Annotated in this window: 43 protein-coding genes, 1 other RNA gene and 1 pseudogene; 22 read left to right on the top strand and 23 right to left on the bottom strand. The window is 41.7% G+C overall.

The window, feature by feature from the left end:
* The first annotated feature begins 263 nt into the window (after positions 1-263).
* The 4 genes and pseudogenes from cysD (at position 264) to Q0Z55_RS08670 (ending at position 3,718) form a co-directional block, all read left to right on the top strand.
* Positions 264-1,178: a sulfate adenylyltransferase subunit CysD gene (gene cysD / locus Q0Z55_RS08685; protein WP_297427113.1), complete on the top strand. Its 915-nt coding sequence runs from the start codon at positions 264-266 to the stop codon at positions 1,176-1,178.
* A 102-nt stretch (positions 1,179-1,280) separates the two neighbouring features.
* Positions 1,281-2,897, top strand: coding sequence for a sulfate adenylyltransferase subunit CysN (gene cysN, locus Q0Z55_RS08680; RefSeq protein ID WP_297427111.1), 1,617 nt, complete (start codon positions 1,281-1,283; stop codon positions 2,895-2,897).
* Positions 2,898-3,032: 135 nt separating this feature from the next.
* Positions 3,033-3,302, top strand: a pseudogene (locus Q0Z55_RS08675) (hypothetical protein).
* Between the two features lie 170 nt (positions 3,303-3,472).
* Complete coding sequence (locus Q0Z55_RS08670; protein WP_297427109.1) at positions 3,473-3,718, top strand: DUF2798 domain-containing protein; 246 nt, start codon at positions 3,473-3,475, stop codon at positions 3,716-3,718.
* A 41-nt stretch (positions 3,719-3,759) separates the two neighbouring features.
* On the opposite strand, the gene Q0Z55_RS08665 is transcribed toward Q0Z55_RS08670, so the two are convergent.
* Positions 3,760-6,147, bottom strand: coding sequence for a glycerophosphodiester phosphodiesterase (locus Q0Z55_RS08665; RefSeq protein ID WP_297427107.1), 2,388 nt, complete (start codon positions 6,145-6,147; stop codon positions 3,760-3,762).
* A gap of 250 nt (positions 6,148-6,397) precedes the next feature.
* Here Q0Z55_RS08665 and Q0Z55_RS08660 point away from each other — a divergent pair, with 250 nt between their 5' ends.
* Both Q0Z55_RS08660 and Q0Z55_RS08655 read left to right on the top strand, forming a co-directional pair.
* Positions 6,398-7,393 (top strand): NAD(P)H-quinone oxidoreductase, encoded by a 996-nt coding sequence (locus tag Q0Z55_RS08660; RefSeq protein WP_297427105.1) that lies wholly within the window; start codon positions 6,398-6,400, stop codon positions 7,391-7,393.
* A gap of 127 nt (positions 7,394-7,520) precedes the next feature.
* The gene (locus Q0Z55_RS08655) at positions 7,521-8,027 is read left to right on the top strand and encodes a hypothetical protein (RefSeq protein ID WP_297427103.1); all 507 of its coding nucleotides are present in this window, start codon (positions 7,521-7,523) and stop codon (positions 8,025-8,027) included.
* A 33-nt stretch (positions 8,028-8,060) separates the two neighbouring features.
* Here the strand turns inward: Q0Z55_RS08655 and Q0Z55_RS08650 are convergent, their stop codons facing one another.
* The 3 genes from Q0Z55_RS08650 to Q0Z55_RS08640 all read right to left on the bottom strand — a co-directional run bounded on the left by Q0Z55_RS08650 (position 8,061) and on the right by Q0Z55_RS08640 (position 10,764).
* A complete protein-coding gene (locus Q0Z55_RS08650) occupies positions 8,061-8,336 on the bottom strand; it encodes a hypothetical protein (protein WP_297427102.1) in 276 nt (91 codons plus the stop codon).
* A gap of 6 nt (positions 8,337-8,342) precedes the next feature.
* A complete protein-coding gene (locus Q0Z55_RS08645; RefSeq protein ID WP_297427100.1) occupies positions 8,343-9,662 on the bottom strand; it encodes a hemolysin family protein in 1,320 nt (439 codons plus the stop codon).
* A gap of 112 nt (positions 9,663-9,774) precedes the next feature.
* Positions 9,775-10,764, bottom strand: coding sequence for a LysR family transcriptional regulator (locus Q0Z55_RS08640; protein ID WP_297427098.1), 990 nt, complete (start codon positions 10,762-10,764; stop codon positions 9,775-9,777).
* 546 nt (positions 10,765-11,310) lie between these two features.
* On the opposite strand from Q0Z55_RS08640, the gene Q0Z55_RS08635 reads away from it, so the two are divergent.
* Positions 11,311-12,912: an isocitrate lyase gene (locus Q0Z55_RS08635; RefSeq protein ID WP_297427096.1), complete on the top strand. Its 1,602-nt coding sequence runs from the start codon at positions 11,311-11,313 to the stop codon at positions 12,910-12,912.
* A gap of 57 nt (positions 12,913-12,969) precedes the next feature.
* On the opposite strand, the gene Q0Z55_RS08630 is transcribed toward Q0Z55_RS08635, so the two are convergent.
* Positions 12,970-13,425 (bottom strand): copper resistance protein NlpE, encoded by a 456-nt coding sequence (locus tag Q0Z55_RS08630; protein WP_297427095.1) that lies wholly within the window; start codon positions 13,423-13,425, stop codon positions 12,970-12,972.
* Positions 13,426-13,624: 199 nt separating this feature from the next.
* On the opposite strand from Q0Z55_RS08630, the gene Q0Z55_RS08625 reads away from it, so the two are divergent.
* Positions 13,625-14,203, top strand: coding sequence for a 1-acyl-sn-glycerol-3-phosphate acyltransferase (locus Q0Z55_RS08625; protein WP_297427093.1), 579 nt, complete (start codon positions 13,625-13,627; stop codon positions 14,201-14,203).
* A 22-nt stretch (positions 14,204-14,225) separates the two neighbouring features.
* On the opposite strand, the gene Q0Z55_RS08620 is transcribed toward Q0Z55_RS08625, so the two are convergent.
* From Q0Z55_RS08620 to mrdA, 3 genes are all read right to left on the bottom strand, one after another.
* Complete coding sequence (locus Q0Z55_RS08620; protein WP_297427092.1) at positions 14,226-14,504, bottom strand: hypothetical protein; 279 nt, start codon at positions 14,502-14,504, stop codon at positions 14,226-14,228.
* 232 nt (positions 14,505-14,736) lie between these two features.
* Positions 14,737-15,294, bottom strand: coding sequence for a 16S rRNA (guanine(966)-N(2))-methyltransferase RsmD (gene rsmD / locus Q0Z55_RS08615; RefSeq protein WP_297427090.1), 558 nt, complete (start codon positions 15,292-15,294; stop codon positions 14,737-14,739).
* A gap of 2 nt (positions 15,295-15,296) precedes the next feature.
* Positions 15,297-17,276 carry a penicillin-binding protein 2 gene (gene mrdA, locus Q0Z55_RS08610; protein ID WP_297427088.1) on the bottom strand — a complete coding sequence of 660 codons (1,980 nt, stop codon included), beginning with the start codon at positions 17,274-17,276 and terminating at the stop codon, positions 15,297-15,299.
* Between the two features lie 273 nt (positions 17,277-17,549).
* On the opposite strand from mrdA, the gene Q0Z55_RS08605 reads away from it, so the two are divergent.
* From Q0Z55_RS08605 to Q0Z55_RS08595, 3 genes are all read left to right on the top strand, one after another.
* Complete coding sequence (locus tag Q0Z55_RS08605) at positions 17,550-18,866, top strand: hypothetical protein (RefSeq protein ID WP_297427086.1); 1,317 nt, start codon at positions 17,550-17,552, stop codon at positions 18,864-18,866.
* A gap of 66 nt (positions 18,867-18,932) precedes the next feature.
* Positions 18,933-19,592 carry an adenylate kinase gene (gene adk / locus Q0Z55_RS08600; protein WP_297427084.1) on the top strand — a complete coding sequence of 220 codons (660 nt, stop codon included), beginning with the start codon at positions 18,933-18,935 and terminating at the stop codon, positions 19,590-19,592.
* A gap of 75 nt (positions 19,593-19,667) precedes the next feature.
* Positions 19,668-19,853 carry a hypothetical protein gene (locus Q0Z55_RS08595; RefSeq protein WP_297427082.1) on the top strand — a complete coding sequence of 62 codons (186 nt, stop codon included), beginning with the start codon at positions 19,668-19,670 and terminating at the stop codon, positions 19,851-19,853.
* Positions 19,854-19,878: 25 nt separating this feature from the next.
* Here the strand turns inward: Q0Z55_RS08595 and nth are convergent, their stop codons facing one another.
* Together nth and Q0Z55_RS08585 are read right to left on the bottom strand one after the other, a co-directional pair.
* A complete protein-coding gene (gene nth / locus Q0Z55_RS08590) occupies positions 19,879-20,586 on the bottom strand; it encodes an endonuclease III (protein WP_297427080.1) in 708 nt (235 codons plus the stop codon).
* Between the two features lies 1 nt (position 20,587).
* Complete coding sequence (locus Q0Z55_RS08585) at positions 20,588-21,379, bottom strand: RnfABCDGE type electron transport complex subunit B (protein WP_297427079.1); 792 nt, start codon at positions 21,377-21,379, stop codon at positions 20,588-20,590.
* 340 nt (positions 21,380-21,719) lie between these two features.
* Here Q0Z55_RS08585 and gdhA point away from each other — a divergent pair, with 340 nt between their 5' ends.
* On the top strand, positions 21,720-23,063 hold the full coding sequence (gene gdhA, locus Q0Z55_RS08580; protein WP_297427077.1) for an NADP-specific glutamate dehydrogenase: 1,344 nt from the start codon (positions 21,720-21,722) through the stop codon (positions 23,061-23,063).
* Between the two features lie 57 nt (positions 23,064-23,120).
* On the opposite strand, the gene Q0Z55_RS08575 is transcribed toward gdhA, so the two are convergent.
* The 3 genes from Q0Z55_RS08575 to rlmH form a co-directional block, all read right to left on the bottom strand.
* On the bottom strand, positions 23,121-23,879 hold the full coding sequence (locus tag Q0Z55_RS08575) for a DUF4377 domain-containing protein (protein WP_297427074.1): 759 nt from the start codon (positions 23,877-23,879) through the stop codon (positions 23,121-23,123).
* A 104-nt stretch (positions 23,880-23,983) separates the two neighbouring features.
* Positions 23,984-24,760 carry a class III extradiol ring-cleavage dioxygenase gene (locus tag Q0Z55_RS08570; RefSeq protein WP_297427072.1) on the bottom strand — a complete coding sequence of 259 codons (777 nt, stop codon included), beginning with the start codon at positions 24,758-24,760 and terminating at the stop codon, positions 23,984-23,986.
* Positions 24,761-24,856: 96 nt separating this feature from the next.
* The gene (rlmH, locus tag Q0Z55_RS08565) at positions 24,857-25,339 is read right to left on the bottom strand and encodes a 23S rRNA (pseudouridine(1915)-N(3))-methyltransferase RlmH (RefSeq protein ID WP_297427069.1); all 483 of its coding nucleotides are present in this window, start codon (positions 25,337-25,339) and stop codon (positions 24,857-24,859) included.
* Between the two features lie 139 nt (positions 25,340-25,478).
* Between rlmH and Q0Z55_RS08560 the strand changes: the two genes are divergently transcribed.
* Positions 25,479-26,405, top strand: a complete 927-nt coding sequence (locus Q0Z55_RS08560) for a M28 family peptidase (RefSeq protein WP_297427066.1) — start codon at positions 25,479-25,481, stop codon at positions 26,403-26,405.
* A gap of 195 nt (positions 26,406-26,600) precedes the next feature.
* Here the strand turns inward: Q0Z55_RS08560 and lon are convergent, their stop codons facing one another.
* The 3 genes from lon to Q0Z55_RS08545 all read right to left on the bottom strand — a co-directional run bounded on the left by lon (position 26,601) and on the right by Q0Z55_RS08545 (position 30,348).
* Positions 26,601-29,027, bottom strand: coding sequence for an endopeptidase La (gene lon, locus Q0Z55_RS08555; protein ID WP_297427063.1), 2,427 nt, complete (start codon positions 29,025-29,027; stop codon positions 26,601-26,603).
* Between the two features lie 121 nt (positions 29,028-29,148).
* Positions 29,149-29,736 (bottom strand): 5-formyltetrahydrofolate cyclo-ligase, encoded by a 588-nt coding sequence (locus Q0Z55_RS08550; protein ID WP_297427060.1) that lies wholly within the window; start codon positions 29,734-29,736, stop codon positions 29,149-29,151.
* A gap of 93 nt (positions 29,737-29,829) precedes the next feature.
* A complete protein-coding gene (locus tag Q0Z55_RS08545; RefSeq protein WP_297427058.1) occupies positions 29,830-30,348 on the bottom strand; it encodes an OmpA family protein in 519 nt (172 codons plus the stop codon).
* A gap of 311 nt (positions 30,349-30,659) precedes the next feature.
* Between Q0Z55_RS08545 and Q0Z55_RS08540 the strand changes: the two genes are divergently transcribed.
* Positions 30,660-30,782, top strand: a complete 123-nt coding sequence (locus tag Q0Z55_RS08540) for a hypothetical protein (RefSeq protein WP_297427056.1) — start codon at positions 30,660-30,662, stop codon at positions 30,780-30,782.
* Between the two features lie 40 nt (positions 30,783-30,822).
* Here Q0Z55_RS08540 and ssrS read toward each other — a convergent pair.
* The 3 genes from ssrS to Q0Z55_RS08525 all read right to left on the bottom strand — a co-directional run bounded on the left by ssrS (position 30,823) and on the right by Q0Z55_RS08525 (position 31,956).
* A non-coding RNA gene (gene ssrS / locus Q0Z55_RS08535) (6S RNA) lies at positions 30,823-31,007 on the bottom strand.
* A gap of 88 nt (positions 31,008-31,095) precedes the next feature.
* Positions 31,096-31,410 carry a cell division protein ZapA gene (locus Q0Z55_RS08530; protein WP_297427053.1) on the bottom strand — a complete coding sequence of 105 codons (315 nt, stop codon included), beginning with the start codon at positions 31,408-31,410 and terminating at the stop codon, positions 31,096-31,098.
* Complete coding sequence (locus tag Q0Z55_RS08525; protein ID WP_297427050.1) at positions 31,411-31,956, bottom strand: hypothetical protein; 546 nt, start codon at positions 31,954-31,956, stop codon at positions 31,411-31,413. It lies immediately after the preceding gene.
* A gap of 64 nt (positions 31,957-32,020) precedes the next feature.
* Here Q0Z55_RS08525 and Q0Z55_RS08520 point away from each other — a divergent pair, with 64 nt between their 5' ends.
* From Q0Z55_RS08520 to Q0Z55_RS08500, 5 genes are all read left to right on the top strand, one after another.
* Entirely contained in the window at positions 32,021-32,659 is a 639-nt protein-coding gene (locus tag Q0Z55_RS08520; protein ID WP_297427047.1) for a UPF0149 family protein, read from the top strand.
* Between the two features lie 32 nt (positions 32,660-32,691).
* Positions 32,692-34,017, top strand: coding sequence for a Xaa-Pro aminopeptidase (gene pepP / locus Q0Z55_RS08515; protein ID WP_297427044.1), 1,326 nt, complete (start codon positions 32,692-32,694; stop codon positions 34,015-34,017).
* A 32-nt stretch (positions 34,018-34,049) separates the two neighbouring features.
* Entirely contained in the window at positions 34,050-35,258 is a 1,209-nt protein-coding gene (locus Q0Z55_RS08510; protein WP_297427115.1) for an FAD-dependent oxidoreductase, read from the top strand.
* Positions 35,255-36,493, top strand: a complete 1,239-nt coding sequence (locus Q0Z55_RS08505; protein WP_297427040.1) for an FAD-dependent monooxygenase — start codon at positions 35,255-35,257, stop codon at positions 36,491-36,493. Before Q0Z55_RS08510 ends, Q0Z55_RS08505 begins: the two co-directional genes overlap by 4 nt.
* A 152-nt stretch (positions 36,494-36,645) precedes the next feature.
* The gene (locus Q0Z55_RS08500) at positions 36,646-36,894 is read left to right on the top strand and encodes a hypothetical protein (RefSeq protein WP_297427037.1); all 249 of its coding nucleotides are present in this window, start codon (positions 36,646-36,648) and stop codon (positions 36,892-36,894) included.
* Between the two features lie 29 nt (positions 36,895-36,923).
* Here the strand turns inward: Q0Z55_RS08500 and rsmI are convergent, their stop codons facing one another.
* The gene (gene rsmI / locus Q0Z55_RS08495) at positions 36,924-37,763 is read right to left on the bottom strand and encodes a 16S rRNA (cytidine(1402)-2'-O)-methyltransferase (protein ID WP_297427034.1); all 840 of its coding nucleotides are present in this window, start codon (positions 37,761-37,763) and stop codon (positions 36,924-36,926) included.
* Positions 37,764-37,875: 112 nt separating this feature from the next.
* On the opposite strand from rsmI, the gene Q0Z55_RS08490 reads away from it, so the two are divergent.
* From Q0Z55_RS08490 to Q0Z55_RS08480, 3 genes are read left to right on the top strand one after another with little or no spacing between them, the layout of a single operon-like run.
* Complete coding sequence (locus Q0Z55_RS08490; protein WP_297427031.1) at positions 37,876-38,295, top strand: YraN family protein; 420 nt, start codon at positions 37,876-37,878, stop codon at positions 38,293-38,295.
* Between the two features lie 39 nt (positions 38,296-38,334).
* Positions 38,335-39,012 (top strand): BON domain-containing protein, encoded by a 678-nt coding sequence (locus tag Q0Z55_RS08485; RefSeq protein WP_297427028.1) that lies wholly within the window; start codon positions 38,335-38,337, stop codon positions 39,010-39,012.
* A complete protein-coding gene (locus tag Q0Z55_RS08480; RefSeq protein WP_297427025.1) occupies positions 39,002-39,877 on the top strand; it encodes an alpha/beta hydrolase in 876 nt (291 codons plus the stop codon). Before Q0Z55_RS08485 ends, Q0Z55_RS08480 begins: the two co-directional genes overlap by 11 nt.
* Here the strand turns inward: Q0Z55_RS08480 and nudC are convergent.
* The 3 genes from nudC to dnaQ form a co-directional block, all read right to left on the bottom strand.
* Positions 39,874-40,638 (bottom strand): NAD(+) diphosphatase, encoded by a 765-nt coding sequence (nudC, locus tag Q0Z55_RS08475; protein ID WP_297427022.1) that lies wholly within the window; start codon positions 40,636-40,638, stop codon positions 39,874-39,876. The genes Q0Z55_RS08480 and nudC overlap by 4 nt on opposite strands.
* Positions 40,638-42,278 (bottom strand): chemotaxis protein, encoded by a 1,641-nt coding sequence (locus tag Q0Z55_RS08470; RefSeq protein ID WP_297427020.1) that lies wholly within the window; start codon positions 42,276-42,278, stop codon positions 40,638-40,640. The genes nudC and Q0Z55_RS08470 overlap by 1 nt, the downstream gene beginning before the upstream one ends.
* A 124-nt stretch (positions 42,279-42,402) precedes the next feature.
* The coding region (gene dnaQ / locus Q0Z55_RS08465) for a DNA polymerase III subunit epsilon (protein ID WP_297427017.1) at positions 42,403-43,236 on the bottom strand (834 nt) is incomplete at its 5' end.

The raw sequence follows: 43,236 nt of genomic DNA, 5'->3' as shown, positions 1-43,236 counted from the left end.
TTATTGTTTGAACCCCAATAAGCCAACTTTCCAAAATATGCTAAAAGGTTAAGTGGATTTCATCGAACTCAGGTTATAATAAGTATCGCCAATTTACAGCATTTTTTGCATAAAAACTTATACAATATATCAGTTTTGCTCTATATGAAGATTTTGCATATCAATATCATAAAACAAGCAATCGTTATGAAAAGTAAATCACTATAATGGCAAAATATCTTTAAAAGTGTAATAAGTACACGTATTCTAAGCTGGTGTTGTCCATGTCATTAAATGAGGAAAGACTTACTCATCTTAAACAGCTTGAAGCTGAGAGTATTCATATCATCCGTGAAGTTGCCGCTGAGTTTGAAAACCCAGTGATGCTTTACTCCATTGGTAAAGATTCAGCAGTCATGCTGCATTTAGCCCTCAAAGCGTTCTATCCTGCCAAACTTCCATTCCCATTATTGCATGTTGATACGGGTTGGAAATTTAAAGACATGATCACCTTTCGTGACAACATGGCAAAAACCCATGGTTTTGATTTAATTGTGCATCAAAACAAAGAAGGTGTAGATGCAGGCATTAATCCATTTGATCATGGTAGCTCAAAATATACCGACATCATGAAAACGCAAGGCTTAAAACAAGCCCTTGATAAATATGGTTTTGATGCAGCATTTGGCGGCGCACGTCGTGATGAAGAAAAATCACGTGCCAAAGAGCGTGTTTATTCATTCCGTGATTCAAAGCACCGTTGGGATCCAAAAAACCAACGTCCTGAACTTTGGAATCTGTATAACGGTAAAGTCAATAAAGGCGAAAGCATCCGTGTTTTCCCATTGTCAAACTGGACTGAGCTGGATATTTGGCAATACATCTATTTAGAAAGTATTCCATTGGTACCGCTATACCTTGCTGCAGAACGTCCTGTGGTCGAGCGTAGTGGCACACTTATTATGATTGATGATGAACGTATGCCTTTATTAGAAGGTGAAGTTCCACAAATGAAATCGGTGCGTTTCCGTACGTTAGGTTGTTATCCACTGACAGGTGCAGTTGAATCAACTGCCGACACCTTACCGGAAATTATCCAAGAAATGCTGCTTGCCACGAGCTCTGAACGTCAAGGTCGTATGATTGACCATGACGAAGCAGGTTCGATGGAGAAAAAGAAGCAAGAAGGTTACTTCTAAAAATTGCCCAAGCACACCAAGACGTGTGTAAGTTCCCCCTAAAGCTATAGGGGGAATGCGGGGATTAAAACCGATTTCTAAAGAATATGTGGAGTTTGAGCAATGTCTCATCAATCAGATTTAATTAGCCAAGATATTTTGGGCTATTTGAAACAACACGAAAATAAAGACTTATTGCGTTTTTTAACCTGCGGTAATGTCGATGACGGTAAATCGACGCTCATTGGCCGTCTGCTTTACGATTCAAAATTGATCTATGAAGATCAATTACAAGCGGTAACCCGTGATTCTAAAAAAGTGGGTACTACAGGTGATGCGCCAGATTTGGCATTGCTTGTGGATGGTTTACAAGCAGAGCGTGAGCAAGGCATTACCATTGATGTCGCGTATCGTTATTTCTCAACAGAAAAACGTAAGTTTATTATTGCCGATACCCCGGGACACGAACAGTATACCCGTAACATGGCAACAGGCGCATCCACTTGTGACCTTGCGATTATCCTCATTGATGCGCGTTACGGTGTACAAACCCAAACCCGTCGTCATACGTTTATTGCAAGCTTACTTGGCATTAAGAACATTATTGTTGCGATCAATAAAATGGACTTAGTGGAATTCTCTGAAACACGTTTCAATGAGATCCAAGCACAATATGCTGACTTCGTGAACCAACTGGGTGATCGTAAACCTGCCAATATCATCTTTACGCCAATTTCTGCGTTAAATGGTGATAATGTGGTGAATAAATCACCAAATACACCGTGGTACACAGGCCAAACCTTAATGGGTACGCTTGAGTCGGTTGAAATTAGCCGTGGCAGCCAAAAACAAGATTTCCGTTTCCCTGTGCAATATGTCAACCGTCCAAACCTCGATTTCCGTGGTTTCTGCGGTACGGTTGCGCTAGGTGAAGTGAAAGTAGGCGATACGATTACTGCTTTACCATCAGGTAAATCATCTACAGTAAAGGAAATCGTCACTTTTGATGGCAACCTTGAGCGTGCAGTTGCAGGTCAAGCGGTAACTTTAACCTTAAACGATGAAATTGATATTTCGCGTGGTAATGTACTTGTACGTGCCGATCAAGCAGCGCCTTATATTTCACGTTCAGTGAATGCCACTGTGGTATGGATGGCAGATCAGCCATTAGTGATTGGTAAGTTATATAACTTAAAAGTGGGTACGCAGACTGTACCTGCAAAAGTGACCGCAATTAACTACCGTACTAATGTTAATACACTTGAAAAAGCACAAGTTGAAAGCCTAGAGCTGAATTCAATTGCTAATGTGACGGTTGAATTTGATGCGCCGGTGGTATTTGATCGCTATCAAGACAGCCGTTACACAGGTTCGTTTATCTTCATTGATCGTTTAAACAACGTGACGATTGGTGCAGGTATGGTTGAAGAAGCTGTGGAATGGACAGCGCATAGCAATCCAGTGACTGCAGAAGATCGTGCTGCACGTTTAGGTCAAAAACCTGCTGCGGTCACTGTGTCGAATGCTGCACTTGAAAATGCACAAGCTTTAGAGAGCTTATTGCTGCAACAAGGTATCGTTGCACTTGCTAAAGCCGGTCTTGAGGTACAGCAAGTAGTATTGCTTCGTGAAACAGGTGTTGTTGTTATTACAGATACAGCTGAAGGTACAGATGCAACTTTAACGACTGATACAGTTGAAGAGTTGGCTGAACAAATTATTGAGTTAGTTTGTCTTTAAGATTGAACTGATTTGAGAAAACCCGCCGAATGGCGGGTTTTTTATTGCCTAAACTTTATGAAATAAAGAAATCTTTGTGATGGACTGCACAAAATAATTTAAGCCCTTATAATACGCAGCATTTTAGGGGGTGATATGAAAAAATTATTGTTTTTAATAGGGTTAGCTTTTAGTTTTACTATCGAAGCAAAACAGGCACAAAGTACAGAACAGATGAAGCAGAAAATCATTCAAGAATCTATTGAGGATTATCCGGGGAATTGTCCGTGTCCTTATAATATAGCGAGTAATGACAGTCGCTGTGGTAATCGCAGTGCTTAGCATCGTGCAGGGGGTTATACACCAATCTGTTATCCTGAAGATGTGACCACGCAAATGATTAAAAATTATAAACAGCATGGTTAACTCAAATCATCTTGCTTAAGTAATCTATGACTTTAAAATGGTTGAATCGATTTGGCTATTTGGTCGTATTTTAACCATCAAGTATCTATTCCTGAGGGCTGATGAAAATAGTCCATGTATTGAGTCACTTGCTATTAGAATAAGTCATTTACTAAAAATGGGATTGATCTATGCGTCTTAAAATTCACCCTAAACATTTAACCTGGCTGATGCCATTGATCTTATCGGGCATTATGAGTGGGGCAATCTCATGTTTTAACATTTATTTAAAAATTGGTGTAGCAGAAGGTTTTTTAAGTATATGGTTACATGCCTGGAGCTTATCGTGGCTGATGGCATTTCCACTGATCATGATCATGTTACCGATTGTACGTAAATTACTTAGTAAAATTGTGGCACAGCCACCAGAGAGTTAAGGAAAATCATCAGATTTTCCTTAACTCTAAAAGATAAAGTTTTATTGTACCGTCACGCTGACAGGTTCAGCATATAAGGTATAAATATAGTTGGGGGCAATTTGATACTGATAACGTGGCATCACATAAGCTGTCCCTTTTTCGCTAAAGGTCACGGCTTGTCCATTTTGGCTATATTTAGCTGAATTTGGTAAGACCAACATTTCATTAAAGACATACGCTTGGGTTTGACCCAGTTGAGTATGCAAGTTACCTACAATACTCACTGATTGCCCCACTTGTGCGGTCACTTGTTTTGCTGTGCTGAGTTGTACCACAAAGTTTGATGCATCATGCGCATAATCAGTGGTTAAACCATGCGTACCCTGCACATACATGCGGTTAAAATCATCTTTATTTAAACGGAACGTCCATGGCCAAAAGGTCACGCCACGTTGTGCAGCCTGCTGCATGAGGCTCTGACTCAGACCACTAAATGACGGGTTAAAGGTCGATGAGTATTTTTGCGTGGCATCTAAAATTCGGCGTGTGTTGACCAAGTCACTTTGTGCCGCAGGCGTACTGGTTAACAAGCCTGTAGAGACACCTGGTAACACATTTTTCATTTTTAAAATTTGTTCGCCATTAAAGCTAATCACAATCGCTTGATCGTAGGCATCGTATTGATCAAGGAGCTGTTTAATTTTAGGAATAATGGCCGGATTACTGCTTTTAATCTCAATAAAATTGGTGACATGCGGGAATTTTTTAACTTCTGCAAGCACTTCTTGCATGGTCGGTACAGCACGGTTGTAACCTAAGGTACGTAACTCACGAATTTCAGCTAAGGTCATGTCTTCAATATTGCGATTTACACCTGTAGTACGTGTAGTAGTCGTATCATGCATGAGGATCACATGGCCATCTTGACTTAAATACACATCATATTCAACCGCATCAGCACCCACTTCAATGGCTTTTAAAGTTCCCTCTAAGGTGTTTTCATCATCTAAGGCAGGAATACCACGATGTCCTGTAATTAAAGGCTTACGTAATAAGGTATTGGGTGCCATGCTCTGCATAATATCGGCATAGACTTCTGGTGTATCACTCCAAATCCCGTTGACGCCTGTAGTGAGAATTCGGGCTGCTTCGTGCGCATTGCTTTGTGTGGTTTTTGCCCAAGGTGTAATCAGTAGACGTTGTAAATGACTAACACTGCTACGGGTGGTCAGTTGCGGTGGTAAAATCACAATTTTCGCAAGTGCCACATTGGTATTATGCACAACCGTATTTAAGTCCTGCTTACGATTCGTTAAGTTGGTTTTGGTTGAGTAATCAAGTGCAGTACGTAATTGTGGCAGCGCAATACGCGCTTGACGTAATAAATCGACATTGTCCGACAGCAAAGTCAAGTCAGCCAGGTCGTAATCGCCAGCAATTGCAACTAACGCATTTAAAGTGGCAGGATGGTCAATGTGTAAAAGTGGCAGGGTTTTTCGCTGTTTATCTTGTAAATAGCTGGTTAACGACATGACATTTTTTTGATTGCTGTCAATTAAATTCAGTGCTGCATCAAGGCGATAAGCCACATGTGTGACGCTACTTGGTGTAAGATTTTGGCCAGCAGATTGAATCAGGGTCGGTGCCATTGCAACAGGAAGTGCTTGATCAACCAACTCAGTGACTTTATTGGACTCAGGTAAGGCATCGAGTTGTTCAGTGACTTTTAAATGACTGACTTTCATTAAAAGTCCTGCACTGGATAAGCCAATACCACCTTGATTAAGGTTATAGGGTAAACTGCTGTCTAACACCAACTGATCATCTAAATAATGACGCACACGATTGCCATGCACAATGACAGTGGCTTTATGGGTTTTATTTAAGCCGATATCTTTATGATGCGCAGATTTTTGCAAGACATTCCATGCATTGGTGGGCATACGTAACGATAATTCTAAACCACTATTGCCTGTGGTCTGCTTACGCATGGCAAATTGATAATACGGACTAAAAGCAGGATCAGCATATTCATCGGCAGCACGGTACATAATACTGGCCCAACGCCCATCATTATTGGCTTCAACATAGCTAAATTCTAAGTCAATACGATAGTTACGCAATTGTTGATATTCAGCAGGTAATAATACAGAGGTCATTTGCGTATCATTGGCACGCCCATCTAAATAAAGGTCGCCATTTTCAATATAAACTTGTCCTGCATTATTTTTAGGTAGCATCCAATTGGCAGGTAAAGCGTTGAGCTGATCGAAGTTTTCATCTAAATAAATTTCAGGTAACGGAACCACTTGTTCAGGAATCGTGGGTTGAGGTGCAGGCGATGTGATATTGGGGCCTGTGACATTATTATTTTGATCGTCGTCATCCGAGCAGGCTGCTAAATTTAAGCATAATAAAATGGTGCTATATAAGTAGGCACGTTTCATACAGTTTATTCTCAAGTGATCATTATGATCTAGGCAACATAGCGTGCCTTTATGACAAAGCGATGGTGCTGTCATAAAGGAAAAGAAATATTACATATTAAATTTTAATGACTTACATCACTCTGTCATGAGTTTATGTTGATACACTTGGCAGAGGCAAAAATTACAATCTAGACTTGGCATTTATAGACTTTTATTTTATGTTGCTAAGCCTCAGTTATTTAAAAAAATCAAACAAAAGGAATCGGGTATGTCACAAGCAACGATGCAGCAGATTATCATTACCGAGCCGGGTGGCGTTGAAAAACTGGCCTATGAAAGCTTTGCCATTCCAACGCCCAAAGCCGATGAAGTCTTGGTACAGGTACATGCTTTTGGGATTAACCGTCCAGATATTTTACAGCGCCAAGGTCTATACCCAATGCCTAAAGGTGTGACACCTGTGCCAGGTCTTGAAGTGGCTGGGATTATTACTGCGGTAGGCAGTGACGTTACCAAATTTCAAGTGGGTGATCAGGTCTGTGGTTTGACCAATGGCGGTGGTTATGCCGAGTATTGCGTGGTGCCAGAGAGCCAAACTTTAGCCATTCCTCAAGGTTTAAGCTTTGTACAAGCTGCGGCTATTCCTGAAACCTTCTTTACGGTATGGGCCAACGTGTTTGAGATGGGCAAAGCCAAAGCAGGGGAAACTTTATTGGTGCATGGTGGAACCAGTGGTATTGGCACCACAGCACTTATGCTCGCCCAAGCTTTAGGTTTAAACACCTTTGCCACTGTGGGCTCAGATGAAAAAGTGCAAGCGATTTCGCATTTAACTACCGCAATTAATTATAAAACCCAAAATTTTGAAGAGGTGATTCAAGTTGCAACCGACAAAGCCGGTGTTGATGTCATTTTAGATATCGTTGGTGCGCCGTATTTAGAGCAAAACTTAAATTTATTGCGCCGTGATGGACGTTTAGTGTATATCGCATTTTTAGGTGGTGCCAAAGCCAAAGAGGTTAAGCTGGGTCAAATTATGATGAAGCGTTTAACCATCACAGGTTCGACCATGCGTGCACGTACCACAGAAGAAAAAGCCACAATTACCCAAGGTTTAAAAACGCATGTGTGGCCATTGTTAGAACAAGGTCAATGCATTCCAATGATTTATAAAACCTTTAACTTTGCGCAAATTCAAGATGCCCATGCAGCACTGGATACTGGTGAACATGTTGGGAAAGTGGTGGTTGAAGTAAAACATTAATTTGTGACTAAAAATCCTCCACAGTTGGGGGATTTTTTATTTTTAGCTTATGCCGTCGCATGATATATTTCGTAAGCAAATTATGCCAAAATAGCGCTTTAGTTTTCTTATTCTTCAAAGGCAGTTTATGACTGAACATTCTCCTGCAAACTTAAGCGATATCGAAATTTTAGACATTTTGCAGTCTATGAAAAACGATGAGCTCAACATCGAAGCACAAGAAGTGATTCGTGCCGGTGGTAAAGCGGGGCGTCAAGAAGCGCATAAACAAGCCTTAGTGGTTCTTCACCAAAGTTTTGAAGATAAATTTGTAGAAGCTGTGGTATTGGCTTTAGGTCTAAACGAAGGTCAAGCCAAAAAAATTCGCTATAAAAAAGACCGTGTTCGCATTTTAAAAGTACGTGGCATTGATTATTTAGCCATTGATGGGGCTGAAACGGCACAAGTGTTATCACAAGTGGCGCAAGCCATTATTCGTGAAGATGCAACCGTGACGCAAGATTTGCATAATATCTTCCCATTTTGGAAAGAAGGTTGGCCAATGGTACAGCTCGACAATGCTTATAAAGTGCTAGAAGAAGACATCAGCATTCATTATCAAGCAGTTTTAGATGCCTTATTGAGCAAGCGATAAGATTTAAAAAAAAGCGCCTTGAAGGCGCTTTTTTTAATCATACCACCAACGTAATAGCAGTTTGGCAGGCAAAATAAATAGGCGCCACCATGTCATGAGTGGCCAATACCAATAGTCGCCCCACATTAAAGTGTCATTAAAGCGTTTAGCGCGGCGCTCATAAGCATACGGGCTGATTTTGGCGGCAAAAATGAGTAAAGCAATGGCTGCGAGGATAAGTAAACCATTGTTGACATCGGCAAAGAAAAAATAAATACAATATAAAGCCGAGTAAACCGCCAAGCAGGCCACAATCGCAGACAGTGACATGGTATTTTACTCCTGATCTAAAGCGTTTTGGGCTTGGGTGACCAAACGTGTCACCAAGAGTTGGTCAATTTTAAAATGATCCACATCGACCACTTCAAATTTAAAGCCTAAATATTCAACCGAATCAGCAGGACGTGGAATTTTACGTAAGCTGTACATCATAAAGCCAGCTAAAGTTTCATAATTTTCTTCGTCAGGCAATTCTTCAATTTCAAGCGCATGTTTAATGTCTTCAATCGGTGTACTGCCTTCGATCAACCATGAATTTTCATCACGTTTAATAATTTGTAAATCCGCATCAATTGGGGTGACCCAATCGCCCATCACGGTAATCATAATGTCAGACAGAGTAATCACCCCCACCACCAAGGCATATTCATTGATCACCACTGCAAACTTTTCTTTGGTGGAGCGAAAACGATCCAGTACTTCCGATAAAGTTAAAGTATCTGGAATGGTGAGTACATTACGAATGGTCGATTCATTAAGTTGCAATAAAGATTGATTATTTAAAATACGCACCAAGATGTCTTTGGCATCTACATACCCAATCACGCTATCAATGTCTTCATTACAGACTAAAAATTTAGAATAAGGATACTCAGCCAGTTTTTGTCGAATGCTGTCTTCTGATTCATTTAAAGTAAAATAGACTACATTTTCACGGGTGGTCATACTAGACGGTACGTTACGTTCTTCAAGCTCAAATACGTTTTCAATAAAATGATGTTCTTGTTTGAGTAACACGCCCGCTTGTGCACCGGCATCCATCACCGCTGAAATATCGGCAAAGGTAATATTGTCGTCGCGTGTGGTATTGACTTTAAATAAGCGAAACAACACATTGGCAATGGTATTGATCATCCAAGCCAAAGGTCGGCAGACCTTAATAAATACTTGAATGGGATCAATGACGCTGACGGCAATTTTTTCAGGTGCGATCATGGCCAAGCGTTTAGGCATCAGGTCGGCAAATAAGATGAATAAGGAGGTAACGAGGGTAAAAGATAGTGCAAAGCCAATGGTTTCTGCCCAAGGTCCAGTATAAAACTGTGCCACAAATGCCATGAAATAAGGACGAAACGCCCCTTCACCTAAAATACCACCTAAGATTGCAACAGCGTTGAGACCAATTTGTGAGGCAGCAAAGAAATCAGCGGAGTTTTCCTGTAAGTCCATGACGCGCTGTGCACGTTCGTCGCCTGATTCGGCTAAAATCTTGAGTTTGACCTTGCGTGCACCGGCTAAGGCAATTTCGGTTAACGATAAAAATCCTGCCCCGACAATTAAGAGCATGATGATGAGGATATTTTGAAAGAGGCTCACGGGTTCACCTGTGATGAGAATCTTATTATTTATATTGATCTTTTAACATAAAAATAGCCGTGTAGCGTATTTTCTTTACACGGCTAAATAACATCAAAGTGCAAAAATAAACTTAGTAGGGAGAAATTTGTGAATTATTTTGCAAATATTCGCGATTTTCTTCCTCAATCATTTGACGCGCCACATATAAAATCAACTGACGTAACCAACGATGCGCCGGATGATGATGCAGCAGTGGACACCATGCCATTTTTAATTCAAATTCAGGGATATAAAAGGGTGGGTCTTTAATCAAGATATTTTGGCTTTTGGCTTGTAAACGCGCAATTCGGCTTGGCAATGTGGCAATTAAATCCACATTGGAGGCCAATAATCCAGGCATTTGATAATGACGGGTAAACACCGAAATCTTACGTTTTTGTCCAATACGCTCTAAAGCTTGGTCAATCCACCCCAATCCGGCTTGTTTGTCAGGATTAACCCCAAAACCGACACCCATACCTGTTTTAGAGACCCAAATATGCTGGGCATCTAAATAGCTTTTGAGATTTAAGTTGGCAGCAGATGGATGTTTTGGATTTAATAAGCATGAAAAGCTGTCACGCCATACCAAAACTTGATGGAAACTTTGCGGAATTTCATTAAAGCGGTTAATGGCTAAATCGACCTTACCTTGTTCCATATCGCGATATGACACATCACTTGGTGTTAAAAAGTCCAACACAACATTGGGTGCTTCAGCACGCAAAGCTTTGACCAAACGTGGTACTAAGGTGGCCTCAGCATAATCTGAGGTCATAATTCTAAATACACGATTAGAAGTATAAGGACGAAATTCGGTGCGTGGCTCTAAAATCATCGACAGATCAGATAAAGCATCACGAATACGCGGTTGTAATTCTAAAGCACGTTCTGTCGGGGTCATGCCTTCAGATGAGCGGATCAATAAAGGATCATTAAATAAATTGCGTAAGCGACGCAAAATATTACTCATCGCCGGTTGCGTGACACCCAATTGCTCTGCGGCGCGGGTGACATTTTTTTCGCGAAGGAGTACATCAAGGTAAATTAGTAGATTAAGGTCGACCCGCTCCAGATTCATAAAAAAAATACCGAGAATAAAATTATGAAATTACTGGTGATTATGCCATAAGCCATACACCTTGTGTAAGGCAAGGTTTTAAAAAAGCCGCGTTTTTATCCTGTCATACAACACGTAGTCATAGATACATGCTAGATAAGAATCATCCTATTCACAGACTTTATCATATGAAAATGAATCTAAGACCAAGTACATAAATCAAGCAAGATGGCTCAAGTTAAATTAAAACTACGTCAAAAATTACAGAAAAAAGTGCCTTAAGACTTAGGTCTAATGCTGAATAAAAATACAAAATATAAAAACCGTTTAAATATTTTATATATAAAAAACAATAATTTAAAAAGTACTATCACGCAAACTATACGACTTTTAGCTACGTATTTTTTAAATAAATGTCGGAAATTCTCGCAGACTATTGGATTAAATTTTTTAAGCCAACTAATCTGTATTCAATGCAACGAGGCGCTCATAATCTAAACAAGTACATGAGGGTGAGATTTTAGCAAATCGTTGGGAAAAGTCCTAAAATTAATACAGGGAAATATCATGACTACATATCAAACAGCGATTGATGCAATCCGCGAATTAAAAGCAAAATTCGGCAACACATGGGCAGACATCTCTCCTGAAGATGCTGCACGTATGCAAATGCAAAACCGTTTTAAAACTGGTTTAGACATCGCGAAATACACAGCTGCAATCATGCGTCGTGATATGGCTGCTTATGATGCTGACTCTAGCAAGTACACACAATCACTAGGCTGCTGGCACGGTTTTATCGCACAGCAAAAAATGATTGCGAACAAAAAATACTTCGGTACAACTGAACGTCGCTACATCTACCTTTCTGGTTGGATGGTTGCTGCACTTCGTTCTGAATTCGGTCCTTTACCTGACCAATCTATGCACGAAAAAACTTCTGTTCCTGCATTGATCGAAGAAATCTACACATTCTTACGTCAAGCTGACGCGAAAGAATTAAACGACTTGTTCCGTGCACTTAAAAAAGCACAAGAAGCAGGCGATACAGCTAAAGCTGAAGAAATTACTGCTCAAATCGACGGTTTCCAAACTCACGTTGTGCCAATTATTGCCGACATCGATGCAGGTTTTGGTAACGAAGAAGCAACTTACCTTTTAGCTAAGAAAATGATCGAAGCGGGTGCATGTGCACTTCAAATCGAAAACCAAGTTTCTGATGCGAAACAATGTGGTCACCAAGCAGGTAAAGTAACTGTTCCACATGAAGACTTCATCGCTAAAATCCATGCATTACGTTATGCATTCTTAGAAATGGGTCTTGATGACGGTATCATCGTTGCACGTACTGACTCTGAAGGCGCTGATTTAACTCAAAAAATCCCAGTGGTTAAAGAGCCAGGCGACATCGCTTCTCAATACATCAGCTACTTAGACACAACTGAAATTGATATTTCAGAAGCACAAGAAGATGAAATCTTAATCAAACGTGATGGTAAATTACACCGTCCTAAGCGTTTAGCTTCTGGCTTATACCAATTCCGTGAAGGCACGCAAATTGACCGCGTTGTACTTGACTGTGTAACTAGCTTACAAAATGGTGCTGACCTTCTTTGGATCGAAACTGCAACACCAAACGTTGCTGAAATCGCTCACATGGTGAACCGTGTTAAAGAAACAGTTCCAAATGCGAAACTTGTTTATAACAACTCTCCATCATTCAACTGGACGTTAAACTTCCGTCAACAAGCGTACGATCGTTGGGTTGCTGAAGGTAAAGACGTTTCTGCTTACGACCGTGCTAAATTAATGAGCGCTGAGTACGATGCAACTGAATTAGCTGCTGAAGCTGACGAAAAAGTACGTACATTCCAAGCAGATGCTGCACGTGAAGCTGGTGTGTTCCATCACTTGATCACACTTCCGACTTACCACACAGCTGCGCTTTCTACTCATGAGCTTGCTCAAGGTTACTTCGGTTCTGAAGGTATGTTGGCTTATGTTGCTGGCGTACAACGTAAAGAAATCCGCGGTTCAATCGCTTGTGTTAAACACCAAGCAATGGCGGGTTCTGACATCGGTGATGATCACAAAGAAATCTTTGCTGGTGACAACGCGCTTAAAGCAGGCGATGATGCTAAAAACACCATGAACCAATTCTCAGCTTAATTTCTTAAGCTTTGATGGACCCTAAAAAACCCAGCTTCGGCTGGGTTTTTTTTAACATTAATTTAATTCTTTTATTAATTTATAATTAAGTTGGCTATCAAACGCCTCGCCAGTTTGCATGTCTCTGAGTTCAATAAAATTGTCGCCTACAAAGAACTTACGATTTTGTCCTTGCTTGTCTAAAGTAATGATCTTGTTGCTGGCATCAAAACTAAACTCACCTTTGTATTTGGCTTCTTGATTATTTTTGCCTAAATATTCTTCTGACAACTCATAGCTATTGTCGGCTTTGAGTTCAAGCTCCGTTTCAATGCCATTACAATCTGCACAGGGCAACACGCCTTTATAATCTCCCACCCAATTTAAATTGTTGGTATTTGGCGCAGGATTGTCACTCATACTTGCTTGGGTATTGCTGCTAGGTGCAGGGCTGGACGTGGTTTCAGTAGGCCCAGAACAAGCACTGAGTGCAACAGCAATGACGATACAACTAGATAACAGTATATTTTTCATGTCAACTCGATTTTTAATGTAGATCAGATGAATTTTGGCCAAAATATAATTTATAGATTGTGCTTTTTTTGTGCATATCATGTACTTTTTTTACAATGCATACAGCGCTAAAAACCAGTAGCCCTTATTTATTGAGAGGCAATGATCTTGAACCTTAAGCTTGTTAAACTAAGTCTGAAATAAAATTTGAGACAGCAGTGTGTTTGAGAAGTTAGCAGAACGTAGCTTGAATGCTTTAGGTTGGCAGGTGGATAACCATTGGCCATTAGATTTAGACCAATGTGTCATGATCGCAGCGCCGCATACCAGTAATTGGGATGCTTTATATGCGCGTTTGGCGCTTAAAGCTTTAGGTGTGAATGTAAGGATTACTATTAAGGACAGTTATATGAAACTGCCTTTTGGTCCATTTGTACGTGCAATGGGTGGCATTGGGATTAATCGTAACCCTAAGCAACCCGGTGATGCACGTCCAAGCATGGTTGAAGTGATGACTGAGCTATTTACTATCCATCCAAAGTTGGTCATGTTGGTCACCCCTGAAGGCACACGTAGTAAACAAGAAAAGTGGAAAACGGGTTTTTATCATATTGCTTTAAATGCGGGTGTACCAATTGCACTGGCTTATATGGATTATGCCAAGCAAAAAACTGGGGTGGGTAAAATCATTTATCCAAGCGGTGATATGCAACAGGATATGCGTGAAATTATGCAATTTTATGCCAATATCAGTCCAAAATATCCAGAGCAGTTTAGTTTAGATCAACGTTATTTATAAAAAAACAGGGCACAAGCCCTGTTTATGGTGCATCGATAGGCAAGCCACCAAGCGACTGACAGGCTGCATGGTACTTTTGATATTGCTCTTCAATCATCTCAGACAGGGGTAAATGTAAATCATAGTCACCAGCTTTATAGCTGTTTAGATAGGCTTCGGCTTTTTCACGACTACTGGCCAAACTTTGTTGGTGATAGCTGGTCATGGCACTGTGCGCAATATGGTGGCTTTCCACATTAAGACATTGAAATTGTGCCAACAGTGCTTCAGCACGTTGAATTTCTTGGGATGCACCAAACATGCAGCCACTAAACAGCAATAGACTGCTGATGATAAAGCCAAGTCTCATAACAATGATTTAAATGAAAAGATCCTACTATTGTATAAACAATTATAAAAATAATGTGCAGCTTTTGCTTGTTTGGTCAATAAATAGCAACGTTATTCACATAAAATATGAGCAAAGCATCATCACCGCTGCAAAAGTGAGTTGAGATCTAAGCTGTGTATAAAGCGCTATTTCAACCAAGCCATCATACGCTTTGTTTTTGGTACAAGCCTGCACGTACTGTGCCGGCCTTGGTATTTTTAAGCAAATGCCATGTATTGGGTAAAACCAACTGGTTTAAATCACAATCTGCTTCAACATAAATAAAGGCTTGATTGGCAATTACAGGGTCAGCCAATTGTGCTAATTCTTGCCATAAGTCTAAGCTATAGGGTGGGTCTAAAAACACTAAGTCAAAAGATTGCTTCAAGCTTGAAATGGCGTGTTGTGCCGTAGCAACTTTTAATTGCGCACGCTGATTGGTAATTTTAAGCAGCTCTAAATTCTTTCTTAAAAAATTGGCCTGTTCAACATTCGGTTCAATCATGACCACATGGCTAGCACCGCGTGACAATGCCTCAAAACTTAGTGCACCCGAACCTGCACACAAGTCTAAAACCTGCGCATTTTGCACATCCCACATTAACCAATTAAATAAGGTTTCACGCACACGGTCAGGTGTTGGACGTAAACCTTCAATGCTGGCAAAGGGCAGTTGGCGACGTTTCCATTCGCCACCAATAATACGTAATTGGTTTTTCATGTTTAATCTCGGTTAATAGGTGTGGTTACATTGGGTACAGCCGTTTGGTCGGCTTGTAGTACATTGTTGCCACTTGGCAGTTCACTTGGCTTTAAGCCGGCGGTCATTAGCCCACCGCTCACTTGAGCCGCATCAGGACGAATGGGTTGCTGATCACGTTTAAGTAGCCAATAGTCAAAAATTGGACGCGCAAGTGCCGTTGCAGCACTACCACCACGGCCATTTTCTAAAATCACCGCAATGGCAATTGCAGGTTTTTCAGCAGGGGCAAAGCCTACAAATAAACCATGGTCAAGCTGACGTTCATTGAGTAAGGCTTCGTTATAGCGTTTGCCTTGCGCAATACTTTTAACCTGTGCTGTACCTGTTTTACCTGCAATTTGATATTGCAGTCCACTTTTAATGCCTTTACCGGTGCCTGATTGAATCACGTCAACCATGGCATCACGCATTTTGATCCAATCTTCAGCTTTGCCATTAAAGTCAATGCTGCCATTGGTGCCATTATGGACTTTAAAGTTTTTGGCGCCACGGCTTTCACGCAGTACATGAGGGGTGACTTTTAAGCCTTGATTGGCAGTAATGGCAGTGGCCATCGCCAATTGTAAAGGGGTAGAGGTAAAGGCACCTTGTCCAATACTCACCGAAATGGTTTCACCTTTGAGCCATTTGGCATCACGGGTGCGCATTTTCCAAGCAGGGTTAGGATACAGACCTGAACTTTCACTGGGTAAGTCCACACCGGTTTTTTCACCAAATCCAAACTGACGCATCCATGCATCCATTTTCTCAATGCCCATACGATAAGACAACACATAAAAATAAGTATCACAGGACACCACTTGGGCTTTATGCATATTCACAGTACCATGACCTGATTTTTTATGGTCACGGAAACGGTGGCTATCGCCGGGTAAAGTAAAATAACCCGGGTCTGAAATGGCAGTTTGCCAATTGACATAACCATAATGAATGCCGCCTAAACCAAACATTGGTTTAATGGTGGAACCCGGTGGATAAACCCCTTGTACCGCACGGTTATATAAAGGCTGATCTAAGTTATCGCGTAGTGCTGAATAGTCGGTATGGCTAATACCCGTTACAAATAAGTTAGGATTAAAGCTGGGGCTAGACACTAAAGCTAAAATCTCACCTGTATTGGGGTCCATGGCAACAATCGCACCACGACGCCCGGCCAATTGCTGTGAGGCCACCACTTGTAAACCATAATCAAGCGATAAAAACAAATCATTGCCACGAATGGGGTCTTTACGCCCTAAATGGCGCAGTACATTACCAAAGGCATCGGCTTCCACCGATTCATTGCCGGGTACGCCGTGCAATAAATCTTCATAGGATTTTTCGACCCCAATTTTACCAATCAAGTTGGTACCAGCATATGCATCTTTATCAATGCTTTTGAGTTCTTTGTCGTTAATACGCCCCACATAGCCAATCACATGGGCAAATAACTCACCGTGTGGGTAATAGCGTGTCATTTGCGTTTCAATGTTTACGCCGGGAAATTGATATTTAATTTCACTAAATCTGGCAATGTCTTGCTCAGTTAAATTAAGTTTAATCGCCACACGTTCAGTTTTACGAGAGGTTTTAATACGGCTTTGAAAGCCTTTAATATCTTCTTCGCTTAACGCTAAAATCGGTGTTAAACGCGCTAGAGTATCGTCAATATCTTCAACATCAGCGCGGCTTAAGGTTGCTGAAAAGACCGGATAATTGTCGGCCAACAATACGCCATTACGGTCATAAATATAACCACGCGCAGGTGCAAGCGGTTGCAAGCGAATTCGGTTTTTATCAGACGCAGTATGAAATTCTTCATAACTGATAATTTGCAAATAGGCATAGCGAGACACCAACAGCAATAAAAAAAACGCCACAATCCCCATGGCAATAAAGACACGATTGCGAAAAATGCGCTTTTCCTGTTGGACATTTTTAAGGGGCAAGTGCTGTTTCATACACAATCGGCTTTTAAATGAGGCGAAAAACGAAGAGCACTATTCTAGCGCATATGCTGCAATTTTGCGTGATTTGATCAAATCTTTTCATGTGTAAATCAAGCTCTAGGCTTTGCGGTTTAAATGACACAAGCATGCCTCATATTGCACGTAGTAATACATTTTCTTAACACAGTTAAGTGACGCTTGATTCAAAAAATGGTTATGATAGAGCAGCTTAATGAACTGTAATTTTGGCTGTGATGCCACCCCAACCTGCCTTGGAATCCCTACATGCTTGAGTACATCCATCAATTGTGGCTTGCATTTTTAAATCGACCTGATTTTTGGGGTGTAGTGAGTATTGTACCTGTCACCGCGTTTGTGACATGGGCGCATGTATGGATGGCGCTGAAAATGGTATTTTTTCCAGTTCATTTTTGGGGCTTTCATATCGGTCCCATCCCTGTAGGCTGGCAGGGGATTGTGCCACGAAAGGCGGGGCATATCTCAGGGGTGATTACCGACAATGCCTTGTCTAAACTCGGCTCATTACAAGAATTTTTACATGCCATGGACCCTGACGAAATGGCAGATATTATTGGTGTGCAAATTGATGCCGACTTAGAAACCTTAATTGAAGAGGTCATGCTCGAGCGTAATCCAATTTTATGGGAAAACGTGCCTTATGCCATTAAGCGCCGAATTTTTGCGCAAGCACATAAACAATTACCCAATATTTTAAAAGAATTGGTGACTGAACTGACCATGAATGTGGAAACTTTGGTCGACATGCGTGAAATGATCGTGCGTCGTATGGAAGGCGACCGTCGTTTAATGGTACGGATGTTTTTAACGGTGGGCCAAAAAGAGATTAATTTTATTTGGCATATCAGTGCATTAATTGGGGTGGGTTTTGGTCTGATCCAAATGGTGATTTGGTTTGTGGTGCCGTGGCATTGGACAGTCCCGATTTGGGCGGCAATTTGGGGCTTACTGACCAACTGGATTGCCATTTGGATGGTGTTTAATCCCATGCTGCCACATCCGGTGCGTTATCCACAGTTTTTTAAACGTACGCAAGATCATCAATTTCCTTGGATTAAACCGATTGTGCCGCGCATGGGGAGTTACAACATTCAAGGCGCGTTTATGAAGCGTCAAGATGAAGTATCCACTGTATTTGCCAAGATTGTGACCGAAGAGCTCATTACTTTAAAAACCATTATGACTGAAATGATGTATGGTAGTCGTAAAGATCGTACACGTCGGATCGTCAAGCGACACATCAACCAAATTATGGATACGCCATTGGTGCGGACCACTTTACAGCTGTCTTTGGGCCCAAAAGAGTATGCAAAGCTCAAGACAGACTTGATTGATCGTTCAATTGAAATTACGATGGTGCCTGTATGCGACCCAGCCTTTAATGCGAGCCGTGCACAGAAAATCTATCAAATGTTCCGTGAACGTATTCGAGACCTAACGCCACAAGAGTTTCAGAATTTGTTACGTCCTGCATTTCAGGAAGACGAATGGATTTTGATTGTATTGGGAGGGGTAACCGGATTCTTAGCCGGCTTAATACATTTGTTTGTGGCTTTCTTATAAAATCGATGCTGACAGGCCAATCGCTTGAAGTGTCATATACATATTAAACATGAGGATGTTTTTATTATGCGCATTATCTTACTCGGACCACCTGGAGCAGGTAAAGGTACACAAGCTCAGTTGATCTGTAAGCGCTACAATGTCCCACAAATTTCAACCGGTGATATGCTCCGTGCTGCAATTCGTGAAGGAACAGAACTTGGTCTTAAAGCTAAAAGCGTCATGGAAAGTGGCGGCTTAGTTTCAGACGAGCTGATTATTGGTTTAGTCAAAGAACGTATTGCACAGCCAGATTGTGTTAATGGCTGTATCTTTGATGGTTTCCCACGTACGATTCCGCAAGCTGAAGCTTTAGAAAAAGAAGGCATCAACATTGATCACGTGATTGAAATTGATGTACCAGATGAAGAGATCGTACAACGTCTATCAGGCCGCCGTCAGCACCCTGCGTCGGGTCGTGTGTATCACATCGTTTACAACCCACCAAAAGTGGAAGGTAAAGATGATGAAACAGGTGAAGATTTGGTACAACGTGCTGATGACCAAGAAGAAACCATTCGCAAGCGTTTAGGTTCATACCACGCTGAAACTGAACAGCTCGTTGGCTTCTATCAAAGCCGTGCTGCATCAGGTGAAAATGCACCGACTTATGACAAATTAAACGGTTTACGTCCAATTGATGACGTACAAACTGATCTTTTTGCCATTTTAGGTGATGCAAAATAAGTTTTTGACTTGTTTTGACATTAAAAGAGTCCTAAGTCATATTAGGGCTCTTTTTTATTGTGTTGAGAGTTAGGTGTGCTAAAAATTGGTGCGATTGTGTTAGTAGTCGTCGGTTTAATTCTATTATTCGGCTTGATTTACATCAGTTTTAAAATGTTACGTCAAACCCAACAGCAACAGCGTGATGTGGGCAGCTCAAAGCAATATAAAATTCATCCTAAATTGCAACAACAGCGCGATAAACAGCAGCAAGACAAATAACCAGACGTATAAAAATATCGATGACTTAAGCATCGATATTTTTGACCACAATCGGTTTGCTGGCGCCAAAATCAAAACGATCTGGCCAATTGCACACATCACTGACCACGCATTCGTGGCATTTGGGTTTACGGGCAATGCAACAATAACGCCCATGCAAAATCAGCCAATGGTGCGCATCAAGCATAAATTCTTTGGGAATTACCTTAAGTAAACGTTGCTCGACTTCAAGTACATCTTTACCTACAGCCAAACCAGTCCGATTACCTAAACGAAAAATATGCGTATCGACCGCCATCGTCGGTTGCCCAAAGGCTGTGTTGAGTACCACATTGGCGGTTTTACGCCCCACACCAGGTAGCGCCTCTAAATCTTTACGGTTACTGGGTACTTGGCTTGCATGTAATTCAATGAGCATCTTACAAGCTTTAATCACGTTTTCGGCTTTGGAATTATATAAACCGATGGTTTTAATATAGTGTTTTAAACCTTCAACGCCTAAGGCGTAAATCGCTTCGGGTGTATTGGCGACAGGAAATAATTTGTCGGTGGCTTTATTAACACTCACGTCAGTCGCTTGAGCAGATAAAGTCACGGCAACCAAGAGTTCAAAAGGACTCGAAAAGTTCAGTTCAGTTTGTGGATGTGGACGTTGTTCACGTAAACGTTCAAAAAAAGTCTGTACTTGCTTTTTGGTCATGTTTTTTACAGGTTGAGCACGAGAACTGACCATCTTAAGCTCCTAATGCATGTAACTGTTGCTGCAAATCCTGCAACAAGGCACGTTTAGTGGCATCGTCACGTACACTCAATTGTTTTTCCAATTTTTTAATTTGGGTACGTAATTTGGCAAGCTCAATGGTGCTTTTTGTATCAAAAGTCGCCAATAAATCACGCTTTTTCTCTGCAACTTCAATATGCGGTGTGTGGGCGTCATTTTGGGTTAATTGCGCAAAAAGTTGAGTATTAATCTCAGCACGTACCACAGGTCCAGTACGGTCAAGGCGACGTTTTTCTTCGCGTTGAATATGCGCGTAGTATCGGGCACGTAAATCATTTTGCTGGGCAATACGTAACTGTTCAGAAGGCAATGGCTGAGGGTCTGGAATTAAATCAATACAATCAACGGGGCAAGGTGCGATACATAACTCGCAACCTGTACATAAATCGGATAACACGCTATGCATCAATTTACCTGCGCCCAAAATGGCATCTACAGGACAGGCGCTGATACATTTGGTGCAGCCAATACATTCATCTTCACGTATAACCGCCTTCATTTGCTGCGGACGGCCATCTATTTGGATAGGCCATGCACTTGGCTCAGCCTTAAGCTGAGGGCGCTTGAGCAGCCTTGCAAGCGCATCTGCAACAGGTTGACCACCGGGTACACATTTATTGGCAGCCTCTCCCTCAGTAATAGCCTTGGCATACGGTAAACAGCCATCACGATGGCCACATAAGCCACATTGAGTTTGCGGCAACAGATGATCAATCTGTTGAATGAGAGAGATTTGAGCGTTCATAAGTTAAAAATCTTGTAAGTCGAAGGGCAACAAGAAAACAAGCAGATAAAGGCGGAATATTAACATGTTTTAAGCACAAAATCTGTGGTGCAAAAACAGCTCACATTTTGTGCGAAAAAACTTCGATTGAGTTGATTTTTATCAATAATCAATTGTTTTAAAATTCATGAAAAAAAGTTGGATAAATTAATTTAAATGGTTGTTATTAAATCTAAAAAAAAGTTTTTTTCAAAAAACTATTGCTGATTGTTAACAAAAGATATTAAATTGTCTGCGCCAAAATATATCATTGATTGAAATTTTGACCAATTTTGATCCACTTTCTGCTGAGGATTAAGCGTTGAAATACAACAGCCTTAACGAGTTCCTAGATTACGTTAAAACACGTGATGCATATCAACCAGAGTTTCTTCAAGCCGTTGAAGAAGTTATGACCAGTCTTTGGCCATTTATTGAAAAGAACCCTCAATACGCAGCCCATGGTTTGCTTGAGCGTTTAGTAGAACCTGAGCGTGCGATTCAATTCCGCGTTTCTTGGGTCGATGACCAGGGTCAAACTCACGTTAACCGTGCGTTCCGTGTTCAGTACAACTCAGCGATTGGTCCATATAAGGGTGGTATGCGTTTCCATCCATCAGTAAACCTTTCAATCTTAAAATTCTTAGGTTTTGAACAGACCTTTAAAAACGCTTTAACTACTTTGCCAATGGGCGGTGGTAAAGGCGGTTCAGACTTTGATCCTAAGGGCAAGTCTGAAGGCGAAATCATGCGTTTTTGCCAAGCACTCATGATCGAGTTATACCGTCACTTAGGTTCAAACACAGATATCCCAGCAGGTGATATTGGTGTGGGTGGCCGTGAAGTGGGTTACATGGCAGGTATGATGAAGAAGCTCAGCAATGACACTTCATGTGTGTTTACCGGTAAAGGTTTAACTTTTGGTGGTTCTTTAGCACGTCCTGAAGCTACTGGCTTTGGTACAGTTTACTTTGCTGAAGAAATGCTTAAAACCCGTGGCGAAAGCTTTAAAGATAAAGTCGTGACCATTTCAGGTTCTGGTAACGTTGCGCAGTATGCAGCTGAAAAAGCCATGTACTTAGGTGCCAAAGTAGTGTCACTTTCTGACTCTAACGGTACAGTCTATGTAAAAGACGGTTTCACTGAAGAACTTCTGCAAGAAGTGATGGATTTGAAAAACGTAAAACGTGGTCGTATCTCAGAATTTGCCGAAAAACACGGTTTTGAATACCTAGCTGGTCAACGTCCTTGGTCAATCAAATGTGATATCGCACTTCCATGTGCAACGCAAAATGAATTAGATGCAGATGATGCAGCTCAACTTCTTGCAAACGGTGTGATCTGTGTTGCTGAAGGTGCGAACATGCCATCGACTTTAGCTGCTGTAGAAAAATTCGTGGAAGCGAAAATTCTCTATGCACCAGGTAAAGCATCTAACGCAGGTGGTGTAGCCACTTCTGGTCTTGAAATGTCACAAAATGCATTGCGTTTAGGTTGGACATTTGAAGAAGTAGATGAGCGTTTACATGCGATCATGAAGGAAATTCACCGTAACTGCGTGAAGTTTGGTACTAAAGAAGATGGTACTGTTAACTACGTAGATGGCGCGAACATTGCAGGCTTTGTAAAAGTAGCTGATGCAATGCTTGCACAAGGTGTTTACTAATTTTTAATTGGTAAATCAAAAAAACCGCTCGATTGAGCGGTTTTTTTATGGCGTGATTTAAATGCGACCACGTTCAACCGTCATATCATGAATATAAACATACTTTGATTGATCTGCAGCAGGGTTTTTAATGCTATAACGTTTCACTCGAATGACTTGACGTTCATTGGGGTTATGTTGATAACCTTGGATAGCGTCATAAAACAGACTCCAATTGGCGTCGTGATAAGTTTTTAAACCTTGTTGGTTATAGCGAATTTCTTTGACCTGCAAACATTGCTGAGCCACAACGCCCGTGCAACTTTTGGTTTGTGGGTGGATTTCGTAAAACATCACTTGAGCTTCACCTTGATACAAGGTTTCAGGTGTCATGTGACCCGTGAACATATAACGCTGACCTGTAGCATCCATCAGGGTTAAAGTAGGACCTTGCCGATCGCTCACATCAAGGACAAAAGGCACAGCACGTTGATCGAGCAATTTAATGGCAAGCTCTTGTTGACGTGTATCGGCAGGTGAGCAGGCCATTTGGGTCATCATGGTATTGCCGGTGATTAGGGTATTATTGTCAACACGCCATGTTGAACCCAAGCTATTACAGGTGGTTTGAACACTCAAACGATCGCCTACAAAACTCAGTAGCATAGGTTTTTTGGCGCCTGTGTCAGCATGCCAAGTATAAGCAGTTAAAGTTTTCGTTGGGTTTTGCTTTTGAATGATGTGCATGGCTTGGTCTCGCACCTGTTGAATGTCATTCGATTGGCAAGCGGCTAAAGTCAAAGGCAATAAAGCCAAGGCTAAATAAGAAAAGCGCATAAGATTTTTTAGATTATGGTGAAATAGTTTTTAATATAATCAAAAACAAACGGATACTTTGCAGCATTTAGTTAGCAAAATGTATCCGTTTGATCATGCAACATTTAGTCGAAGCGATAAATGTCCATGCCTAGTGAGCCCATCGTAAAGCTGCTATGTACAATACTAAAGCGCGGGCCTGTGCCCATCGCAAAAAATAATGGGGCAAAGTGCTCAAGAGTAGGATGGTTTTGCTCAAGATATGGAATATTGTTCCAATCTAAAACGGCGTCTACATCCCCATGTTGTAATTTACTGACCACATAATTGCGGAAAGTTGCTGCCCATACAGGTACATCTTGAGGACGACCATCTCGAACCAAAGCATATAAGTTATGGGTAATACTGCCGGAACCAATCAAGAGAATTTGTTCTTGGCGTAATACACTGAGTATTTGCCCAATGTGGTAAATTTCCTGACTACTCATGTGCATAGGCAATGAAATAGAGATGACAGGAATATCTGCATCAGCATACATATGTAACAGTGGTGTCCAAACGCCGTGGTCGCGTGGGCGGCTACTGTTGGCATGGGCAGCCAAACCTGCTGCATGTAACTGGGCGATAATGCGCTCAGCAAGCTCAGGCTCGCCCGGCGCAGGGTAGCGAATCTCATATAACTCGCGTGGAAAACCACGAAAATCATGCCAAGTATCAGGACGAGTTGCGGTACTGACTTCTAAAGCCTGACTTTCCCAATGCGCTGACATGACCACAATCGCCTTAGGCTTAGGTAAATTTAGGCTTAAACGTGACAAGGCAGGACCCACTTGTTCAGGGTGAAGTGCCAGCATCGGTGAGCCATGAGAAATAAATAAGCCGGGGAGAGTTTTTAAGTCCATATCAGTATACCAAGTTCAATCATGAGAAGGATTGTGCCAAAATTCAGCGTTCTATGTAGCCCATATTTTTCAACGCATTGTTGCAAATATGAGCTTTTAGCCAGCCCGATGATAAGGATGATTATGATTAATACTCATGGCACGATACAACTGTTCAATCAGCATCACACGCACTAAAGGATGCGGCAGGGTCAGTTTAGACAATGACCAATGCCAGGCCGCCGCTTTACGCACCGCTTCTGAGTGACCATCTGGACCACCAATGGCTAAAACAATATCTTGACCTTCAAGCATCCAAGCTTTCATGGTGTCAGCTAATTTTTCGGTACTCAACTCACGACCACCAACTTCTAAAGCAATCAACACTTCATTGCCTTTCATGGCATTTAAAATACTATCGCCTTCAATATTACGGTATTTTAAAATATCGGCTTCGGAATCATTTTTACCCCGCTTGGCCATAGGCAATTCAACAATTTGCGTTTGCACAAAAGGTTGAATACGTTTGAAATAATCTTCAAAACCAGTTAATACCCAAGCAGGCATTTTTTGCCCAATGGTTAAAATACGAATTTTCATAGTCAAAACTTGCCATTAAAACAGCTCAATAGTATATACCGCTGGTTTTACTTTAGGCGAAAGTCACTTGAAAACAAGGCAAAATTCATGTTTTATAGAAAGAAAAAGCAGCACTCATCGCGACTAGGAATAAAAATAAATGCGTTTAATCAACTGTTGTTTACTGGCAGGCTGCACACTGCTCACAAGTGTTGCTCAGGCAGGCGTGCGTCAAGCACAGCCTGAAAATTTACAACTCTTTGTTAGCCAAATTTTAGGTCCCATGCAATATCCAAGACATGGCAAATATCCCGATGAGCTTCATCGTACCGCAGCATGGTTAAATGAACAAATGCGTTTATTTTCAATTCCCTGCCAATATCAAAATGTCCATCTTAACCATAAGCAATATCGTAATGTGGTGTGTAGTCTAAATGTGGGGCGTCCTGACAAAGTCATTTTAGGGGCTCATTATGATACCAAGCTTGATAGTCACGGTATCAATGATAATGCTTCAGGGGTGGCTGCAGTATTAGAAGCTGCACATATTTTAAGCCAAAGAAAAACCAATCTAAAACATAATGTAGATTTTGTATTTTATAGTTTAGCAACCCCACCTTATCATCAAACTGAAGCGATGGGCAGTTTACGACATGCCAAAAGTTTAAGCTCGGTAAAAGACAGCATACATGGTGTTTATGTCTTTGATCAAATCGGCTTTTATGATGCCGATTCAGTGCAAGATTACCCAGCAGGTCTGCAATGGATCTATCCAAGCCATGGCAATTTTATTGCAGCGGTGAGTAATTTAAAATCGCGTCAATTGGCGCAAAATTATTGCCAAGCCATGCAAAACTTGAATCAATTACAATGTGAACGCTTTAGTTTGCCCTTAGTCCATATTTTTGAAGACAGTGATCATCAAAGCTATTGGCATTATGATTTGCCTGCCGTATTAATTACTGATACAGGGCAGTATCGCAATAAAAATCATTATCGTGCTGAGCTAGAATTAAAGCGTTTAGATTATACCAAAATGGCGGCTGTGGTAGATGGTGTTGTAGCAAGTTTAGATGCAGAACCATAAAAAACGCAGTCCTTAAAAGCCAAAGGACTGCGATCATAAAGATCATCCGTCTGGAGATACAGATGACCAAAGACAATACCTAAATGTATTGCATACATGTTCTAAATTGCGGTCAAATCAAGTTGATTGCAAGTCATAGATATAAAAATTTACATAAAAAAAGAGCGCCGCAGCGCTCTTTTTACACTTTAAAACTTAGTGACGTGCCACTTGTTCATCACTACTGCTTGTCACTAATGGCTTTTTAACCAAAGGTTTAGGCTGTTGAACTAAACCCAGTGCTAAAATTTCATCAATTGATTTTACCGCTTTAATTTCTAGACCTTCTTTGACATTGTCTGGAATTTCAGCCAAGTCACGTACGTTATCTTGTGGAATAAAGACCAGTTTGATACCACCACGATGGGCAGCCAGTAACTTCTCTTTTAAACCGCCAATACGCATTGCACGACCACTTAAACTGGTTTCACCGGTCATGGCGATATCAGGACGAATCGCAATTTTGGTAAACGCTGATACAAGCGCTAAGGTTAATGCCAAACCTGCCGATGGACCATCTTTAGGTGTTGCACCCTCAGGCAAATGTACATGCACATCGGTTTCTTCAAAACGTGATGCTTCAATACCCAGCTCGTCTGCGCGAGTCCGTACCACAGTCATTGCTGTCGTAATGGATTCTTTCATGACATCGCCTAGCGAACCTGTGGTAATAAACTTGCCTTTACCCGGTACAGCTGCCACTTCAATGGTCAGTAACTCACCACCTACAGAAGTCCACGCCAAGCCATTAACACGACCCACTTGAGCTTCTTCTTCTGCCATACCAAAGTCAAATTTATGCGGACCTAAGTACTCTGGCAAATTATTGGAATTAACTTCAATTTGTAGATTCTTGGCTTTTTTGCTCACCGCTTCTTTGACCACTTTACGGGCAATCTTTGACACTTCACGCTCAAGACTACGCACACCGGCTTCACGCGTGTAGCGCTGTACAATGTCACGAATCGCTTCTTCATGCACAGTCAATTCTTTAGCACGTAAACCATTATTTTTAATGGCTTTAGGCACAAGGTAGCGCTCGGCAATATTGACTTTTTCATCTTCGGTATAACCCGGCAGACGAATCACTTCCATACGGTCAAGCAATGCTTCAGGAATATTCATACTGTTGGCAGTACAAATAAACATCACTTCCGATAAATCTAAATCAAGATCTAAATAGTGATCGTTGAATTTACTGTTCTGTGATGGATCAAGCACTTCAAGCAATGCCGATGCAGGATCACCACGATAATCTTGCGCCATCTTATCAATTTCATCGAGCAAGAACAGTGGGTTTTTAACACCAACTTTGCTTAACGATTGTACGATTTTACCCGGCATCGCACCAATATAAGTACGACGATGACCACGAATCTCAGCTTCGTCACGTACACCGCCTAAGGCCATACGCACAAATTCACGGCCTGTGGCTTTAGCAACTGACTCACCAAGTGAGGTTTTACCCACCCCCGGAGGACCCACCAAACACAAAATTGGACCGCGCAGTTTTTTCACACGCGACTGAACAGCAAGATATTCAACAATACGGTCTTTAACATCATCTAGACCATAGTGGTCACTGTCGAGGATGTCTTGCGCTTTATTTAAGTTGATGCTGACTTTGCTGGCTTTATTCCAAGGTGTATCTAAAATCACTTCTAAATAGTTACGCACCACGGCTGCTTCACTTGAAGCAGGTTGCATGGCTTTGAGCTTACGAAACTCATTTTCAGCTTTTTTACGCACATGTTCAGGTAAATCTGCTTCGCTTAAACGACGCTCGATCTCTGCCACATCATCTTCAGCACCGCCATTCATGTCAGAAAGTTCGCGCTGAATCACTTTCATTTTTTCATTTAAGAAGTATTCGCGCTGATTTTTTTCCATTTGGCGTTTAACTGATTCATGTAAGGTTTGCTCAATCTGTTGTTCTTCAGACTGTTGCAGCAAATAGCTCATCAGTTCAGTTAAATGTGCTTCAAATTCATCGTGTTCTAAAAACTTTTGCTTAACGTCAATATTCAGTGGAACACGTGTGGCCACAAAGAACAATAATTGCAACACATCATCAATTTTATTGGCGGCAGCAATGAGTTCACGGGCATTACGTAACTTGGTTTCGGCATATTGTGCAAATAAGGCACGCAATTCAAGCAAACGTGTTGCTTGAGTCTCAGGCTCAAGGCGAACGTTCATCGGGCTTAAACTGTGTTCGGCAGTTAAATAACTGTCTTGATCAATAATGCGTTCAAGTTTGGCACGATATAGGCCTTCTATTAGGACCTTAATACAGTTTTCATCATTTTCATGATTTACAACTTGCACAATCTTCGCGACAGTACCGTATTGATATAAATTATCGTGGTCAATTTCTTCTGTAAGCGAATCTTTTTGTGCAACTACAAATACAAGATTGTCACTGTCACGAGCCACATCAACTGCACTGATCGATTTTTCACGACCAACAAACAGCGCAATTTGCATGTGTGGATACACCACAACATCACGTAGCGCTAAAAGGGGTAGTATGCTTGGCACCTCTAGTGCTAAGGTTTCTTCATTCATCGTAATTTCAGACATGGGCACTCCTAGGTGACAACGGTGTTGCCATGATTTAATAGTGATGGGTAATTTTAAAAATACAAGGGTAAAATGTAATAATTTCTATGAAAACTAGAAAAATTGAGCACTTATACGTAAATTAACGCTGAAATTTTAAAAAATGTTGTGGTGTCAGTAGGGCATCGAGTGGTTGATCCCACTCTTGGCGTGTCAAGGCTTGCTCAAGCAATTGAAAGTCATGCGCCAAACCTAAACGATACGGTTTTTGTGGCGCACGCGATAGGGTTTTATCGTAAAAACCACCGCCCATACCTAAGCGTGTACCCATATGGTCACAGGCCAATAAGGGCATAATAACCAAATCAAGGCACTTGACCATGCGCCCGCGACTTTGCATCGCCTGTTGCATGCCCAAACGATGCATGGCAAAACGTCGGTTCAAATACTGCTGTTTTGAAATTTTTACCCAAACCAAATGCTGATTCATACTGCAAATCATCGGTAAATACACAGATTTTTTACGGCGGAAACATTCCAAAATGATGTGGCGAGTATAAACTTCACCAAAAGCATGTAAATACACACCAATATGCTGACTGTGGGAAAAGTGGGGATTTTTAAATAATTGCGTGCAGACCCGATATTGGGCTTGGCGCTGTGTATAAGTACACACACTACGCCGTTGTTGGCGTAATTGTCGTCTTAAAGTGATCAGTGAAGCGGACATAAACAATCAAAATCAAGCTTTAATTTTAGCTCATACTAAAATGCAGATGCTTAAAAAGCAAAATCCTGAGCTAAAAAGCTCAGGATTTTGAGATTAATTGGCGTTTTTCATGCCACGCACTGTGACACTGACACGTCGGTCGGGTTGTAAACATTGAATTAATTTGGCCCGTGGGGTGACTTGGGCACAGCCATTGCTGACTGGTTGATTTTCGCCGGCACTTTTATATGAGATTACATGGGCAGGTACACCGCGCGAAATTAAATAATCATGGACGGTCTTAGCACGTTGCATACCTAAATTATAGTTGTACTCGGCTTTGCCTAAACGGTCAGTATGTCCCACCAATTCAACCGATTGTAAACTGATATAGCCTTTGTTTAAGGCATGCACAAGCTCATCAAGTTTAGCGCGACCTGTAGGTGTTAAAGCTGCCATATGCGCAGTATTAAATTTAAATAAAGTGTCTGAGGTTAAGTTAATCTTTTCCACTGCTTGTGGAATGCTTTGAATAGGAGGGACTTCAACATATGAAGGTGGTTTGGCCTGCTGATGACAGCCGACCAATGCCACTACAGATGCAGCGAATAATATTGCTTTATAATTGCACATAGATTCACCTATACGGTTTTCATCAATCGCGCTCAAAGCATTTTAAGAATAATAATAATCGGGTTTGAGCGTTTGATTGTTGTTTTATAAAAATTGTAGACAATCCTTGCCAAGAAAACTCTCTTTTTTGACTCAAGATACAACTATTTTAAAGCGATGGATATAAAGATTACAGTGGGAAAAATGTAGCAAAAAATAATCTATTTTTTAGATTGAAATCATTAAATTTAACAGTTTTATCTATTTTTAAATTTTATCTATAGTGAGCCTATGTAATGTTTTTCTCCCGTATTTAAACAATAGGTGTGTTCATGTTGAAGGTCGTTTGTGTTGTATTACTGGCAAGTGTAATGAGTGCTTGTGCTTTTAATCCTAGCGATTATGATGAGCTACGTCAAAGCGAAGCCGAGCATTACCGTATGTTGGGCGCATAAAAAAATCCCAGCCTCTAGTGCTGGGATTTTTTATAGAATTTTTTTATCCGACGGTGCCGCTGCATGTCATTACCCTTGAACCCGAAGAGTTCAAGGTGGACGCGACGCATACTTGCTGGGTTTCCCACTCAAGGTGGGCATACGCTCTAAATATGCAGAACACAATCCGTAAGTTTAAGTATCGGCTCAGGGGAATAGACCCGCTGGCGCACACCTCAGATATAGAGCAAGTATAACCTAACTGTGGCGCTTGGCAACGTATGCAATGCAATTGAGTGTAAAGTTACATTGCAATTGTCTACACTTTGTACGCTCACTCGGCTTTGAGTGGGCTTGGGTGTTCTACACTGTATTGATCAAGCTCGCTAAGTAGATTACTTATCAAAATTTGACAGTGCTCATACTCTTGTACGCTTTTATTTAGCGACAACACCTCTTGGGTTAATTCTAAAGCCACCATAATAATCAGTTTACTGGGCTCCATACGTGGGGCTTTACGGCGAAACTCTTCATATTTTTCATTGAGTAAGTCGACTGCACGTTCAAGCTCAGGCTGTTTTTCAACAGTGGTGGCAAGGCGAAAACTATGCCCCAAGACACGCAAATCAACCGGAATTTGTTCGCTCATTTACACATCCTCTTGTTTGAGTTGAACAATCTGATGAATGTCATCAATGTGCGGATCTTCAGCACCACCCAGCACGTTTAAATGCTGAATGATGGCTTCAACTTTGGCTTGAGCAAGTTCATTTTTTTGCAGCAAACGAGCACGTTCTTGTTGCAACGCTTCAATTTGCAGTTGGCTTTGTTGCTGTTGATGATGTAACTTTTCTTGTGCAACACGTAACTCATTGCGCTCCGCTAACAGTTCTTGAAAGCGGTTTTTAAGATCGTTACAACTTTTTTCTAAACGATTATATCGATCAGCTAAGGCCGCAGCATCCTGCGTCATTTGCTTGAGTTGCTTATTGGTTTGGCTGGCTTTTTCAGTTAAGCGCTCAATTTCTTGCTGCTTGTGTGAGATTGTGGCATTTTTTTGCTCAATCTCAGCCTCATAACGCTCAGCTTGATCAGTTTGAGTGCTATAGAGCAACTGGTTTTGTTGCTCGTAGTGTTCAACTTGTGCTTTAAGGGCAGCAATATGCGCCTGAAGACGCTGTAATTCTTCTAACATAACGGAGTCGCACAGTATTGCAAACAAAGGTAATATATACGAAGTATAGAGATTGGATAAGCGAATGCAAGACGATATTTCAGGTTGGACGGAGTGGGAAGGTAATTTTGCCGAGATTGAAGAAATTTCAAGCCCAAGTGAATTACATGGTTTAGTCACAGGTATTGTGTGTGTGGCTGAAGCACCGACAGCAAGTGAATGGCAGCAAATTTTAGCCACCTTAAATGTGCCACCTTTAGACGATGAAGGTTTAGACATGTTGGCGGTTGAGGGTGAAGATGTCGCACATGCTTTATCAGAAGATGAGCTCGACTATTTGCCATTACTGCCAGATGATGAGCATACCTTAGCAGAGCGTGTACAAGCCTTAGCTGATTGGGCTGCGGGCGTTGTGCTGGGTTTTGGTTTGGCATCGGGGCATATTCGTGCCGATGAGCTAGAGCTGATTGAACATTTACAAGATGTGGCTGCGGTTGAATTTGATGAATCAGACAATGACGAAGAAGGCGAGCAAAGCTATCAAGAGTTATATGAGTTTATTCGTTTAATTCCAATTAGCTTGTCGATGGGGCGTGACAAAGTGGCTGTTGCTGAGAGTTCTTTGTTACAAAACTACCAAGCAAAATCTAAGATTGCTGCGGCGATGAATGCTGAAACTGCACAAGATGTGGTAGAAATGTTTACACCCAACCGTCCAAGCTAAGGCAAGTGCCACTTTTTTAGAAGAACTTCTCCATGACAAAACTCACTCAAGCTGATTTTCAAGCCCGTCGTGATCGCTTAGCCGAGCAGATGGGACCGCGTAGTATTGCGATTATTGCCACTAATCAGGTGTATATGCGTAACCGCGATGCCGATTACAAATTCCGTGCCGACAGTAGTTTTTTTTACTTAACTGGATTTGCTGAACCTGAAGCAGTCGCTGTGATTGAAACCTTTGATGATCTAGAAGAAGGCTATAGCTACAGCTTGTTCTGCCGTGAACGTGACCGTGACATGGAAATTTGGAATGGTTACCGTGCAGGTGTTGATGGCGCAATCGACGACTTTGATGCTGATGAAGCCTATGCCATAGATTTGCTTGATGAAGAAATCATTGAGAAGTTACTTGATAAAGATCGCTTGTATTACCGTGTTGGGCAAAATGCAGCGTTTGATGCGCGCGTAGCCAAATGGCTCGCCACTGCCAATGGTGAATCACGCCGTGGCACACATGCGCCTGATCAAATGCTGCAATTAGATGCTGTATTGGATGAAATGCGTTTACATAAAGATGCACAAGAAATTGCCTTGATGCAAATTGCCTCGGATATTTCAGCAAAAGCGCATACCCGTGCTATGCAAACGGTCAAACCGGGCATGATGGAGTATCAGCTTGAAGCAGAACTCAATTATGTTTTTGGTCAGCATGGTTGTGTGCCGTCTTACAATAGTATTGTCGGTGGTGGTGAAAACGCCTGTATCTTGCATTATGTCGAGAATAACCAAGTCCTCAAAGATGGCGATTTAGTCTTGATTGATGCTGCTTGTGAATATGAGTTGTATGCTTCAGATATTACCCGCACTTTTCCAGTCAATGGTCAATTTAGTCCTGAACAAAAAGCCTTGTATAACATTGTTTTAGATGCTCAAGTTGCTGCGATTGATGCGGTGAGAGTGGGCAATTCTTATAAAGACCCTCACCATGTTGCCGTAGATATTTTAGTTCAAGGTTTGCTTGATTTAGGCATTATGCAAGGTGATAAAGAAAAAATTATTGCCCAAGAAAGCTATCGTCAATTTTACATGCATGGTACAGGCCATTGGTTAGGTATGGATGTGCATGACGTGGGGCGCTATAAAGTTAATGATGAGTGGCGTAACTACGAAGAAGGCATGGTGGTGACGGTTGAGCCGGGACTTTATATTGCACCAGATGACCAAAGTGTAGATGAAAAATGGCGTGGCATTGGCATTCGCATTGAAGATGATGTGGTGGTCACTGCCAACGGTCCTTTGGTATTAACACAGGCTGTGGTCAAAACCGTAGAAGACATTGAAGCGCTGATGGCACAGGCTTAACCACATCAATTTATATTTAGGGAATCAATATGTTGCAACAACACGTTGTCATTGTCGGTGGTGGAATGGTGGGTTTGAGCTTGGCTTTGATGTTGGCCAAAGCCAATATCCAAGTCAAACTTTTAGAAGCGATTTCTTATCCTAATTATGAGGATGCCAATTTAGCACCCTATCATTCAAGTTTTGATGCTCGTAATACCGCACTTTCTCGTCGTAGCGTGCAAATTTATCAAGAATTGGGTTTATGGGATGTGTTGCAACAATATGCTACGCCAATTTTACAGGTCGATATTACCGAGCAAGGCAGCTTTGGTAAGGCACGTTTAATTGCCGAAAAAGAAAAAGTCGAAAGTTTTGGTCAGGTAATTGAAAATGCGTGGTTGGGTCGGATTTTATTGACCCAAGTCCGTGCACATCAAAATATTGAACTGATTGATGGGGTGCAAGTCACAGATCTTAAACAAGATGAAAAATTCGCCTATATTGAAGCCAAACGCGGTGATGAAGTTTTAACTATTGAAGCGCCTTTGGTGATTGCAGCTGATGGTCGTGATTCATTTTGTCGAAAAGCTTTAGGCATTGGTTTTTCAACGCATGAATATGACCAAGTGGCGATTGTGACCACGGTACAAACCTCAAAACCGCATGCCCATATTGGTTTTGAGCGCTTTAGTGCTTTAGGGCCATTGGCGTTATTGCCAGTGCCGGGGGAATATCGTCGTTCGGTGGTATGGCCGGTTAAAAAAGGCACCGAGCATGAATGGTTGGGTGAAGAAAATGATCAACATTTTTTAGATGCCTTACAAAAAACCTATGGGGATCGTGCCGGTAAGTTTGAAAAAACTGGTAAGCGTTTTAGTTACCCATTGTCACAAGTACTAGCTGAAAAACAAGCGGTTGGTCGTGTGGTGCTAATGGGCAATGCTGCGCATACCATCCATCCTGTAGCAGGGCAAGGTTTTAACTTGTGCTTACGTGATGCCCATGTGTTATTGCGTTTCTTAAGCGAGCAATTGGCACAAAAGCAAGATATTGGTGAGCCGACTATGCTCAAAGCCTATGAGCAAGCCCGTTTAAAAGATCAACAACGTGTGATTCGTTTTTGCGATTTGGTGGTACGTGGTTTTAGTAACCAAAATATTATTTTAAAACTGATTCGTAATACTGGATTATTGGCCTTTGAGACCATTCCGGGCTTTAAGCCTTTGGTGGCCACCTATGCCATGGGACTCAAAGCATGACTGAGGCTGTGTTAGATGCTGTCATTATTGGCGGTGGTCTGGTTGGTGGTTTAACGGCTTTATTGCTGGCGCAAGGTGGTGTACAAGCCACTGTACTTGACGCAGCACCATTATTAGAGCGCGATAAAGTGCTGGCACAGAGCAATGCACGGGTTTTGGCCTTAAGTCAGGCGAGTATTCACTTACTTAAAACCGTGGGCGTATGGACACATCTTGCCCGTTATATGCCGTATAGCGGTATGCAAGTGTGGAATAAAAATGGCTATGGCGACATTATGTTTGGTCAAGCAAGTCTAACAACGCCGTGGCAAGAGCAGATTTTAGGAGCAATGGTTGAGCCCAGCATTTTAAACTTGGCGATTCAAGATCAAATGCAAAGCCTAGTGCAAGATTATCGTACTCAAGTCAAAGTCAGCCGTGTTGAACAAGGCAATGCTCTGTGGTGGATTCATCTGGCTGATGGTACAACGCTAAAGACCAAACTGGTGATTGGGGCAGATGGCGCCAACTCATTTGTGCGTGAACAGGCCTTTATTGATACCGCAATCTTGGATTACAAACAAGCTGGCTTAAGTTGTGCCATTCGGACTCAACAGCCACATCAGCATGTAGCACGACAAATCTTTTTAGACACTGGTCCTTTGGCGTACTTACCAATGGCAAGTCTAGAACCTCATCAAAATGGATACTGGCAGTCGATTGTGTGGACCTTACCGGATGACTATGCTGAGGAATATGCACACCTGAATGACGCTGAGTTTTGTCGTTTACTCAGTGCACAAAGCCAACATATGTTGGGTGAAGTACTCGAGGCCACGCCACGCGCCACCTTTCCACTAAAAGCCCGTGCAGCCAAAACTTATGTGCGCGATGGCTTGGTGTTATTGGGAGATGCAGCACACGTGATTCATCCGTTGGCTGGACAAGGGGTGAATATTGGCTGCTTAGATGCTGCTGTGCTGTGTGATGCCCTGTTACACGATTTAAGTCGTGGCGTGTGGGCACATCGCCAAACCTTAAGACGTTATGAGCATATACGTAAAGGGCAAAATGAAGCCATGATGCACAGTATGTCGTTGTTGGGTTGGCTTGAAACTACCGCACTGACTCCGATCGTTTGGGCACGTAATTTTGGGCTTAAACAGGTTGATCAATCCGCTACAGCTAAAGATTTATTTATGCAACAAGCCGCTGGAATTAGTGGCTTAAAAAATACCCGTTACGCGATTTTGTAAGGGGCACTCGTTTTTTGTGCAGTCATTGAGAAGGAGTTACGATTTTGATTAAAAAAAGTACAATTTCTTTACTCAGAGTACTATGCGAAACAGCAATAGCTTGCTAAATTCCATCATAATTTAGATAAGATGTCATTTCTGGGGAGATCGCGATGACTGATGCAAATGATTATGACGAAGTTGATGAAATTGAAGTAGATGAAGACGAAGCCAAAGCTGCTAAAAAAGGCGCAACTGTAAGCGAAGATAAACCGAGCGATACCGATGTCGCTGAGGCAGAAACCTTAACAGTAACAGCCAAACTCAAACAGCGCCAAGCGCTTGAAGATGAGGTGGCAGCCTTCTTAGCACGTGGTGGTCGAATCACTGAAGTGCCAAGCGACGACACCATTCGTGACTAAAAAAAGCCTCGCAATTGCGAGGCCTTTTTTTAAGCTTTATCGGTGAGTTCTAAGGCACGTTGATAAGCAATTTTTTTCTTAATGCCGGTTAAATCTGCTGCCAATTGAGAAGCGGCTTTCACAGATAAATCTTGTAATAAACGCGTGAGTAGTTGATCCAGCTTTTCTTGTTCTAAGTCTTTTTCAACTGTGGCACCGCCAACAACTAAAACAATTTCGCCTTTTTGTTGATTGTGGTCATTTTTAACAAATTCCACCAATTCACCTAAAGTCATTTTTTTAATGGTTTCAAAGGTTTTAGTAATTTCACGGGCAAAGCCAACCGCACGATCTGCACCAAATACATCAGCCATATCTTGCACACAGTCTAAAATACGATGCGGTGCTTCATAGATAATTAAGGTTTGAGTTTCATCTTTTAAACGATTGAGATGTAACAAACGTTGCGATTGTCGAGATGGTAAAAAACCTTCAAAACTAAAACGATCACTCGGTAAGCCCACGGCACTTAAAGCGGCAATTGCTGCACAAGCACCCGGTACAGGAATCACACGAATGCCTTTGGCTTGTGCTGCACGGACCAATTTAAAGCCCGGATCACTAATCAGTGGCGTACCTGCATCACTAATCAGGGCCATACTTTCGCCATTGCTTAGGCGCTCAATCAACTGATCAATTTTGTTACTTTCATTGTGTTCATGGCAAGCAGTGAGGGGCGTGTTAATATTAAAATGTTTGAGCAATTGTGCTGAGGTGCGCGTGTCTTCAGCAGCAATCACACTGACTGATTTTAGTACTTCAATCGCGCGGTAGGTGATGTCATCTAAATGCCCAATTGGCGTAGCGACCACAAATAACTGAGCACTCATTTGAACTCTCCTCAACAATAAAAAATCACAGCAATTGGCTATTTTACCTGAAATTGCATCAGCAAAGGGTATCTATAGCTTGAAATCATAATTTGATTGAGCGAGGTTGGCTATGCGTTTATCACAACAATTGGGACAGTGGGCAGAACAGCATGCCGAACAGTATTTACAACAGCAGGGTTTTACATTAGTGCTACGTAACTTTCATAGTCGTTTTGGGGAAATTGATTTAATTGTTGAAAAAGACCATGAATTAATTTTTGTGGAAGTTAAAGCCCGCCAACCCACACAGTGGGGCAGTGCTTGTGAAGTGATCACGTTAGCCAAACAGCGCAAAATAATGCACACGGCTTTGTTATTTTTGCAGCAATCTCCACAATATGAGCCATATGCTGTGCGTTTTGATGTGATTTGTATCGACTTTTTACAACCAATTGCAAAAATACCACAGCACGGATTTTCAACCCGCGCTTATGATTTGGCTTGGATCGAAAATGCTTTTACTTTTGATGCAAACTTGATTAGGCTTTAAAACAGTTAACAATAACAAGTGGATGAGGAGACCGATTGCGTGTTTAGCCGTATTGCTGTAACTGTATTATGTATTGCTAGTTTATCTGGGTGTGCCAGTTTTATTTCTCAGGGTACAGGAACTGCGCCTGTGGGTGTAGATAGCGGTGCGCGTTCGCTTGGTCAAGTGTTTATTGACTCCTCTATTGAGCGTACAGCCAAAATTAATTTATATAAACTTGATGCTCGCTTTAACCAATCGAGAGTCAATTTTGAAAGTTTTCATGGCAATGTGTTACTCACCGGTCAAGTGCCAGATCAGCATTTAAAACAATTGGCAGAAGACAATGTACGTGCTATGACGGATGTGAAAACGGTGCACAACTTTATTACGGTGGGCCCTCAAATTGGCTATAGCACCATTATGCAAGACACCACAGTGACCGCCAATACACGCGGTTTATTGATGAAAGCGCCTGTGGTTGCAGATTCTAAAGTACGTATTCATACCGAAAATGGTGTGTTATATGTCATGGGACGCTTAAACACGGCGGAAATTCAAGATTTAAATGCTGTTTTACAGCAAGTGGGCAATGTCAGCAAAATCGTAACGTTAGTCGATAATATTGAACAACAAACCACACCCAATACTTTAGCCACACCGATGCTACAGCCTGCGGTTGCAACCCCACTTGCGATTGACCCTGACCAACAAGAGCCAACCAGCTATGGGCTTTAAGTGGTCTACACGCCGTGTTAAAGACAAAGTGGCTTTAGCACGTGCGATGTATCAAGAGTTTCGCCCTTATGATGTCGGCACTTATGCGGTGAATCATTTTATTGCCAAAACCGGCTATCGCATGAAAGCGCATATTGCCTATGGCGATTCACTGCGTCAGCATTTAGATCTATATTTAAGTGATCAGCCATGTCAGGGTCGGCCTTTAATTGTTTTTGTACATGGTGGGGCATGGTCACATGGGCATAAACAAGATTATCGCTTTGTCGGTGATGCATTTGCTTGTGAGGGCTATGATGTGGCTATTATCAATTATCATTTAGCCCCAACGCATATTTTCCCGACCTCTGTTGATGATTTGGCTCTTGCACTGAATTATTTACATGCTCAGCAACACCAACTTGAAATTGTCACTCAAAATATCATTTTAATGGGGCATTCAGCAGGGGCATTTAATGTCATGTCGGTGCTGTATCGTGCTCAAGCGTATGATTTGTCATGTCGTGAACAGATTCGCGCCGTGATTGGCTTAGCAGGACCCTATCATTTTGATTATAAAGATGATCCTTTATGTGCAGACGCATTTGATCAACAGATACATTACGCTCAGGTCATGCCCTATTATTTTGTAGAAAAAAATGCAGTGCGCCATTATTTGTTTGTGGCTGCCAATGATAAAATTGTGCATCCAAACAATGCTCTTGATTTTGACCGAGCACTAAAAGCCATAGGTAATCACAGTGAAATCATTAACATAGCACGCACTGGGCATATTAGTTTGATGGGTTCGGTAGCGCGTTTATTTAGCCGTTATTTCTCCACTAAAAAGCAGATTTTAGCCGCTTTAGAACGCGCTTTAGGTTAAAGCCATGCTTTGGTGTCATCGGCTACGGCATGTCCTTGGGTGACATGCATAATCATGGCATGGGCAATACTGCCTGCAAAGGGAATTTCAGGCAATTCATCAAATTTAAAGAATGCGGCATCGCTAATTTCATCTTCTTGTAGCACTAAATCACCGCCTGCATATTCAGCGCGAAAGGCGAGCATCAAATTGCTTGGAAATGGCCAAGGTTGGCTGGCCAAGTATTGTAAGTTTTTGACTTGAATCCCGACTTCTTCTAAAGTTTCACGACGTACCGCTTCTTCGAGTGTTTCACCAACTTCCACAAAACCTGCAATTAAGCCATATACAGGGCGTGGGTTGCGGGCATTTTTAGCCAATAAGACTTCATTGTCACCACGGGTAATAATGGTAATCACGCAAGGCTGTACCCGTGGATACTGATGATACTGACAACTTGGGCAGACCATAGCAAACTCATGTGTATGGGCTTGGGTTTTTTCGCCACAATGACTACAAAAACGATGATTGCGGCGCCATTCCAAGAGTTGTACAGCACGGCTGGCATCTTCAAATTGCTTTTTATTCCAAAGGGTCAATAACTGGCGAATGGGTACCAATTGAAAACCTTCAGGAATCACGTCATGGGGACTTAAATCACGGGCAATGACGTCATGGCCCGTATTTAAGTCTAAGTCGTCGCTTAATCTTTCAACCTCAGGCAATTGAAAGTTTTGATCGACTAACAGTTGTTGTTGATGAAAGATATAAGCAGTAGACATTAGGCAGCATTCTTGAGTTTTTGACTATTTTGCAATGCTACATCAAACATGCTGTGTAGAACAGGTTGTTTGTTTTTAAGATTATCAACAAACAAATCAGCGCTGGCTAAAGGTTCAAGTACAGCGTCCATTTCATAATGGCTCACGGCCTGTCCTGCAGTTAAACGCGCGTGTAAAAACTCTGCGGCAAGTGCCAATGAACGTTGGCCTTGTTCTGCATTTAAGAACAACAATGCACCACCAATTTCACGTAGTTGTGAAGGAGTGGCTTCAAGTGCGTTAAGGTCTTGATCATTGACATATTGCACCAGCGTTTGGCTAGATAATTCAATTAAAGCTTTGGTTTCATTGAGCAATACAGCATGAGCATCATCCAAACGATCTAAAGAGATATTGAGATTATTAACACTTAATTGCAAACGGCTTGAGGTATGTTGACGCTCTAAAATACCAATTGAGTTCATGGCAGATTGAATGCAACCCATGACTTGTTCAGCAAAACTTGGATCCTTGAGATTGGCAGGGTTAAAGGCTTGGGCTTGACGACGTAAATCTTGTGCGGCGTCTTTTAAATCCAATACCACCAATACATTGGCCAACTCTTCAAATTTATTGACTAATTCTTGCGCTTTTTCTGGTGGCATATTTTGGAAATTATATTCAATATCATTGCGTAATTGGCTAATTTCTTGGCGCAATAATTCGCTAATGGTATGAATGGTATCAAAATCAGGACCATATAAATGACGACTAAACACCTGTAATTGAGTATCGGTGAGTAAGTCTTCGCCTACACCCAATTGCTCACGAATTTGTTGTGCAGTGTCATTGTCTTGGCTGATACATAAACTTAACACATTGGCAAGGCTTGACACACTTGCTGTATAGGTTTGTGGTTGTTGCACAAACGCGGCAATGTGACGTTCAATTTGAATCAAGCTACGTAAACGTGGCTGTGACAAGCGAATCTGATCCATGTGTTCAAATGCCAACAGCACCAATTGCCAATATTGTTGACTTGGCATGTCACTGCTCATAGATGCCATATAAGCACCCACAATTTTCAAAGCTTGCAAATCTAAATCATTATGCTGTTGGGTCAGGATATTGACCAAAGACAATTTATATAGACGATGTACAAAGTTTGATTTTTCTAAATCAGGTGCCAGCGGTAAATTAAAATTCGGTTGCATGCACGCCAATAAATGTTCAATTTGATGACCATCTTGGGTTAAAGGGCGCCCTAAAGCCAGTTCCAACTTATTGAGTGTGCTCAGCAAAAACTGTGGCACTTGTACTTCACGTAAGCAGATAAACTCAATATAGCGTTTGAGTAAACTAGTGCCATCACTTAATGCCACCACATCTGGCAGATGAATGTTGTGCGGTGCTTGCATAATATGACGCATTAAATCGGCACAGTATTGCGCCACTTTTGCCACGCTTTGCATGTCAATTAAGGCCAAGACTTGCGCGCATTGATCAAACTGATTTAATGCATCTTCAATGCCAAAGGGCAGGCTTTGATCTTCAACCAAGCTGTTAACGGCTGCTTCAACCAAATCAATGGAGCTGTCTACTTCATTTTTTATTATTAGTAGCGCTGTTGGGTCGAAATGAATAGAGGTTTGGTAAGACATAGATCTGCACCTATCCTAAAAGTTTTATCCGTAAGGTGTGCTCAAGCACACAGAATGTTTATGTGTTTCACTATAACGTAACTCTTTTATAATTAAATACAAAAGAGTGACAAAAATTGAGCTTTTATTTGGCGAAAAGGCAATTTTCGCCATGTTTTTCAAAATATTGTTTGACCCAGTTCTCATGTTGCTCAAGTTCTTGAGCCGATGGTAAAACCACCAATAAGCCATCACCTTCGACCACACGTCCGCCACCGGCATTGTATTCTTCACTGTGTGATAACGCTTCGATGTCAAAAGCCACCTGACCACCGGTCATGGCCAAGTAAACATCTGCTAAAATTTCAGCATCCAGTAAAGCACCGTGGAAGGTACGGTCACGCTCTTTAATTTCATAGCGACGCACCAAAGCATCGAGTGAGTTTTTCTGCCCCGGATGCTTGGCTTTGGCCATTGCCAAGGTATCGGTGACGCTACACACCGCCGAGAGTTTACCTAGACCAACACGCTCAAACTCCATATCTAAGAAGTTCATATCGAAGGTAGCGTTATGGGCAATAATCTCGGCGCCTTTTAAATAATCATACAAGACATCGGCAATTTCGGCATATTTTGGCTTATCTTGTAAAAATTCATCCGAAATGCCGTGAATATTTTCAGATTCACCGACTGGTTTTTCAGGGTTAATGTAAATATGGATGGAACGACCGGTGAGTTTGCGGTTGATCATTTCAATGGCACCGACTTCGATAATTCGGTCACCATCTTGGAAATAAAAACCGGTGGTTTCGGTATCTAAAATAAATTGGCGTGGGCCATGTAACTGTAATTTAGCCTCAGTCATCACAATCTGTGGATGTCCTGATTGGGTTAATTTAGACTCGGTTTCGGTTTCGGTTTCGGTTTCGGTTTCGGTTTCGGTTTCGGTTTCGGTTTCGGTTTCGGTTTCGGTTTCGGT

The organism is uncultured Acinetobacter sp. (genome assembly GCF_947626835.1).
Classification (GTDB): Bacteria; Pseudomonadota; Gammaproteobacteria; order Pseudomonadales; family Moraxellaceae; genus Acinetobacter.
This window is presented reverse-complemented; position numbering and strand designations above follow the sequence as displayed.

Coding starts and splice junctions, on each gene's coding strand:
- cysD (WP_297427113.1), top strand. CDS start 264: ATGTCATTAAATGAGGAAAGACTTACTCATCTTAAACAGCTTGAAGCT.
- cysN (WP_297427111.1), top strand. CDS start 1,281: ATGTCTCATCAATCAGATTTAATTAGCCAAGATATTTTGGGCTATTTG.
- Q0Z55_RS08670 (WP_297427109.1), top strand. CDS start 3,473: ATGCGTCTTAAAATTCACCCTAAACATTTAACCTGGCTGATGCCATTG.
- Q0Z55_RS08665 (WP_297427107.1), bottom strand. CDS start 6,147: ATGAAACGTGCCTACTTATATAGCACCATTTTATTATGCTTAAATTTA.
- Q0Z55_RS08660 (WP_297427105.1), top strand. CDS start 6,398: ATGTCACAAGCAACGATGCAGCAGATTATCATTACCGAGCCGGGTGGC.
- Q0Z55_RS08655 (WP_297427103.1), top strand. CDS start 7,521: ATGACTGAACATTCTCCTGCAAACTTAAGCGATATCGAAATTTTAGAC.
- Q0Z55_RS08650 (WP_297427102.1), bottom strand. CDS start 8,336: ATGTCACTGTCTGCGATTGTGGCCTGCTTGGCGGTTTACTCGGCTTTA.
- Q0Z55_RS08640 (WP_297427098.1), bottom strand. CDS start 10,764: ATGAATCTGGAGCGGGTCGACCTTAATCTACTAATTTACCTTGATGTA.
- Q0Z55_RS08635 (WP_297427096.1), top strand. CDS start 11,311: ATGACTACATATCAAACAGCGATTGATGCAATCCGCGAATTAAAAGCA.
- Q0Z55_RS08630 (WP_297427095.1), bottom strand. CDS start 13,425: ATGAAAAATATACTGTTATCTAGTTGTATCGTCATTGCTGTTGCACTC.
- Q0Z55_RS08620 (WP_297427092.1), bottom strand. CDS start 14,504: ATGTTTGGTGCATCCCAAGAAATTCAACGTGCTGAAGCACTGTTGGCA.
- rsmD (WP_297427090.1), bottom strand. CDS start 15,294: ATGAAAAACCAATTACGTATTATTGGTGGCGAATGGAAACGTCGCCAA.
- mrdA (WP_297427088.1), bottom strand. CDS start 17,276: ATGAAACAGCACTTGCCCCTTAAAAATGTCCAACAGGAAAAGCGCATT.
- Q0Z55_RS08605 (WP_297427086.1), top strand. CDS start 17,550: ATGCTTGAGTACATCCATCAATTGTGGCTTGCATTTTTAAATCGACCT.
- adk (WP_297427084.1), top strand. CDS start 18,933: ATGCGCATTATCTTACTCGGACCACCTGGAGCAGGTAAAGGTACACAA.
- nth (WP_297427080.1), bottom strand. CDS start 20,586: ATGGTCAGTTCTCGTGCTCAACCTGTAAAAAACATGACCAAAAAGCAA.
- Q0Z55_RS08585 (WP_297427079.1), bottom strand. CDS start 21,379: ATGAACGCTCAAATCTCTCTCATTCAACAGATTGATCATCTGTTGCCG.
- Q0Z55_RS08575 (WP_297427074.1), bottom strand. CDS start 23,879: ATGCGCTTTTCTTATTTAGCCTTGGCTTTATTGCCTTTGACTTTAGCC.
- Q0Z55_RS08570 (WP_297427072.1), bottom strand. CDS start 24,760: ATGGACTTAAAAACTCTCCCCGGCTTATTTATTTCTCATGGCTCACCG.
- rlmH (WP_297427069.1), bottom strand. CDS start 25,339: ATGAAAATTCGTATTTTAACCATTGGGCAAAAAATGCCTGCTTGGGTA.
- Q0Z55_RS08560 (WP_297427066.1), top strand. CDS start 25,479: ATGCGTTTAATCAACTGTTGTTTACTGGCAGGCTGCACACTGCTCACA.
- lon (WP_297427063.1), bottom strand. CDS start 29,027: ATGTCTGAAATTACGATGAATGAAGAAACCTTAGCACTAGAGGTGCCA.
- Q0Z55_RS08550 (WP_297427060.1), bottom strand. CDS start 29,736: ATGTCCGCTTCACTGATCACTTTAAGACGACAATTACGCCAACAACGG.
- Q0Z55_RS08545 (WP_297427058.1), bottom strand. CDS start 30,348: ATGTGCAATTATAAAGCAATATTATTCGCTGCATCTGTAGTGGCATTG.
- Q0Z55_RS08540 (WP_297427056.1), top strand. CDS start 30,660: ATGTTGAAGGTCGTTTGTGTTGTATTACTGGCAAGTGTAATGAGTGCT.
- Q0Z55_RS08530 (WP_297427053.1), bottom strand. CDS start 31,410: ATGAGCGAACAAATTCCGGTTGATTTGCGTGTCTTGGGGCATAGTTTT.
- Q0Z55_RS08525 (WP_297427050.1), bottom strand. CDS start 31,956: ATGTTAGAAGAATTACAGCGTCTTCAGGCGCATATTGCTGCCCTTAAA.
- Q0Z55_RS08520 (WP_297427047.1), top strand. CDS start 32,021: ATGCAAGACGATATTTCAGGTTGGACGGAGTGGGAAGGTAATTTTGCC.
- pepP (WP_297427044.1), top strand. CDS start 32,692: ATGACAAAACTCACTCAAGCTGATTTTCAAGCCCGTCGTGATCGCTTA.
- Q0Z55_RS08505 (WP_297427040.1), top strand. CDS start 35,255: ATGACTGAGGCTGTGTTAGATGCTGTCATTATTGGCGGTGGTCTGGTT.
- Q0Z55_RS08500 (WP_297427037.1), top strand. CDS start 36,646: ATGACTGATGCAAATGATTATGACGAAGTTGATGAAATTGAAGTAGAT.
- rsmI (WP_297427034.1), bottom strand. CDS start 37,763: ATGAGTGCTCAGTTATTTGTGGTCGCTACGCCAATTGGGCATTTAGAT.
- Q0Z55_RS08490 (WP_297427031.1), top strand. CDS start 37,876: ATGCGTTTATCACAACAATTGGGACAGTGGGCAGAACAGCATGCCGAA.
- Q0Z55_RS08480 (WP_297427025.1), top strand. CDS start 39,002: ATGGGCTTTAAGTGGTCTACACGCCGTGTTAAAGACAAAGTGGCTTTA.
- nudC (WP_297427022.1), bottom strand. CDS start 40,638: ATGTCTACTGCTTATATCTTTCATCAACAACAACTGTTAGTCGATCAA.
- Q0Z55_RS08470 (WP_297427020.1), bottom strand. CDS start 42,278: ATGTCTTACCAAACCTCTATTCATTTCGACCCAACAGCGCTACTAATA.